General features: G+C 35.7%; 51 protein-coding genes and 1 riboswitch (1 of these 52 running past the window's edge). Of the genes, 28 read left to right on the forward strand and 23 right to left on the reverse strand.

Annotated elements, in window-relative coordinates; genetic code table 11:
* Positions 1-140 precede the first annotated feature (140 nt).
* Positions 141-1385, forward strand: a complete 1245-nt coding sequence (locus ACFO3O_RS18250; RefSeq protein WP_379981499.1) for an NAD(P)/FAD-dependent oxidoreductase — start codon at positions 141-143, stop codon at positions 1383-1385.
* 332 nt (positions 1386-1717) lie between these two features.
* A complete protein-coding gene (locus ACFO3O_RS18255; RefSeq protein ID WP_379981501.1) occupies positions 1718-4270 on the forward strand; it encodes a DUF6923 family protein in 2553 nt (850 codons plus the stop codon).
* A 77-nt stretch (positions 4271-4347) separates the two neighbouring features.
* Here ACFO3O_RS18255 and ACFO3O_RS18260 read toward each other — a convergent pair whose 3' ends face one another.
* The 8 genes from ACFO3O_RS18260 to ACFO3O_RS18295 all read right to left on the reverse strand — a co-directional run bounded on the left by ACFO3O_RS18260 (position 4348) and on the right by ACFO3O_RS18295 (position 11610).
* The gene (locus ACFO3O_RS18260; RefSeq protein ID WP_379981502.1) at positions 4348-4632 is read right to left on the reverse strand and encodes a DUF427 domain-containing protein; all 285 of its coding nucleotides are present in this window, start codon (positions 4630-4632) and stop codon (positions 4348-4350) included.
* Positions 4633-4757: 125 nt separating this feature from the next.
* On the reverse strand, positions 4758-5723 hold the full coding sequence (locus tag ACFO3O_RS18265; RefSeq protein ID WP_379981504.1) for an L-histidine N(alpha)-methyltransferase: 966 nt from the start codon (positions 5721-5723) through the stop codon (positions 4758-4760).
* A gap of 36 nt (positions 5724-5759) precedes the next feature.
* Entirely contained in the window at positions 5760-6920 is a 1161-nt protein-coding gene (gene egtB / locus ACFO3O_RS18270; protein ID WP_379981506.1) for an ergothioneine biosynthesis protein EgtB, read from the reverse strand.
* Between the two features lie 149 nt (positions 6921-7069).
* On the reverse strand, positions 7070-7537 hold the full coding sequence (locus tag ACFO3O_RS18275; protein WP_379981508.1) for an energy transducer TonB: 468 nt from the start codon (positions 7535-7537) through the stop codon (positions 7070-7072).
* 22 nt (positions 7538-7559) lie between these two features.
* Positions 7560-7976, reverse strand: coding sequence for an energy transducer TonB (locus ACFO3O_RS18280; protein WP_379981510.1), 417 nt, complete (start codon positions 7974-7976; stop codon positions 7560-7562).
* A 51-nt stretch (positions 7977-8027) separates the two neighbouring features.
* Positions 8028-8435, reverse strand: a complete 408-nt coding sequence (locus ACFO3O_RS18285) for an energy transducer TonB (protein ID WP_379981512.1) — start codon at positions 8433-8435, stop codon at positions 8028-8030.
* Positions 8436-8467: 32 nt separating this feature from the next.
* Positions 8468-9292, reverse strand: coding sequence for a thymidylate synthase (locus ACFO3O_RS18290; RefSeq protein WP_379981514.1), 825 nt, complete (start codon positions 9290-9292; stop codon positions 8468-8470).
* 593 nt (positions 9293-9885) lie between these two features.
* On the reverse strand, positions 9886-11610 hold the full coding sequence (locus ACFO3O_RS18295) for a helix-turn-helix domain-containing protein (protein WP_379981516.1): 1725 nt from the start codon (positions 11608-11610) through the stop codon (positions 9886-9888).
* 383 nt (positions 11611-11993) lie between these two features.
* On the opposite strand from ACFO3O_RS18295, the gene ACFO3O_RS18300 reads away from it, so the two are divergent.
* A complete protein-coding gene (locus tag ACFO3O_RS18300; protein ID WP_379981518.1) occupies positions 11994-12182 on the forward strand; it encodes a hypothetical protein in 189 nt (62 codons plus the stop codon).
* 210 nt (positions 12183-12392) lie between these two features.
* On the opposite strand, the gene ACFO3O_RS18305 is transcribed toward ACFO3O_RS18300, so the two are convergent.
* Complete coding sequence (locus ACFO3O_RS18305; protein ID WP_379981520.1) at positions 12393-12638, reverse strand: hypothetical protein; 246 nt, start codon at positions 12636-12638, stop codon at positions 12393-12395.
* Positions 12639-12752: 114 nt separating this feature from the next.
* The gene (locus ACFO3O_RS18310) at positions 12753-14474 is read right to left on the reverse strand and encodes a helix-turn-helix domain-containing protein (protein WP_379981522.1); all 1722 of its coding nucleotides are present in this window, start codon (positions 14472-14474) and stop codon (positions 12753-12755) included.
* 296 nt (positions 14475-14770) lie between these two features.
* Between ACFO3O_RS18310 and ACFO3O_RS18315 the strand changes: the two genes are divergently transcribed.
* The 12 genes from ACFO3O_RS18315 to ACFO3O_RS18370 all read left to right on the forward strand — a co-directional run bounded on the left by ACFO3O_RS18315 (position 14771) and on the right by ACFO3O_RS18370 (position 27184).
* Positions 14771-15421 carry a hypothetical protein gene (locus ACFO3O_RS18315; protein WP_379981524.1) on the forward strand — a complete coding sequence of 217 codons (651 nt, stop codon included), beginning with the start codon at positions 14771-14773 and terminating at the stop codon, positions 15419-15421.
* Between the two features lie 108 nt (positions 15422-15529).
* Positions 15530-15811 (forward strand): hypothetical protein, encoded by a 282-nt coding sequence (locus ACFO3O_RS18320; RefSeq protein ID WP_379981526.1) that lies wholly within the window; start codon positions 15530-15532, stop codon positions 15809-15811.
* Positions 15812-16056: 245 nt separating this feature from the next.
* A complete protein-coding gene (locus tag ACFO3O_RS18325; protein WP_379981528.1) occupies positions 16057-17730 on the forward strand; it encodes a helix-turn-helix domain-containing protein in 1674 nt (557 codons plus the stop codon).
* Positions 17731-17901: 171 nt separating this feature from the next.
* A complete protein-coding gene (locus ACFO3O_RS18330; RefSeq protein WP_379981530.1) occupies positions 17902-18075 on the forward strand; it encodes a hypothetical protein in 174 nt (57 codons plus the stop codon).
* 221 nt (positions 18076-18296) lie between these two features.
* Positions 18297-18443: a hypothetical protein gene (locus ACFO3O_RS18335; protein WP_379981532.1), complete on the forward strand. Its 147-nt coding sequence runs from the start codon at positions 18297-18299 to the stop codon at positions 18441-18443.
* A gap of 103 nt (positions 18444-18546) precedes the next feature.
* Positions 18547-18693: a hypothetical protein gene (locus ACFO3O_RS18340; protein ID WP_379981534.1), complete on the forward strand. Its 147-nt coding sequence runs from the start codon at positions 18547-18549 to the stop codon at positions 18691-18693.
* Between the two features lie 87 nt (positions 18694-18780).
* Positions 18781-20007 (forward strand): lanthionine synthetase C family protein, encoded by a 1227-nt coding sequence (locus tag ACFO3O_RS18345; protein WP_379981536.1) that lies wholly within the window; start codon positions 18781-18783, stop codon positions 20005-20007.
* Positions 20008-20347: 340 nt separating this feature from the next.
* Complete coding sequence (locus tag ACFO3O_RS18350) at positions 20348-22495, forward strand: lantibiotic dehydratase family protein (protein WP_379981538.1); 2148 nt, start codon at positions 20348-20350, stop codon at positions 22493-22495.
* Positions 22488-23375, forward strand: a complete 888-nt coding sequence (locus tag ACFO3O_RS18355) for a thiopeptide-type bacteriocin biosynthesis protein (protein ID WP_379981540.1) — start codon at positions 22488-22490, stop codon at positions 23373-23375. The genes ACFO3O_RS18350 and ACFO3O_RS18355 overlap by 8 nt, the downstream gene beginning before the upstream one ends.
* A 27-nt stretch (positions 23376-23402) precedes the next feature.
* Complete coding sequence (locus ACFO3O_RS18360; protein WP_379981542.1) at positions 23403-25595, forward strand: peptidase domain-containing ABC transporter; 2193 nt, start codon at positions 23403-23405, stop codon at positions 25593-25595.
* A gap of 15 nt (positions 25596-25610) precedes the next feature.
* Positions 25611-26903 (forward strand): HlyD family secretion protein, encoded by a 1293-nt coding sequence (locus ACFO3O_RS18365; protein ID WP_379981544.1) that lies wholly within the window; start codon positions 25611-25613, stop codon positions 26901-26903.
* Between the two features lie 53 nt (positions 26904-26956).
* On the forward strand, positions 26957-27184 hold the full coding sequence (locus ACFO3O_RS18370; protein ID WP_379981546.1) for a hypothetical protein: 228 nt from the start codon (positions 26957-26959) through the stop codon (positions 27182-27184).
* 115 nt (positions 27185-27299) lie between these two features.
* Here the strand turns inward: ACFO3O_RS18370 and ACFO3O_RS18375 are convergent, their stop codons facing one another.
* The 4 genes from ACFO3O_RS18375 to ACFO3O_RS18390 all read right to left on the reverse strand — a co-directional run bounded on the left by ACFO3O_RS18375 (position 27300) and on the right by ACFO3O_RS18390 (position 31641).
* Complete coding sequence (locus ACFO3O_RS18375) at positions 27300-29006, reverse strand: NupC/NupG family nucleoside CNT transporter (protein ID WP_379981548.1); 1707 nt, start codon at positions 29004-29006, stop codon at positions 27300-27302.
* Between the two features lie 9 nt (positions 29007-29015).
* A complete protein-coding gene (locus tag ACFO3O_RS18380; protein WP_379981550.1) occupies positions 29016-29633 on the reverse strand; it encodes a bifunctional nuclease family protein in 618 nt (205 codons plus the stop codon).
* Between the two features lie 183 nt (positions 29634-29816).
* Complete coding sequence (locus tag ACFO3O_RS18385; protein ID WP_379981552.1) at positions 29817-30785, reverse strand: electron transfer flavoprotein subunit alpha/FixB family protein; 969 nt, start codon at positions 30783-30785, stop codon at positions 29817-29819.
* A 115-nt stretch (positions 30786-30900) separates the two neighbouring features.
* Positions 30901-31641, reverse strand: coding sequence for an electron transfer flavoprotein subunit beta/FixA family protein (locus ACFO3O_RS18390; RefSeq protein WP_379981554.1), 741 nt, complete (start codon positions 31639-31641; stop codon positions 30901-30903).
* Between the two features lie 209 nt (positions 31642-31850).
* Here ACFO3O_RS18390 and ACFO3O_RS18395 point away from each other — a divergent pair, with 209 nt between their 5' ends.
* The 4 genes from ACFO3O_RS18395 (at position 31851) to ACFO3O_RS18410 (ending at position 39030) form a co-directional block, all read left to right on the forward strand.
* Positions 31851-32870 carry a pyruvate dehydrogenase complex E1 component subunit beta gene (locus ACFO3O_RS18395; RefSeq protein WP_379981556.1) on the forward strand — a complete coding sequence of 340 codons (1020 nt, stop codon included), beginning with the start codon at positions 31851-31853 and terminating at the stop codon, positions 32868-32870.
* Between the two features lie 68 nt (positions 32871-32938).
* Positions 32939-35482, forward strand: a complete 2544-nt coding sequence (locus ACFO3O_RS18400; protein WP_379981558.1) for a DUF5686 and carboxypeptidase-like regulatory domain-containing protein — start codon at positions 32939-32941, stop codon at positions 35480-35482.
* Positions 35483-35792: 310 nt separating this feature from the next.
* Positions 35793-36320 (forward strand): inorganic diphosphatase, encoded by a 528-nt coding sequence (locus ACFO3O_RS18405; protein ID WP_379981757.1) that lies wholly within the window; start codon positions 35793-35795, stop codon positions 36318-36320.
* Between the two features lie 283 nt (positions 36321-36603).
* Positions 36604-39030, forward strand: coding sequence for a sodium-translocating pyrophosphatase (locus ACFO3O_RS18410; RefSeq protein WP_379981560.1), 2427 nt, complete (start codon positions 36604-36606; stop codon positions 39028-39030).
* A gap of 56 nt (positions 39031-39086) precedes the next feature.
* Here the strand turns inward: ACFO3O_RS18410 and ACFO3O_RS18415 are convergent, their stop codons facing one another.
* The 3 genes from ACFO3O_RS18415 to ACFO3O_RS18425 all read right to left on the reverse strand — a co-directional run bounded on the left by ACFO3O_RS18415 (position 39087) and on the right by ACFO3O_RS18425 (position 41321).
* Positions 39087-39749, reverse strand: coding sequence for a hypothetical protein (locus tag ACFO3O_RS18415; protein ID WP_379981562.1), 663 nt, complete (start codon positions 39747-39749; stop codon positions 39087-39089).
* A gap of 164 nt (positions 39750-39913) precedes the next feature.
* Entirely contained in the window at positions 39914-40528 is a 615-nt protein-coding gene (locus tag ACFO3O_RS18420) for a deoxynucleoside kinase (protein WP_379981564.1), read from the reverse strand.
* Positions 40529-40532: 4 nt separating this feature from the next.
* Complete coding sequence (locus ACFO3O_RS18425; protein ID WP_379981566.1) at positions 40533-41321, reverse strand: hypothetical protein; 789 nt, start codon at positions 41319-41321, stop codon at positions 40533-40535.
* On the opposite strand from ACFO3O_RS18425, the gene ACFO3O_RS18430 reads away from it, so the two are divergent.
* Entirely contained in the window at positions 41305-41526 is a 222-nt protein-coding gene (locus ACFO3O_RS18430) for a hypothetical protein (RefSeq protein WP_379981568.1), read from the forward strand. The two genes, ACFO3O_RS18425 and ACFO3O_RS18430, sit on opposite strands and share 17 nt — an antisense overlap.
* A gap of 228 nt (positions 41527-41754) precedes the next feature.
* Here ACFO3O_RS18430 and ACFO3O_RS18435 read toward each other — a convergent pair whose 3' ends face one another.
* On the reverse strand, positions 41755-42432 hold the full coding sequence (locus ACFO3O_RS18435; RefSeq protein ID WP_379981570.1) for a response regulator transcription factor: 678 nt from the start codon (positions 42430-42432) through the stop codon (positions 41755-41757).
* Entirely contained in the window at positions 42425-44032 is a 1608-nt protein-coding gene (locus tag ACFO3O_RS18440; RefSeq protein WP_379981572.1) for a sensor histidine kinase, read from the reverse strand. Before ACFO3O_RS18440 ends, ACFO3O_RS18435 begins: the two co-directional genes overlap by 8 nt.
* Before the next feature lie 141 nt (positions 44033-44173).
* Here ACFO3O_RS18440 and ACFO3O_RS18445 point away from each other — a divergent pair, with 141 nt between their 5' ends.
* The 7 genes from ACFO3O_RS18445 (at position 44174) to ACFO3O_RS18475 (ending at position 51242) form a co-directional block, all read left to right on the forward strand.
* Complete coding sequence (locus ACFO3O_RS18445) at positions 44174-44689, forward strand: hypothetical protein (protein ID WP_379981573.1); 516 nt, start codon at positions 44174-44176, stop codon at positions 44687-44689.
* A gap of 23 nt (positions 44690-44712) precedes the next feature.
* Complete coding sequence (locus ACFO3O_RS18450; RefSeq protein ID WP_379981575.1) at positions 44713-45543, forward strand: GLPGLI family protein; 831 nt, start codon at positions 44713-44715, stop codon at positions 45541-45543.
* Positions 45544-45654: 111 nt separating this feature from the next.
* Positions 45655-46545, forward strand: coding sequence for a GLPGLI family protein (locus tag ACFO3O_RS18455; RefSeq protein WP_379981577.1), 891 nt, complete (start codon positions 45655-45657; stop codon positions 46543-46545).
* A gap of 104 nt (positions 46546-46649) precedes the next feature.
* Positions 46650-49397: a carboxypeptidase regulatory-like domain-containing protein gene (locus ACFO3O_RS18460; protein WP_379981579.1), complete on the forward strand. Its 2748-nt coding sequence runs from the start codon at positions 46650-46652 to the stop codon at positions 49395-49397.
* A gap of 38 nt (positions 49398-49435) precedes the next feature.
* The gene (locus ACFO3O_RS18465) at positions 49436-50215 is read left to right on the forward strand and encodes a TlpA family protein disulfide reductase (protein ID WP_379981581.1); all 780 of its coding nucleotides are present in this window, start codon (positions 49436-49438) and stop codon (positions 50213-50215) included.
* 23 nt (positions 50216-50238) lie between these two features.
* Complete coding sequence (locus ACFO3O_RS18470; protein WP_379981583.1) at positions 50239-50787, forward strand: CIA30 family protein; 549 nt, start codon at positions 50239-50241, stop codon at positions 50785-50787.
* Between the two features lie 8 nt (positions 50788-50795).
* Positions 50796-51242 carry a DUF1572 family protein gene (locus tag ACFO3O_RS18475; protein WP_379981585.1) on the forward strand — a complete coding sequence of 149 codons (447 nt, stop codon included), beginning with the start codon at positions 50796-50798 and terminating at the stop codon, positions 51240-51242.
* Between the two features lie 5 nt (positions 51243-51247).
* Here the strand turns inward: ACFO3O_RS18475 and ACFO3O_RS18480 are convergent, their stop codons facing one another.
* From ACFO3O_RS18480 to ACFO3O_RS18495, 4 genes are all read right to left on the reverse strand, one after another.
* The gene (locus ACFO3O_RS18480) at positions 51248-51604 is read right to left on the reverse strand and encodes a hypothetical protein (protein ID WP_379981587.1); all 357 of its coding nucleotides are present in this window, start codon (positions 51602-51604) and stop codon (positions 51248-51250) included.
* Positions 51605-51894: 290 nt separating this feature from the next.
* The gene (locus tag ACFO3O_RS18485; RefSeq protein WP_379981589.1) at positions 51895-53526 is read right to left on the reverse strand and encodes a serine hydrolase; all 1632 of its coding nucleotides are present in this window, start codon (positions 53524-53526) and stop codon (positions 51895-51897) included.
* Between the two features lie 177 nt (positions 53527-53703).
* The gene (gene metK, locus ACFO3O_RS18490) at positions 53704-54957 is read right to left on the reverse strand and encodes a methionine adenosyltransferase (protein ID WP_379981591.1); all 1254 of its coding nucleotides are present in this window, start codon (positions 54955-54957) and stop codon (positions 53704-53706) included.
* Between the two features lie 672 nt (positions 54958-55629).
* Complete coding sequence (locus ACFO3O_RS18495; protein WP_379981593.1) at positions 55630-56364, reverse strand: nitroreductase family protein; 735 nt, start codon at positions 56362-56364, stop codon at positions 55630-55632.
* 433 nt (positions 56365-56797) lie between these two features.
* Positions 56798-56919: riboswitch (SAM riboswitch) on the forward strand.
* Between the two features lie 228 nt (positions 56920-57147).
* On the opposite strand from ACFO3O_RS18495, the gene ACFO3O_RS18500 reads away from it, so the two are divergent.
* Positions 57148-57671, forward strand: the 5' end (the start) of a protein-coding gene (locus tag ACFO3O_RS18500) for an O-acetylhomoserine aminocarboxypropyltransferase/cysteine synthase family protein (RefSeq protein ID WP_379981595.1). It continues 769 nt past the right edge of the window; 524 of the gene's 1293 nt are visible here — the first part of the coding sequence; the start codon lies at positions 57148-57150; its stop codon lies off the right edge, out of view.

The following is a 57671-nucleotide window of genomic DNA, read 5'->3' on the forward strand; positions in this document are numbered from 1 at the left end:
CCCATTAACCCATTAACCCATTAACCCATTAACCCATTAACCCATTAACCCATTAACCCATTAACCCATTAACCCATTAACCCATTAACCCATTAACCCATTAACCCATTAACCCATTAACCCATTACCACATTACCACATTGAAACATTGTATCATCATAGGCGGCGGGATCATAGGATTATCCTGTGCGTATTTTCTTCATAAATCGGGACATCAAGTCACGGTAATCGACCAATCTAAAATGGACGGTGGCGCTTCTTATGTAAATGCAGGATATTTGGCGCCTAGTCATATGATTCCATTATCAGCCCCTGGCGTTATGAAACAAGGCATCAAATGGATGTTTGATCGTAAGAGTCCGTTGTACATTAAACCTCGACTTAATTCAGACTTAATTAAATGGAGTTGGGCTTTTAATAAATCCTGTAACGCATCACATGTTGAACGAGTGATTCCGATAATGCGTGAAATTGCTGTGATGGGTCGTGATTTATATGATCAAATTAAGCAAGAAGAGGGTTTTGATTTTCAGCTAGAGAAAAAAGGCTTATTCATGCTTTGTCAGACCGAGCAAACCCTTCATCATGAGTTAGAATTGGTAGAAATAGCTCATAAAGAAGGTTTGGTGGCTCGTGGCGTTTCGGCAGCAGAGGTACAGCAAATGATGCCCGATACCACGCTAGATATTGTGGGAGCTACGTATTTTGAGTGTGATCACCATACGACGCCAGGTGCCTTTATGAACGAACTCAAAACCTATTTAGTCAATGCAGGGGTGGTGATTCGGCAGGAAGAAAAAGTGGTGGATTTAGGGGTTAAAAATGGTGAGATCACTTTCGTGAAAACGGATAAAGAACAACTCAAAGCAGACGAGTATGTGCTTGCAGCAGGATCTTGGGCGAGTATGCTTTCGCGAAAGCTAAACATTCCACTGCTCCTTCAAGCAGGAAAAGGGTATCGTATAGAAACCACAAGACCTACTGGAATTACGTATCCCTCTATTCTTGCTGAAGCTAAAATTGCGATTACTCCGATGAGCGGATGTACCCGTTTTGCCGGAACGATGGAAATTGCAGGCATTAATCAACGTATCAATACTCAGCGGGTAGACGCGATTGCCGAAGGGGTACAGCGGTACTTTCCAGAAGTTTCTGTCACGCCAGAAGAAAAAGCACAAGCGGCAAGCGGACTGCGCCCAGTATCTCCAGACGGGATGCCGTATATAGGGAAAAGTACCAAGTGTAAAAATCTAACCATTGCCACGGGACATGCAATGATGGGTTGGAGTTTAGGGCCTTCGACGGGAAAACTTGTACAGGAAGTGATCGATGAGGTCACTCCGAGTATGGATATGGCCTTGTTTCATCCGGACAGAAAGTTTTAAAACTTGAGATGTCTCCTTGAGTGCAGTCGATACCTATCTGACAAATCTCAGACCTCTCGACTGTAGCTTGTCTTGAGTTAAGACGAAAGGCTCGAGGGGACAGCGTGATCCACTGTATTTGTTTGGTAAACAACGTGTTAGGCTCCTGTTATTATGATTGTTGTTTAGCTACTTCGACAAGCTCAGCATACCATTTCGCGAAAGCGGGAAACTTCTGTAGACAATTCAACGCTTCAAAAATACCGTTCGTCTATAGTTCCTGATTGCCTACCGATTTTAAAAAAATAGCGTATTTCTTCCCGCTACATTTGATCTATATTAACAGATAGGCCATGAAGAAACAACTACTTAGCGTATTACTATTTTTTACCATTGTGACGCAAGCACAAGACATTCCTTTTAACTGCGATGATAATGCCTATTTATTTCAGTATAATGATGTGTATGCGATCGATTTAGCTTCTGGAAGTTCTTTTCTGGCAGCCGAAAATGTCACCGAAGGAAATATTAATGCCGCAGGCTATAATCCAGCCGATGGATATATCTGGGGATTTCTCGCATCACCTTCAAAAACGATTGTGCGGATTGGTAAAAATTTTACGACCACTACCTATTATATAGATGAATTGCCAACGGGCAATAATTATATAGGTGATGTGAGCTCAGGCGGAATTTATTATTTAAAATCAGGCGGAAGTACGTACCATAAAATAGATGTAAACCCAGCGTCTACAAATTATGGAGGGTATATTGCTACAGAAAATTTATCTCAAAGTATTAGTATTCACGATTGGGCATTTAATGCAGCAGATGGATATTTATATGCTGTAGAAAAAGGGACGAATATATTATATAGAATAAACCCTTCCAATGGGATTTTACAGTCCTTGGGGGAGGTTCCTATTTTATCAGGCTTTAACTATACGTATGGTGCGGTGTATTTTGATCTTTCAGGACGTTTTTACGTGTCTGCCAATCAAACAGGAACCGTTTATGTGATTCAAAATGTGCAAGACTTAGATGGTGTAAATGCAATAGACTCTAATTTATTTGCTTTTGGCCCTTCTAGCTCGAGTAATGATGGGGCACGCTGTCCTACGGCACCTGTAGCTCAAGAGATATGCGATAATGGAATAGACGACGACGGTGACGGACTTATAGATTGTGAAGATCCATCATGTTCTGGATACGGAAATTGCGAAGTGGTTGAAGCGCCTACCTCTAGTGCCAATGATGGAGGTTTGGAGAGCAATAATCGGCTTTCTGATGCGATTAATAAACGTTCCTACAATCGGGCTAAAACAGGCTACAGATTTAATAGGGAGACTGCAGAACGTGTGGAAAAGAAAACAACGTACGGCCATAAAAGTACTAGTGAAGCGATTCAATTGGAAGATTTTATTCCTTTGGATGTGATTGCAGAAGAATATGTGGTAGAATCGAGTCCCACAGATCTTTTAAACATTACAAATGCAACAGAGATCTACTCGGTAGATTATATTAAGGAAGATCTGTCAGTGGCTTCTATTCTTGCTATTAAAACAGAAGATGGGGTATATGAACACACCAAATACATCTGTGATCGTTTACTGGGAGCAGAGTTACTATCTGTATCTACCATAACGATTAATGAACAACCTTTTATCAAATCCCTTATAAAAAATGTAGACGGTACGGTTGAATTTGTGTTAAGCCTTTCGGCGAAAGTGATCACAAATGATACTGAATTTGCGATTGAAAGTCATTGGAATTTGGATCAATATGAAGAAGATGCAGCTTTTTATAACTTCCAGATTTGGTCGAATTCTATTGATGATTTATACCTTTTAGGAGAAGAAGTGCTTCGTCTATTGGATATTGAAAAGCCAATCTCTACGTATGCTACTTCAACGCCTCCCACTGTTTTTGTGAGAAAAGGAGTGTATGTACAGGGCGGGTTGGATGTACAGATTATAAACACCAATGAAACTCAGGAAGTAACTTTTGACGCAGGAATTCGTGCCACAGAAACAAGTGCTATCGAGGTAATGACCTCTACGATAGATTTACAAGGAAACTATAGTACAGAAGTAACTATAGCCACTGGAAACCTTTTTGATATAGGATTTAGAATAGGTGATGGGACTAACACTCCGGATGATTTATTCATGTCTGATGGTCCTTGGGGAATAGATGATAGCCAGCCTACGACTACCATACAAGAATACATGATTTCTGAAAATACGGAGAGCTTTGATTCAAGTGATTTTCCTGTAGAAAGGAATGTACACTTAGAAGCAACTACAAACGCCTATGTAGCTGCCTACAGGGCATTAACCCCACGGTTTCAAGCTGTAGATGTGTCTGATTATATGAGTTTTGGCGTACGTGCAAAAGGTACAGGAAATCTAGAAATTACGTTTGTCAAGCAAAGTATTGATGCTTGGGAAGATCAGTTCAAGCAAACGATCACACTCACCGATACGTTTCAGGATTTTATCATTCCTATCAATAGTGTTGTGCTGGATGATGTTGTGACGATTGTTTTTACGATGGTTTCAGAAAACGGACAGCTAGTTACTAAAGAAATGGATATACAGCATGTGCGTTTTACGGATGAAACTTCGTTGGCTACTGAGACTTTTGAGAGGGCAAGCACGACGCTCAGAAATTATCCAAATCCTTTTACAGAAAGCACCACCATACAATTACCTCAAGGGATGAACGCGACACAGATGACCGTATATAATATGGTAGGCCGATTGGTCGATCAAAAAGAAATAGCGACACAGGTTGGTAACCAAACCCTACGTTATAACGCACCGCAACTTGCTAAAGGAATGTATGTCTATATGATTATAGATGATAGACAACAATCGATGCATGGACGTTTTATAATTAAATAATAGAGAATAGTTTTTAAGTTGTTTTTATGGTGAAAAACTTCCGTAGGGTGAAATCTGCGGGAGTTTTCTATGTATACTTATGATGCTACAACGCTTACTCCTTTCCAAAAAGCAACACGGTTTTTAATTCCTTGTGCTAGTTCGCTTACTTCAGGATAAAACCAAGCGGCATCTATATTTTGTTTTCCGTCAACTTCTATGGTGTAGTAATGTGCTTTTCCTTTCCAAGGACAAACAGAATGTGTCTCACTAGATGTGTAAAATTCTTTTTTGATACTTTCGTGTGGGAAATAATGGTTTCCTTCGATCACGACGGTATCGTTACTTTCTGCAATTACAGTATCATTCCAAATGGCTTTCATAGTGTTTTTTTGTTTCTGCAAAGAGCAGTTTTAGTTGCTTTTTGCAATGATTATTAGATATATACTGGTATCTTTCTTTTTCTGTTATTTTGAAAAGGCCTAGGGTTCACTTACGTGAAAACGAACTACTTCTTTTTAAAAATATAATTTTTGTAATAGTGGTTGCTGTCTGTAAATTGATTTACCATGTGTAATCCAGATTCATTGGCTAGCCAACTCACAATATCATCATCATATTTTTGACTAATTTCTGTATGAATGGTTTCCCATGCTTTAAAGGGAACCTCGAGTTGTAGTTTATTAATCTGTACTGTTTGTTCTTTTTGGCTTACCAAATAGCTTTTTGCGGTGCCTGTTTCCGGATCATATACTTCCCAGTGTAAAAATTGATCTACATCAAAGTTGGCATCTAATTCTGTATTAATTCGATGCAATATATTTTTATTAAAAGCGGCGGTAATCCCTTCTTTATCATTGTAGGCATCAAGAATGGTTTGTGGATACTTCTTCTGATCAAATCCCATAAAAAGAAGGTCATTGTCATTCATCCCTTCTTGAATATTTGCTAAAAAGTCAATGGCTTGTGGGTGCAATAAATTCCCAATGTTAGATCCCAAAAAGAGAATCACTTTTTTACGGGTATTATACTGTGCAAGATTTTCTAACACCTCAAAATAGGTCCCTTGTTGTGGTTGAATATCAACATTAGGGATTTCTTTTTGGACACTTTCTTTTAAGCCGTCGAGTACATTTTGACTGATGTCGATGGGCAGGTATGAAAAATCAATTTTGTTGTCTGAGAGGTATTTTAATAATACTTTGGTTTTCTTTCCATCTCCAGCGCCTAATTCGATGAGATCAAACCCATCTTCTCCTTGAAAAGCAGCACTGATTTCCTCTTTTTGTAAAGCAATGATTTCGTATTCGCAATCCGTAAGATAATAGGTTGGCATTGCCATAATATCTTGAAAAAGTTTATCTCCTTTTTTGTCGTAAAAGTATTTTGAGGATAATGATTTTGGAAATGAAGAAAGGCCTTTTGCAACGTCTTCTTCAAAGGTAGATGTATATGTTTTTGTTTTTATAGTCATGTAGTAATGGTCGTGATTAGTGTTTTGATCTTTCAATTATTTTACAAGTCGGATGCCTGTGTATTGCCAGCGTAATCCTGTTTGAAAGAAATTGCGATAGGTAGGTCTTGTGTGTTGTATAGGTGTAGCCACAGATCCTCCTCGGAGTACTTTCTGATTGACCATAAACTTACCGTTGTATTCTCCCAGTGCTCCAGGTTCTTTTTTATATCCAGGATAGGGGAGATAGGCGCTTTCTGTCCATTCCCACCGCTGTCCCCAGTTAAAATGGGACTGAGCTACTTCCCATTCAAACTCGGTAGGAAGTCTCATGTCTTTCCATTGTGCATAAGCAAAAGCCTCAAAATAGGAAATATGAGATAAAGGCGCTTCTGGGTTTATTTTTTGGAGTCCTTTCAAGGTATATTGATGCCATTCTCCATCGATGAGGTGCCAATATAAAGGCGCTGTGATTTTTTGTGTTTGTACCCAGTCCCAAGCTTCGGCATGCCACAGTAAGGGTGTTTGGTATCCTCCCGCTTCTATAAAAGCGATATAGTCTGCATTAGTGACTAGTTTGTTTGAGATCTCAAACTCATGGAGGTATACTTTGTGTCTTCCTAGTTCATTGTCATAACAAAAATCAGGACCTTCATGGCCGATTTCATAAATCCCTTCAGTAATTGAGATCCATTTTTGAGGTTGTGTTTCTATTATATTTTCAGAGAATTGACCATCATACACAGGCATTAAAGGATTATTGCCTAAGATGTATTTAATATCTGTGAGTAGGAGTTCTTGATGTTGTTTTTCGTGATGGATTCCAATGGTAAGAAGCTTTGTGATTTCTTCATCTATACCTTCTTCTAGTAGTTCGATTAACGCTTCTGTTACATAGTTGCGATAGGCATACACTTGAGAAACCGTAGGTCTGGAAAGATTCCCTCGATCTGTACGAATGACACGTTTTCCTATACTTTCATAATAGCTATTAAATACAAAAGCAAAGTCATCACTAAAAATGGTGTATCCGGTTTTGTGATGTTTTAGGATAAATTCTTCAAAAAACCAGGTGGTATGGCCTAAGTGCCATTTGGGCGGGGAGACGTCTACGATGGGTTGTACCACGTAATCTTCCGTTTGTAGTGGAGCACAAATGGTTTCTGTGTGGGCTCGTGTTTCTTTAAAAAAAGTAAGGAGTGTTTGGGTTTTGATCATAGCAAAAGAGTGACTATATATGGGTCACTCTCAAAGTTACTAATTTTATACGCTTTCGCGAAAGCGGACACACGTTAAGACATCGTTAAAAAGTCTTTTGGGGTAGAAATATTAAAACCTTACCTTTTTTTCTTGCGCTTAGAGTTGTCTTACTTATCTATTTTGAAAGTGATCGGCAATGAATACAAAACGCCTACGTTTTTCCCTTTTTGTTGTCCTGGGATCATTTTAGGAAGCATTTTCATCACCTTAATCGCTTCTTTTTCTATTTTTTTATTTGGTGCACGACTTCTAACATTTGTAATACGGCCTTTTTTATCAATCTTAAAGCTCACAAAAATTCTATGTGTGCCCGGGGTAAGACCTCTTGATGCTTTTTTAATATTAAAATTTTGGTTTACAAACGCAGAAATATTTTCAGACATACATTGTTTAAGCATCCCATTATCATCTCCAGTACATCCAGGATAAATCGGAACTCTCTCAATCACCGCAAAAGGAATGTCTAGAGGTACATTATCTTCTGTTATTTCAACAATTTCTACTTCCTCTTGAGCAACTAGTGCGTTTATTGGAATAAAAAATATAATAAAAAGCAACAGGGTGACTTTATTCATAATCGATGTTTATTATGTGGGTTTATTCCTTAACACAAAAAATCATAGGAAAATTATATAATACAGCTACACTTTTTCCTTTCTGTTTTCCTGGAATCATTTGAGGGAGTTTTTTAATCACTCGGATAGCTTCATTTTCTAATGATTTATTTTGTGCCCTTACATTTATATCTGTAATATATCCTTCTTTATTAATTATAAAGCGTAAAAACATTCTAATACTTCCAGGTGGATAATTTTCAATTGATTTAATTTCAAGGCTCAAATTTTCAGTTATAAACTTAGAAACAGCATTGGAGAAACAATTTTTGAGTTCCTTATTATCTTTTCCAGTGCATCCTTGATAGACAGGTACTTTTTCAACAGTATCAAAAGGGATATAGCCAATTACACAACTTTCAGTTAGAGGAACATTATCTATGTTTTTTTGTGCAATCAAAGTATTTGAAAACACAAAAAAACATAAGACAATAGTAAAAAAATTCATGTTTTAAAACGTAAACGGAAGTTTGTACTTACGTACTTCTGGTGTTCCTCCTGAGTGGCCTGGTTTTACATCGGGCATTGACATGATTTTGCGTTTAATTTCTGCTTGTAATTCTGGAGAACCCCCTTCCATGCCTTTAATTTCTGGACGTCCTTTGGTGTTTATAATCATATCTACCACTACACGCGTACCACTTTTGTGTCCTGCTGGAAATTTAAAACCACGAATCACGTGATTTGCCAATTTTTGTCTAAAACAATTATTTTTTTGATTGATAGAGCCATCACATCCTGGCCATGTGGGAGGTACTTCGCTAATCGTAAGTGTGGTGGTACGTTTCATAGACACTCCTTCTTGTGCAAAGGAAACGGTACTTACTAATACAAAAAGAGCTAGGGCTAATTTCTTCATTTTTTTGATCTGTTTTTTAGTTTATGAGTTGGTTATACTGCAACAGCTCCTTTAATATGTGGATGCGGGTTGTAGTTTTCCAGGGTGAAGTCATCAAATTTGAAGCCAAAAATGTCTTTTACCTCAGGATTTATTTTTAACGTGGGTAAAGTACGGATTTCTCTGGACAATTGTAGCTCGACTTGCTCAAAGTGATTACTATAGATATGTGCATCACCAAAGGTATGTATAAAATCTCCAGGTTCATAACCACAGACTTGTGCAATCATCATGGTGAGTAACGCATAACTTGCGATATTAAAAGGAACGCCTAAGAATATATCGGCGCTTCTTTGGTAGAGTTGGCAACTCAGTTTTCCATTGGCTACATAAAACTGAAAAAAGGCATGACACGGAGGTAGGGCTGCTTTTCCATTGGCCACATTTTCTGAAAATGATTTTGAGGTATCAGGAAGTACACCAGGGTTCCAGGCGCTTACCAGCATACGTCTGCTGTTGGGATTGGTTTTAAGGGTCTCAATGATCTCTGCGATTTGGTCAATTTCTTCACCATTCCAGCTACGCCATTGGTGTCCATACACAGGGCCTAGATCCCCGTTTTCATCAGCCCAATCATTCCAGATACGTACGCCATTTTCTTGTAGGTATTTGATATTGGTGTCTCCATTAAGGAACCATAGGAGTTCATAGATAATAGATTTTAAATGGAGTTTTTTTGTGGTGACCATCGGAAAGCCCTCAGCGAGGTCAAAGCGCATTTGGTATCCAAAGACACTCTTGGTTCCCGTTCCTGTACGATCTCCTTTTTCATTTCCGTTTTCAAGCACGTGTTTTATAAGGTCGTGATATTGCTTCATAATAACTTTCTGCGCTAGCAGGTTTCTTTTTTATTTCCGTACTTCGGCTATGCTCAGCAACAACTCCGGCGGAAATCTCGTTCATTCTTCTAATATATGCTTTTATACTTCAATTTACTTTTATAAACTTCACTTTCGCGCTTCGACAAGCTAGCTCAGCGTAAACTTCGCTTTCGCGAAAGCAAAAAACAAGCGACTTCAAAAAGTGCTCTAAAGTAAAAACACCTTCCGAGTTTTACAACGAAAGGTGTCTGTAATTATTATCGAGTTGTTAACGAAATAATTTGATTAATTAACAGTCTACGCGAGTTTGAAGCATTGTGCAATCATCCTTTTCAGAAGGAGGTGGAGGTGGAGGTAGAGGACAAAGAGTACCACCGTCTTCTGTTTTTGGAGTACAAGTTAGGACACTACCCCCCATTATAGAAGTAGGGTCCGTTAGTTTTGAAATCACTAACTTTTTTAGGGTAAGGGTTTTTTTTGATTTTTTCATAAAAATTATATGTTTAAGAATAATAATAGAAATCTACTTCTAATAATCTTTTAAATAGTAAATGTAAAACATGATATAATCGGAATTCTTAGAATCTCGACTAACTTGTTTCTTCCTTTTTAAGTTTTCTAATATAATATGAAGGTCTAATGCCTGTCTTATTTTTAAAGGCTCTCGCAAATGATTCTGCGGTGTTAAAACCTGCTTCTTCACTGATGGTTTTGATGGTGTACTTCTGTAATATTGTGTTTTCTATCATTTCTTTTATTATATAATCAATCCTGAGATTATTAATATAATTCACAAAGGATTTGTCTTTATGAGCATGAATTATTCTTGGTAAATACTTTGTATTTGTATCACATTTTTTTGCTAAAATGGTTAGTGTAATGTCTTTTTGTAGGAATCCTCTTTTTTCTTCAAATTGATCTAATTTTTTTAATACGGAAGTAACAGTTTCTTTATCGATACCTTCAAGGAGTAGTTTTGGAGCATTAGATGTATTAGGGTTAAGCGTACTTTTTTTTTCGTTTTTATTTAATTCTGAAATAATAGTATTGAATCGATTTTTATATTTCAGATGTCTTTTATATTGTAATATGAATAGTGTTATGAGAAGTAAAATAAAGACAATTAAGTACACTATTTTAACACTATTAGTTGTTGATTTATTTTCTAATTGCTCAATTAATATCTCTTTGCTTTTTAAAAGTTGTGGTACATCAAATTCAGCGTGCATTATATCAATCGTATTTATCTTCCTTGAAGAAATCGTTGCTATTAGTTGAGATAATTTAGTGACGGCATTGAGTTGTTCTTTTAAATTCTTCCTTTTTTTATTATACTTAATAAGGAACTCATAGGCATCTATGGTCTCTGGTATGATCGCTTTTGATTGTGATACTAAGGAATCTACTTTAGTGAAATATTCTTTAGCTTTTTCTTCGTTACTGTAAAGTGCTAATTGTGTTTTTCCTAGATATAATGTAGCAAGAATATAATGTTTTTGATTTTCAAGAGTAAAATTTATTTGTGAGTATTCTTTTATTAATAATTGTTCTGCTTTCTTATATTTTTTTTTAGCATAAAGATTGATTCCTTCATCTACTGCTGCTATGCTTCCATAGATAGGGGGTAATTGATGTAATTTGTCGCTAATTTTTTTATAGTAATGGGAAGCAGAATCATATTTTTTATTATGATGCATAGATTTAGCTATGGCTATTGTAGTTATTATACTTCCAATCGTATCTTTTGTATGTGTCTCATAGACAAGACATTTTTTATACAAAGACAAGGCCTCATTGTGTTTGCCTATTCGTTCTTTTATTAAAGCAATATTGTATAGTAAAGTGTATTCTGCTTTTTCTTTATTAGTATGTCTAGCAATCTTTAATGCTTTGAGATAATATTCTAAAGCTGCTTCGTATTCAAAATAGCTATAATAAACAGTACCTAAGTGTCTATATAAATAAATAAGATTTGGTTCATCTAAGGATTTTATATCTAATAAGGCTTTTTCAATAAAAGTATACTTAGCATCTTTATCTTTTGTAAAGCGAGAAAGAAGAATGTATCCTCTATGTCTTCTATAACCATTATCCTCATGTATTGCTTTTGCTAAGTAGCTATTTATATATCTGATGGAGGCAATGGTATCTGCCGAATTTTCATGAATTCTTAGTGATAAATAGTCGTACGTTTTATAAGATAGCGAATCGGGTAGTGTGTGTGATTTTTCTTCTTGAGAAGTTGCACTTACTATAAAAAAAAGGATAAAAAGTAATTGAATATAGTGTGCTCTAAGCCTAAATGCGCAAATCATTAATCAAAAAATATTTTTAGAAAAATAGTCATTTTATCTCAAAATGAGGTAAGCTTTAGACCTAATCCGATGTATGTTTACTATTTATTTTTTGCTTATCGTATCTGATTTTTAAAGACTGATTTTCTTTTTACGAATTCCAAGAATCTCGACTTTGAATTCTAAGAATTCCGATTTCTATCTCTTGGATTTTGTGTGAGATTCTCTAATATTTGAGCTGTTCATCATCCTATAATTACTAAAACAAGTATAGCAAATTATACTAGTTTTTATGATGAGAGCTCTATAAGACATACTCTAACCATAACTATTTTAAGAAAGTAGACATATACTTGAATGTCTCAAAATGATCAAGAATTCATGCAATTTAAAAACAAATAATTATGTTAAAATCAATTTCGAATTTAGGAAAAGAGCTAAGCAAATCAGAAAAAAAACAAATCAATGGAGGTTTTGGGGATGTTCTTTTTGATACGTGTAGTGGTATTACGTCTAGATTTCAATGTCTGAGTAAGCCGACTTGCGCTTGGAATGGTACTTCTTGCTACACAAAAACACCTCACATAGTGTAAGCTTAAGGGAAGTTAAAGTTTTTCGGTAATTGGCGGGCTAGGAATAGTTCGCCTTTTTTATACGTGTTTTATATGCTTTCGCGAAAGCAAAAAAAAGTGACCTCAAAAAGTTGTTCTAACGTAAAACACCTTCCAGATTTTACAATGAAAGGTGTTTGTTATTATTTAATATCTATTTGAGATATCTCAAGATGTACGTATGAATACTATTTAGCAACCTTGTTCGGTATTGATTTGTGTATTACATGGGAAACAAGACTTACAAGAAAAATAAAGAGTTTCTGGGCAGGTAGCAGTTCCTGTAGGACAAATATCTGGGTTTTTGGTGTGTCTTGTCGCTGCAATACCTCCGTCGTCAATGATGATTTCTCCTGTCCCTCCAATAATAGATAGTGGGTTATTTAATTTTGAGATGACCAATTTATTAAGGCTTAGTATTTTCTTTGATTTTTTCATTAGACATTATTTTTGTTTACAGTTTGTTTTTTTTTGATGAAACAAATCTATCTTTTTTGACTTGTAAAACAATAGTAAAATGACAGGTTTATATCGAAATTCCTGAAATTTCGACTAAATAATCGGTTCATTTTTGAGGTTTCTTATGTAGTAGGAAGGCTTTATGCCAGTCTTCTTTTTAAAGGCAGTAGCAAAGGATTCGGCAGTGTTAAACCCTGCTTCTTCGCTGATACTCTTAATGGTATATAGTTGTAATGTTGAGTTTTCTTTTAGTTCTTTTAATATATAATCGATCCTATGATCATTAATATAATTAATAAAGGATTTTCCTTTATGAATATTTATAATTTTAGATAGATACTTCGTATTTGTGTTGCATTTTTTGGCAAGTATAGAAATATTAATGTCCGTTTGTAAAAATTCTTTTTTAGTTTCAAAAGTTTTTAATTTTTTTAAGACTGAAGTAATGACGGCTTCATCAATGTTTAACTTTTGAACAGGAGTTGGAGTGATTTTATCTTCGATGACAGGAGTTTCTTTTTCTTTTTTATTGAGGTTAGAGATGATAGTATTGTACCTTTTTTTGTGTTTTTTATACCTCGTATATTGCATGATAAATAAGAACAAGAATCCTAAAATTAAAAGACCTAGATAGATTGTGGTCGTATTTGTTTTGTTTTCTAATTTATTGATTAGAGCTTGTTTGTTTTTAAGTAGTTGAGGGGTGTCAAATTCGGCATACAACCTATCTGTTGTTTGTATATGTCTAGAGGAGATCACTGTCTTAAGTTTTAAGAACTTATTTGTAATATCAAGTTGTTTTTTAAAATCTCCTTTGTCTTTGTAATAAGAAATAAGAAAATCATAGGCAGTACTAATCTCTGGTATAATGAGTCCTGTTGCTGTTTGTATAGAATCTACTTTTAAATAATAAGCTTTTGCTTTTTCTTTATTATTGTATTGGAGTTGTTGCAGTTTTCCTTGGTATATCTGCGATACTATATAATATGTCTGACTTTCTGGATTCATCTCCAGTTTTGAGGCACCTTTTGTCAAAAGTTTTTCTGCATCAAGATATTTTTTTTGATAGTATTGGTTGATGCCTTCATTAATACTAAGAATTCTTCCATAAGAAGGTAGTTTTTGATATGCGATATTTACAATTGTATTGTAATAATAGGAAGCAGAGTCATATTTTTTATTATTTCTAAGAGATTCTGCAATATTGATTACATTGGTGATTCTTCTTATAGTATCGTTAGGATATTTGGTATTTCCATAATTGAGACATTTTCTATAAAGTGTTAATGCTTCATCGTGTTTTCCTATTCCCTCTTTTACTTTAGCGATATCAGTAAGTATAATATATCGATATTCTTCAATATTAAATTTTTCAGAGAGTTCTAATGCTTTTAGGTAGTAGGTAAGAGCACTTGCGTATTCATAATAATCGTGATAAATTCCTCCTACATTAGTGTATACAGGAATAAGTTCTATGTTTTCTAATCCTTCGCTCTCAAGGACAGCTTGTTTGATAAGCGCTATTTTTTCTACTTTATCTTCTTCGTATGCAGAGAGCGTATTTAAAGTAATTGCTTTTTTTAGTTTGTCGTCTTCTTTGGTTGCTTTTGCTAAAGAGGTTTTTAGATATAATAATGAAGTGATGGTGTCTGTGTAGTTTTTTCGAAATTGTCCAAATAAATATGTGTAGGATTTATCTGCGAGAGAATCAGGTATTTTAAAGTCATTTGATTTCTGAGCTACACAAACATTAGATATGCATAAAAAGCATATGATTTTACTAAACCATTTTATGGTTTTTAGGGGAGTTACCATTCAGAATAATATTTTTTGTAAAATAATCAATTTAATTTAAAGCAATAATCATTATTCTTTTGTGCCTTATCATCAGGCTTACAATTTGATTTTTTGCAAATCAATTAATTATTTTAAGTTTATTTAAAAAACTGATTTTTAATTAGTTAAAATTATTTTCCTTCATAAAATTCCGTGAATCTCGACTTTAAATTCGCGGAATGTCGATTGCCTTCCCTTGTGTTAGGGTTAAAAAAAACCAACTTTTGACCTGTCCAAAACGGATATCATTTAATTAATCTTTTAAAACAAAAATTATGAAAAATTTTAAGTATTTATTTTTAGCATCAGCATTTACATTTGTAGTAAGCTGTAGTACAGAAGACGTTAACGAAACTTCTTTTGAATCAGAAAACATAGAGGTAATCTCTACGACAATCGATAATGGATCAATAGATAATCAAGCATCTATTAACACCTTACGTGTTGGTGATATTACATTTCAAACTAGTGATGATGGCACTGTAACTAGAAAACAACCAGGACAGAAAACATACACGATCATTAATGAGAGTTCAAAAACATCTTCTTTAGAAATTCGTAGAGAAAGAGGAAGTAATATGATACAAGAGTACGTAATTACTAATCCTATCACTAGAGAGTTTGTAAAACTAATAAACATAAAAGAGCACAAAGGGTATTATACATTTGACATGGTAAATGACTTAGGACTTTCTATTGAAAATGTAACTTTTGAAGGAGATCTTTCTCAATTGGAGCAAAGATGTCCTCCTTGTGTAGTGGTTATTGTTGGAGTTCTTGTAGATGCCGCAGTAGAGCTTCTTTCTGATAGCCCACTTGAAGAGTGTACAGCAGCAATGAACTTACTTACTTGCTCAAGTCCATATATGGAGTATGAAGAAGGGGGTTGGTTCTCAGGACCATCTTGTAGTGTAGGGTGTAACTAATAGGCCTATAGTTTTTAAATATAAAAAGGTAAGGTTTGGTTGAACCTTGCCTTTTATATCGTTAATATTTTAGTTTTTTAATTATTAAGATTCTATTGAGTTGAGAACATGGAGAAAATATTAAAATATACCAGAGCCATCCCATTAGCTTTATTGTATCTCTATTATCGTTTTTTAAAAGATGCAGTCATCGCTTCAATTTTAAAATTAGGAACACTTCTCCTAGTCCTTTTAATCTCTTTAAATATTTTTATTTATGTAAAATATCATACGCCAACAAATAGAACGACTCGTATCATGTCATATGTTCTCGGATTTTTAATTATAGGAATCATAACGATATTCTTTATTCATCTTTTTAAAAACTGGGAAAATAGTTCGTTTACATGACCATCATTATTGAAAAATGGATGGGTTTTTTAATAAAAAATTATTTTATGAGCTTAGTAGTCGTGGTGCGGTACTAAGCTTTTTTTGCTTTCGCGAAAGCGTATACCCCTCAATTAAAATTAGTTATTCCCTTTATTTCAAGAGGATATCTTAAAAGGAATTCTTATTTTTAAGTCCCTCAACCGACTTAAAATTTTATGATCAATTTTCCCCCGATACATAAAAGCTACTTAGGTAGCTTATGTATGCTTATTATTTTAGTATTAAGTACAGAAAATACGTTATTTGCTCAAGAGTCAGATTTGGATGACCTTAGCAAGAAAACAACCACTGAACTTCTCCAAGAAGTTTTAGAAATTACTCCCGAAAAACATACGATCTATGAACAAGAATTGCTCAAAAGGTCCATTGATGATGCAGAAAAAATAGATTTTTACACAGAGGTGGGTCGTGCTTTCATAGTACAAGGCAATTATGAGCTGAGTGATTATTATTTGAGAAAGGGTATTGCATATGCAGAGCGGGTTCAAGACTCTCAAAAACTAAGTAGACTGTACACTTTATTAGGGAATTCAAAATTAATGACTTGGCACAATCAAGAAGCATTAGACGCTTATTATAAAGCATTAGAATTTACTACAAAACAAGAAGGGATTGATGATAGAGTAGTTATTATACAGCCCAACATTGCGATCATTAGACGTAGAATGAAGCAATTGGACCAAGCGCTTGACGCATGCAATGAGGCTCTTGCAATTATTCCATATACCGCTTTTAACAATCAACACGATCATGTTAACTTATTGACTATAGTTTCTGAGGTTCATTTAGACTTACAACACTATGATACGGTTTTAAAATATGTAAATCAAGGTCTCTCCATGAGTAATGAATTAGATTACAAGAGAGGTCTCATTGATTTGTATACAAAAAAAGGAGCTGTTTATTTTTATAAAAAAGACTATGAGCAGTCATTGCAATATTTAAAAACAGCAGATCGAATTTATAGAGAAAGTAGTATAAATAATAAAACGTTTGTGATTAACATCAACTACTTTTTAGCAAACTGCTATGTAGAAAAAAAAGAATATCAAAAGGCAATTAATCAATTACAGCTCATTACAGGAATTACAGACACTGATGAGCGTAAAAATTACACGCGATTGATTAATGCATATAAACTAATGGCAGCCTCTTACGAAAGTATAGGGGACGACAAGAATTCTTCAGATTGGTATCGTAAATATGGAGAATTGTACAAGAAATATCAAGATAGTAAAGACGAACTTGTAAATACTATTTATGAAAAAGACACAAGTATCTTAGGAAAGCAAATAGAAACTCTTGAAGACCAAAAAGCAAGGCAAAAAAGAACAGCATTGTATTTTTTAATTCTACTTATAGCAGTTTCAGGGCTTTGTATATTTATAGTTTATTGGTATAAGAGAAAGCAACGAAGTAATAAAGCGTCTTTTGATAAGCTCCTTGAAAAAGTAAATGAACTTGAAAAATCTTCTAAACAAAAATCAAAACCAAAGGAACCGTCTCGAGAATTGATCATTGATGATCAAAAAGTAATTGAAGTTCTCAAAGGACTTAAACGTCTAGAACAACAAGAATTTTTCTTACATACGGATTGTAGTTTACGAACTATGGCCAAAAAAGTAAAAACAAACGCTACGTATTTGTCCAAAATCATAAATACACATAAAGGGGTTAGTTATAATGATTACATCAATAATCTTCGTATTGATTATGCAGTGAATCGTATAAAAAGTGATAAGAAATTCCGATCTTTTTCTATAAAGTCTATTGCTACAGAGTTAGGTTATAAAAGTGATTACTCATTTGCTAAGCATTTTAAGTCTAAAACTGGAATTAATCCATCCTATTATATAAAGCGCATAGAAGAAATCTAAAACTCAGTAAATCATATATATTCTAATAATTATACAGCCCTATTTTAAACAATTTAGGGATTGTGTATTATGTTACTAGAGAGATTGCGGTTACATTTAGAGAATACTTAAAGTTAGATTTCACACATTTTAAGTACGCAACTTATTATTAATTATTATAAATATTCTCAAATGAAAAGACAATTGAAAAACGTAATTAGACTTAATAAACTAACCATTGCTAGAATACAAACAAAAGGCATGAGCCAAATTAATGGAGGAGATTGTATCCCTACCAGTCATTGCCGTGGAGGTGAAGATGGGTTTTCAGATATGTCGTGTGGTCCTACAGTTGATATTCCATAAAATAGGCACATGTAAATCCCCAACGCTATCAATTTTGATGGCGTTTTTTTATGCCCTATTTTAAAGAATATAGGGGGGATATGTTTTTTAAATGGTTGAAAGTTAGGTATTTTCAAGTCGTAAAATTTGAAGGTAACATTACCTTTTCATTATATAGAGATATAAAGGGGATACCGAAAACCTTATAAATAGAGTAGGTCTTTATTAAACCAAATACAATCATGAAAAAGTCATTGAAATCATTAACACTAAACAAGGAAGTTATTAGTAATCTAGAGCTCAACAAAATCAAAGGTGGACATTCCGTATGTTGTCCAACAGATGGCCCCTTAAATAGTTGTCCTCCTCCAGGAGTGTATTGTTACTAAAAAAACATGAGGAATACTTAATTATTAAGTATTCCTCATTATGTAAAAGGGAATGCCGAAAACCTTATAAATAGAGTAGGTCTTTATTAAACCAAATACAATCATGAAAAAGTCATTGAAAGAATTATCATTAAAAAAAGAAGTTATCAGTAATTTAGAATTAAACAAAATTGAAGGAGGACACTCATACTGTTGTCCAACAGAAGGCGCTTTAAACACATGCCCTCCTCCAGGAATGCAGTGCTTCTAAGACCCTTCTTTTTTATTACATAAAGCTATCTTATATTTTAAGATAGCTTTTTTATATGTATATTTCATTTTCAAATATATAGGGTCAATGCGCGAACAAAAATTAAAAGATAAATTAGAAGAAATTAATAAAGAACTTATAAATAACGGATCGTTAGACTCTACAGATATTGGAGTGCTTTCTGGAAGTTCGGGGATTGCGTTGTTTCATTTTTATTACAATGCATATAATCCTAACGAAATTAGTGAAGATGCTGGGAGTGAGATTATAGCAACGATTGTAGGAACCATTAATGAAGGATATAATTTTCATACATTTTGTGGAGGAATTGCCGGCGCAGCATGGGTCATAGAACTTCTTAACGAATTAGAGTTTATAGAAGTTGACACAGATGGGCTTTTAGGAATACTAGATGAATATCTAAACCATATTACCAAACTTAACCAAAACGAAAATTTTTATGATTTTTTACATGGAGTGATTGGAATAGGCTATTATTTCTTAAAACGATATGAAAATACGAACTCATCAGTATCTAAGAGTAAGTATGAAGATATGCTTAAAGAGATCGTTTTACTCTTGAAAGAAAGAGCAACAAAGAGTGATGATGGTGTTTATTGGGAATCAATTCTTTTACGAGAAGAAGGCATAAAAGGATGTAATTTAAGTCTCTCTCACGGTCTGTCTAGTATTATTAACTTTCTGTCAAGAGTATCAAGTCATACCGCTTTATCTGAACAGGCATTGCCTCTCTTAGAGCAATCTATTAACCATCTACTCAAGTATAAAAAGTATCCAGCAAAAGAGCAGGGAAAAGGATCTTTGTTTCCAGATTGGATTACCAATGATAATGAGGAGAGCCAAAGTAGTAGACTAGCCTGGTGTTATGGAGATTTAGGTATAGGTATATCATTATGGCAAGCAAGCAAGGTGATACAAAATAAAGAAGTAAAAGAAACAGCTATACAGCTCTTAGAGCACGCAGCAACCCGGAGAGATATAAAAGAAACGCGAATTGTAGATGCAGGTTTATGCCATGGTGCCTTTGGGGTAATGCATATTTTTGATTACATGTACAAAGAGACTTCTAATAAAATTTTTAAAGAAGCTACAGACTATTGGATAGATTACGGACTCACTATCGATCATCATGAAGATGGCTCTGCGGGTTATAAAAAATGGAGAGGCGGTGACAATCCAACCTTTGAGAAAGAAAATAGTCTTTTGGAAGGAATCGCAGGGATAGGACTTTCTATCATATCCTATCTCCACCCAGAAATGACAGAATGGAATCAATCTTTAATGATTGGTTGATTTTTTGTACGCTTTCGCGAAAGCGAATACTGTCACACCACACACAATAAACATTTGTGTACTATTTTCATGAAAGTCTAAGAGAAGTTTAGCGCTATAAAATCTTTGATAAAAACAAAAATGAAATAGATAAGCGCAAATTATAAGTTATTAAGGTTTAATTGTAAAAACAATTAGATTAGATCGATATATTCTAGTATATTGGTAGTTAACTTTTTGAAAATAAAATTAACGATAAATAATAGCGCATTACAGAATGCAATACACCCATTTCCCCAAATACGTTTTAAGATCACCTCTACTCCCTCTCACTTTTTTCCTTGAGCTCACAAAAGATTCAATGTTAACGCAAGAATCACTTAAAAGTGCTTGTGAAGAACCGCACATCAAAGAAGCACTTTTTCTAGCGTCTCCTTCTTTATATACTGCTTTTGAAAAGTGGTTAGAAGGGAATACAACACTCGATGATAGTGAGCGTATGACCTATTCTATCCTTAAGTATTTGAGTAGGATGTCATCCCGATGTACTCCCTTTGGGTTATTTGCAGGGACAGCTGTTGGAACTTTTGATGAGGAAACGGATATTGTACTTAAATCAACAATAGAAAACAAAAGGCATACGCGATTAGATATGAATTATCTTGTCGCATTATCTCAAGATATCGTTAAGGATGAAGACATAAAAAAACAACTTCGCTTTTATCCTAATACAAGTATTTACAAAGCAGGAGACCAATTGCGCTATGTAGAGTACCACTATGAGAATAGCCGAAGAATGCACCATATAGTTGGGGTACAGCATTCTGACTACTTGCAAAAAGTGTTAGAAATAGCCAACACAGGAGCGACTCTCACTACCTTATCTGAATGTTTGGTTGATGATGAGATTACGTTGGATGTAGCTTCAGGATTTATTGAAGAATTGGTCAATAGCCAATTGCTAGTAAGTGAATTAGAACCTTCTGTGTCTGGCCCAGAATTTACAGACCAAATCATTCCTGTTTTAAAAAAATTAAAGGGGACAGAGAAACTTATTGAAAAGCTAGAGGATGCTCAAGAGAGCATAAAAAAGCTTGACACCAAGATAGGAAATCCTTCTTCAGATTACATTGATATAAGTGCCTCATTAGAAACCTTGGACACAGGTTTTGAGCTAAAGTATTTGTTCCAAACAGATATGTCTCTACATCCCAAGGAGAATACATTAAACAAGCAATTAATTTTCAAAGTGCGTCGTGCTATGCGATTGCTTAATAAGATGTCACAAGCGCCGAGCGAAACCTTGCTTTCTCAGTTTAGAAATGCGTTTTATGAACGTTATGAAGATAGAGAGGTGCCATTATCTCAAGCCTTAGATGTAGAGTTGGGAGTTGGATTTCTTCAAAATAAAGACTCCGGTGATGTAAGCGCACTTGTAGATGATATCATACTTCCAGGAAAACCTTCAAAAATAACTACAAAAGATCAAAAATGGAATAGCATACACATGATCTTACATAAAGAGTTGTTGCGTTGTTTGCGGGAAAATGAGCAAGTACTCACTTTGAAGGATGAAGATTTTAATGAATTTGATGAAAATTGGGATGACCTTCCGGACACCATATCAACCATGGTTGAAGTCATTACGGTTGATGGACAAGAGCAAATCATCATGTCTAGTGCAGGCGGATCAAGTGCTGCCAATTTACTAGGAAGATTTTGTCATAGCGATCCAGAAATTCATGAGTATGTCAAGGAAATTGTCGCTATAGAAGAACGTAGCAATCCCAAACGCATTCTTGCGGAGATTGTGCATCTTCCTGAGTCAAGAGTAGGTAATATTTTAATGCGCCCTGCTTTAAGAGGGTATGAGATCCCGTATTTGGCAAAGTCCGTTTTGAGTACCGAAGCGCAGTTGCCTCTTGATGATTTAATGGTTTCTGCAAAGAGGGATCGAATTGTTTTACGTTCAAAAAAATACAATAAAGAAGTGATTCCTCACTTAAGTAATGCCCATAACTATTCTAGTGGCGCATTGCCTATTTATCAGTTTTTGGCAAATATGCAAAGCCAAAATAAACGAAGTGGGATTGGTTTTAATTGGGGCCCATTTCAAGAAGATTTCCCCTTTTTACCTAGAGTGGTTTATAAAGATGTTGTTTTGGCATCAAAAACATGGAATATTTCTAAGTCTGATATTGAAGCACTTGAAAGTTCTCAAAAAAATATGGGTAATTTTCAGGAGAAATTGGAACTATTCATTAAAGAAAAGCAATTACCTCAATTTGTACTCTTGAAAGATAGTGACAATGAGTTGTTAGTCAACTTAAACAACCTTACAAGTGTTCAAATGCTATTGTCAACAGTTAAAAAACGAACACGATTTATATTGAAAGAGTTTTTGCATGTTGATCAAAGCATAGTTTCCGATGGGAACGCCTCGTATACAAATCAAGTCATTCTTTCTTTTTACAATGAGAACCTTTTAAAAAAAGCATCAGATGCCTAATACACAACGCACATTTATACCAGGAGATTCGTGGGTGTATTACAAAATATACACAGGAACAAAAACATCTGATATTGTTCTCGCAGAAGCGATCAAACCTATTGCAGAAGAGCTCACCGCAAAGGGGGCCATAGATAAATGGTTTTTTATACGCTATGCAGACCCTAAGCATCACATTAGAGTCCGTTTTCATTATAAAGATTCTGATGCTATTGGAATGATTATGAGAACGGTGTATGAGCGTTTAGACGCTTTCGCGAAAGCGGACTTAATCTGGAAAATACAAGTAGATACCTACAATCGAGAGATTGAGCGATACGGGGAAGCGCATATAGAAATGGCAGAACAATTATTTTCTCATGAGAGTGATATGATTGTTAATTTCTTAGATATGGTGGATGGAGAAGAAGGAGAAGAACTCCGATGGCTCTTTGCATTGAGAGCTTTAGACACGATGTTAGCAGATTTTGGGTACTCAGAAGACCAGAAACTGACTTTTATGGAGCGTCTAAAAACAGGTTTTGGATTGGAGTTTGGAATGAACAAATTTCTAAAGAAGCAATTAGATGAAAAATTTCGCGCAAAGCGAGAAAAAATAACTTTCTTTATAGATTTCAAAGCAGCAGATAAGCCAGAGTATGAACCTCTTTTAGAATTACTAGCATATAAGAGTGAGCAATGTAAATCAACTATTGAGTTGCTTAAAAAATCAGCTAGCAGTGATATGATAGATAGTTATTTAGGTAGCTATGCGCATATGCTTATGAATAGGATGTTTAGATCAAAAAATAGGCTTCATGAAATGGTGGTATATGACCTGTTATATAGACACCACAAGGTTGCATGGGGGATCAGAACATTTAAGAACAAAAAGAAGTAATTGTAGTTAAAAACAGACGTATATATTTTGAAGAAATTTCCTTTATATAAACAAGCAGATAGTAAAGATTGTGGGCCTACGTGTCTTAAAATGATTGCTAAATATTATAAGAAGGCTATTCCTATTCAATTATTGCGAAGTCTTAGTGAGACCACACGATCTGGAAGTAGTTTATTAGGAATGAGTAATGCCGCCGAAAAGATAGGTTTTAGAACTTTAGGGGTAAAAATAACACTCAATCAACTTCAAGAAGAAGTCCCACTTCCATGTGTACTTCACTGGAATAAAAACCACTATGTAGTACTTTATAAAATATCAAAAGGTGTTTTTCATATCGCAGATCCTGCACATGGAATTTTGAAATATACCAAAGAAGAACTCCTTAAATTCTGGATAGGTAATAACGCTACAGAAGCCACAGAAGAGGGAATCGCGCTTTTACTAGAAACGACTCCTAAGTTTTACGAAGAGCATTTTGATGAGGAAAAAAAGAATTTTGGTTTTGCCTTCATCTTCAAGTATGTATTTAGATACAAAAAGTTTATTGTTCAATTAATTATTGGACTACTTGCGGGGAGTTTATTACAAGTTGTTTTCCCGTTTTTAACACAAAGTGTGGTTGATGTAGGTATTAAAACAGGAGATATTAATTTTATCTACTTGATTTTAATCGCACAAGTTGCCTTGTTTATGGGTAGAACGGGAGTAGAAGTCATTAGAAGTTGGATTTTACTACACTTGAGTACACGTATTAATATCTCTTTGATCTCAGACTTTTTTATCAAATTGATGAATTTGCCTATTTCGTTTTTTGATGTACGTATGACAGGAGATATTTTGCAACGTATTAATGACCACAGGCGTATTGAGCGTATTTTGACAACATCATCACTTAATGTATTGTTTTCTATGGTGAACCTTGTTGTTTTTGGCTTTGTTTTGGCCTATTACAGCTTTCAGATATTTGGTGTCTTTTTAATAGGAAGCGTGCTCTATTTTTTCTGGATTGTTATCTTCCTTAAAAAGAGAGCCGATCTTGATTATAAGCGTTTCTCTCAAGTAAGTCAGGAACAAAGTAAGGTCATTGAGCTTATCAACGGAATGCAAGAAATTAAACTGCACAATGCCGAAAAACAAAAAAGATGGTCTTGGGAATTTATGCAAGCCCGCCTTTTTAAAATCTCTATAGAGAGTCTAGCTTTAGAGCAATATCAAAGTGTAGGTTCTGGATTTATCAACGAACTTAAAAATATTTTAATCACTATTTTATCAGCAACCTTGGTGATTGATGGAGACCTTCTTTTGGGAGAAATGTTTGCGGTAACGTATATCGTAGGGCAACTAAATTCCCCTATTTCACAATTAATAAGCTTTATAAGAGAGTTACAAGATGCCCGTATTTCATTAGACCGTCTTGGAGAGATTCATAATAAAGAAGATGAAGAAGGGGGTGAGGACACAAAAATAACAGAGATTCCTAAAAATGCAGATTTTGATATCAAGGATATCTCTTTTAGGTACATAGGAGCAGACGTAAAGGTGCTTAGTGACCTTAGCCTACACATACCTGCTAATAAGGTAACGGCGATTGTAGGAGTGAGCGGAAGTGGTAAAACAACCTTAATGAAGATTCTTCTTAAGTTTTATGAGCCTAGTGAAGGACAGATAAAAATTGGAAGCGCCGACTTACAAAATATCTCTCAATATTCTTGGAGGGCTTCCTGTGGGGTGGTGATGCAAGAAGGATATGTTTTTAATGATACGATCGCTAATAATATTGCAGTGGGTGATGATTATGTAGACAAGAAAAAACTAGCCCATGCCGTAGATGTGGCAAATATCAAAGAGTTTATTGAGTCATTGCCATTATCGTATAATACCAAGATCGGAATGGAAGGCGTAGGATTGAGTACAGGACAAAAGCAGCGACTCTTTATTGCAAGAGCGGTATATAAAGATCCTCATTTCTTGTTCTTTGATGAAGCTACTAGTGCACTAGATGCCAATAATGAAAAGGTAATTATGGAAAAACTCGATGAGTTTTTTAAGAATAGAACCGCTGTTGTTATTGCACACAGATTAAGTACGGTTAAAAATGCAGATCAAATTGTAGTATTGGATCAAGGAAAGATCGTAGAGGTGGGTACGCATCAAACACTCACCCGTGCAAAAGGGTTTTATTATAACTTAGTAAAAAACCAATTAGAATTAGGATCATAAAAAAGAAGTGAGATTATGCCAGATCAGATAGACGACATAGAATTACGTAGTGAAGAGGTTCAGGAAATCTTAACAGAAGCACCCAATTGGATGATCCGATGGGGAAGTGCGCTTTTTTTGGGGTTGATCGTGTTGTTGCTTGCGATCTCTTGGTTTATAAAATATCCAGATATTATCCCATCGCAAGCGATTATTACCACCCAAGTTCCTCCACAAAAAGAACGCGCGAGAAGTACAGGAAGGTTTTCTGCTATTTTGGTAGAAGACAATCAAAAAGTGACCAAAGGTCAAGCATTAGCTGTGATAGAAAATACAGCCAACTATGAGCATATTTATAAACTGAAAGAAACGTTAGACACCATCTCATTACAAAATGATGACTTCTATTTTCCGTATGAAAAATTACCGTTAATGTCTCTTGGAAATATAGAATCTGACTATGCCGTTTTTGTAAATAATTATTTGTTATATCAAATCAATAAGGACTACCAACCTTTTTCTAATCAGGTAGTTGCTAATCGTATTTCCATTTCAGAACAAAATAGAAGATTGAAGGTCGCAGAGGCACAACGTCAATTAAACAAGGCAGAATTAGAACTCGCTAAAAAGGAAAAAGAACGTTATGAAGAGTTGTATACCAAGGGAGTGATTGCAACTTCAGAAATAGAAAGAAGAAGAATAGAGTATTCTCAGGTAGAACGTAATTATAAGAACTTAGAAGCTTCGATATCTCAACTAAGAGAGGGTATTAGTGGTGCACAGAGTACATCAAGAGGAACAGAAATTAGTGGTATTAGAGAAGAAAAAACACTATTGATTACAGTGATTTTGTCTCTCAATCAATTGAAGAAGAGTATTAGAGATTGGGAGCTTGCCTTCGCATTAACCTCTACAATGGATGGGAAAGTGTCTTTTCTCAATTTTTGGAGTGAAAACCAAACGGTTAATGCAGGAGATATAGTATTTACCGTGATTCCTAAAGACGGCTCTGAGTACATTGCAAAAATGAAAACCCCTGCTCAAAATTCTGGTAAAATAAAAGTTGGGCAAAAGGTGATTTTACGCCTAGAAAATTATCCTGATACTGAGTTTGGAACGCTAGAAGGCACCATTACTAAAATGTCTGTCATCACCGATGAAGATGGCATGTATGCCATAGACGTGGCTTTACCAGATACTCTAGTAACTACGTTTGGTAAAGAAATTGATTTCCAGCAAGAGATGCGGGGTGTTGGAGAAATCATTACAGAGGATTTGAGACTTATCGAGCGCTTCTTTTACCAAGTGCGTAATATCTTTAAGCGATAATCGCTGTTGTACGCTTTCGCGAAAGCGTATACATCCTAAACTAAAGGTGTCATATGAAAAAACTAGATGTTCGACATTTTCTTGGGATATATAGACTCAGAAAAGCAATGCAAGAAGATGGTATTACAAACCCAAGTGATGAGGTAAAAATTTTCACTAGAGAATTCGTTGATACATTATCAAAAATGCCTTTAAATGAAGAGGTCAGAATTCTTGATTACTCATTTTTAGATTCAAAAGGAAATATAATAGCTGAACTGCCAGTCATAAAGACGGATTAATATACAAGGGAATAAAGTGCCTAAAAGATTTATTTAGCTAAGGCTAGCTTATAATGATACAATGTGCAAGACCACAACATAACTTATAACTCAATAACAAATAACGCACTACTTCTTACCCAATAATCATCCCAGCAATCGTAGCTGAAATTAAAGAAGCGATAGATCCTCCTAGTAAGGCTTTCATTCCAAATCTAGAAAGATTTTTACGTTGCCCAGGTGCAAGAGAACCGATACCTCCTATCTGGATACCTATAGAAGCAAAATTGGCAAATCCACACAACATATACGTTGCCATGATAATAGACTTTTCATAATTTAAATGAACCGCATTGGCAGTGTTTTTTAAATCTGCGAGCTGTATGTAGCCCACAAATTCACTAGCGGCAAGCTTGATTCCTAGTAATTGCCCCATCATGGTAATATCCTCTTCGGCAACGCCAATAAGCCACATAAGAGGGGCAAAAATAGTCCCTAGAATCGCTTCGAGAGAAAGCTCGGGATAGTTCGTGTTTGCAGCCATCCAATCATTTACAGAGGTGACATCACCAACCCATCCTAAAATACCATTTAACATGGCGATAAACGCTACAAAAACAAGAAGCATAGCGCCTACGTTTACGGCTAGTTTTAGACCTTCTGTCGTTCCGTTTGCAATAGCATCTAAGATATTAGAGCCTATTTTTTCTGAAGAAACTTTGACATCTGTATTGACAGCTTCTGTTTGTGGGTATAATATTTTTGAGATGACAATAGCTCCAGGAGCTGCCATTACTGAAGCTGCTAGTAAATGCTTTGCAAATAACAATCGTAATTCGGGATCGTCACCTCCTAGAAAACCTATATAAGCCGCCAAAACTGCTCCAGCAACGGTTGCCATTCCTCCAATCATTACCAGAAGAATCTCAGACTTATTCATTTTTTCTAAATAAGCCTTAATTAAAAGAGGTGCCTCTGTTTGTCCTAAAAATATATTACCAGCAACACTTAAGCTTTCAGCACCAGAAATACCTAATATTTTTGATAATAACCATCCAAAAGCTTTCACAACCTTTTGAATAACTCCAAAATAATATAGTACTGACGTAAGTGCCGAGAAAAAGATAATGGTTGGTAATACTTGAAAAGCAAAAATATACCCAAAGGTATTCATGTCACTGACAAGACCTTTAAATAAAAAGTCACTTCCAGCGAGTGTGAATTCAAGTACACTTACAAATATACCCCCTATGAAGTCAAATATTTTTTCAATAAACGGAACTTTGAGAACTCCAATAGCAATAATTAATTGGACAGCAAGACCTAGTCCAACCGTTTTCCAGTTAATCGCTTTTCTGTTACTACTAAAAAGAAATGCAATGAGTAATAAAGAAACCATTCCTAAAACGCCTCTAAGAAAACTATTTAAAGTAAACCCTTGAGAAGGAATTATTTCATTAGCAGTTGCTTCCACTAAAGCCTGTGTTGCTTCTTTATTTTTAAAGTGGTAGGTGACACCCTTTTCAGAAAATGCAAAAGTGGAGTCGGTTAATGTTTGTATTCTATAGCGTCGTATGGTGTCTTTGGGCGTATTATAAAAAAAGACAAGAAGGTCTTTCTGTTTTATATAATCTCCAGAGGCATATAAGTCATCTTTCGCCGAAAGGCTATAAGAAAATTGACCTGCATTAAGAGAAAGAGAATCTTTTGTAGCATCTATAGCAAAAAGATCTGTACCTGTAGTATCTGTGATTTGTTGAAAAGACCATGTTTTTTCTTCGGTTTGCCCCCAAAGAGTACATGTGGAAAATACAACGGCTAACGCCAGAATAAAGGTGCGCATAAGTATAGATTAATTACGTTTAGAGATTTCGTCTCTTATCTTAGCCGCAAGCTCGTAATCTTCATTGTTAACAGCTTGTTCAAGTTGAGCATTTAATTCTTTTAGAGACATTCTCTGATAATCATTTTCACTAGAAAGTAATTCATCTTCCTCAACAACAATTTCTTCCGTCAGGATTTCTTCTTCATCTGTCAGCTCGTCTGGTTCTTTATTTCCTTTTAAGAATATACCTGCTTTATCTAGAATGTTTTTATACGTGAATATAGGTGCTTGAAAACGTAATGCTAATGAAATAGCGTCACTTGTACGTGCATCAATAATCTCTTCTATTTTATCACGCTCGCATATAATACTAGAATAAAAAACCCCATCGACAAGTTTGTGGATAATCACTTGTTTAATAACAATATCAAAACGATCTGCAAAATTCTTAAAAAGATCGTGGGTAAGAGGGCGTGGTGGTCGTATCTCCTTCTCTAAAGCTATGGCAATAGATTGTGCCTCAAAAGCACCTATCACAATAGGTAATTTACGATCTCCATCTACTTCGCTCAAGATAAGGGCATAAGCGCCATTTTGCGTTTGGCTATAGGAAATCCCTTTTATGTTTAAACGTACTAAACTCATAGTTGGTAAAAGTAATAAAAGTTAATTGAGTTTTGAAGTTTATATAGTATTGAGTTTACGTTTTTTAATCTGAAGTCACTAATTTCCATAGGATAGGTCTACTTCACAATGCATATCTAAACTAAAAAATAGGTGAGAATTGAACAATTCTCACCTATTTATATATGTTTTGGCTAAAATAGATTAACTATTTGCTGCTTTAAACGCTTTTAGCTTTTCATTAAGTTCTGGTACAATATCAAAAGCATCGCCTACAATTCCATAATCGGCAGCTTTGAAGAAAGGTGCTTCAGGATCGGTATTGATGACTACTTTTATTTTTGAAGAGTTAATTCCAGCTAAATGTTGTATCGCTCCAGAAATTCCGATGGCAATATATAAATTGGACGCAACTGGTTTTCCTGTTTGTCCAACATGCTCTCCGTGAGGTCTCCAGCCTAGATCGGATACGGGTTTAGAACAAGCAGTTGCCGCTCCAAGGATATCAGCCATTTCTTCGATCATTCCCCAGTTTTCAGGTCCTTTTAGACCACGCCCAGCAGAAACAACAACTTCAGCATCTGCAATAGATACTTTATCGGTAGCTTTATCTACAGATTGTACTTTCACGCCAAAATCGCCATCATCAAAAGTAGGGGTGAAGTCTTCCGTAGCTCCTGCACCACTTGTTTCTTTAAGACCGTATGCATTTTTACCAAGTCCTACGATTTTGATATCGGTAGTGATTTCTGTAAGGTTAAATGCTTTGTTTGTGAACGCAGTACGCTTTACTTTGAAAGGCGCAGTGCTTTCTGGAAGTGCTACTACATTTGAAGCGTATCCAGCTTCAAGCTGTGTAGCAAGAAGTGGTGCGATATATTTTGCGTCTGCTGTTTGGCTTAAGACAATCACTTTTGCAGATGCTGCAGTAGCGGCTTGTGCAATGGCTTTGGCGTAGGCAGCTGCATTAAAAGTATCAAGCTTTGAATCACTTACATTTAGCACTTTGTCTACTCCATAAACACCTAATGCTCCACTGTCTCCTCCATGTATGGCAATAGCAGTGACGGTTGTTCCCATCATATCTGCGATTCCTTTGGCGTAACTAGCAACTTCAAAAGCTGTTTTCTTAAACGTTCCGTTTTCTGATTCTGTATATACTAAAACTGACATAATTTGTAAGATTTAAGTTGGTTGTTCACTAGGATTTGTGGTGTAGTAAACAACCTTTATATTTTTTTATTGTTGCGTACGCTTTCGCGAAAGCGTATACCTCCTAATACTACGTTTAGATTGCTTTTGCTTCGTTGTGAAGCAAATCAATTAACTCGTCTACGGTATCTACTAATTTTACCGCTCCCTTTGGTGCTGGCTTTTCAAAAGCAACCGAAGTTGTCTCTGCCGAAGCGCCTGTAGGTTCAATAACAGTAAGTGGTTTTTTACGAGCCATCATTATTCCTCTCATATTAGGAATACGAAGGTCACTCTCTTCTACTAGTCCTTTTTGACCTCCAATAATTAAAGGAAGACTTGTGGCTACAGTTTCTTTTCCGCCATCTATCTCACGAATAGCTGTAGCATTGGTACCCTCTACTTCTAGACTAATACAGGTATTTACAAAATTTGCACCTGTAAGACCTGCGAGCATTCCTGGTACCATACCCCCGTTGTAATCGATAGACTCACGTCCGGCAATAACAAGATCATATCCTCCGTTTTTGACTACGGCAGCAAGTTCTTTAGCAACTTGTAAACCGTCTTTTGCTTCGGTATTTACACGAATAGCGGTGTCTGCACCAATGGCAAGTGCTTTACGAAGTGTAGGTTCTGTCTCAGGACCTCCTACATTAACAACATCTACAGAAGCCCCTTGTTTTTCTTTAAACCACATGGCGCGCGTCAATCCAAACTCATCATTTGGATTGATCACAAATTGAACACCGTTGGTGTCAAATTTTGTGTCATTATCTGTAAAATTAATTTTAGAAGTAGTGTCAGGTACGTGACTAATACACACTAATATTTTCATAACAATTTAGTATTTGATATTTAGATATTTTGCATTTTTATAATCAATGAAAAAGAAATAAAAATTCTTAGCAAACTCTTTTTTCCGCGAAAATAAGTTTTAGAGATCATACTATTTCGATTTCGTAACAAAAGTACGGTAAAAAACTTACTTTTACTATGCATGCATAGTAAAATTTTATAAAAAAGCAATTTAAAGAGCAATGATAAATGCTTACTTTTGTTAGCCTAAAAGTAAAGGAGTTTATTTCAATGAGAACAATCCAATTTAGAGAAGCCATTTGTGAAGCGATGAGCGAAGAAATGCGTCGCGACGCGTCTGTATATTTAATGGGTGAAGAAGTCGCCGAATACAATGGGGCTTACAAGGCATCCAAAGGAATGCTCGATGAGTTTGGTGCTGACCGTGTGATAGACACGCCTATTGCCGAGCTTGGTTTTGGGGGTATTGGTGTGGGAAGTACAATGACGGGATGCCGTCCAATTATTGAGTATATGACCTTTAATTTCTCTCTAGTAGGGATTGATCAGATCATCAATAATGCGGCAAAAATCCGACAAATGTCAGGCGGACAATTTCCATGTCCTATTGTTTTTAGAGGGCCAACAGCTTCTGCAGGACAGCTAGGTGCTACCCACTCACAAGCTTTTGAGAATTGGTTTGCAAATACGCCAGGTCTTAAAGTAATTGTTCCTTCTAACCCATACGACGCGAAAGGACTTTTAAAAGCAGCGATTAGAGATAATGATCCTGTTATTTTTATGGAATCAGAGCAGATGTATGGTGATAAAGGAGAAGTGCCTGATGGAGAATATGTATTACCTATTGGTGTAGCAGAGATCAAAAGAGAAGGAACAGATGTAACGATTGTTTCTTTCGGAAAAATTATAAAAGAAGCGTATAAAGCAGCAGATGAGCTAGCGAAAGAAGGGATTTCTTGCGAAATTATAGACCTACGTACTGTGCGTCCAATGGATCATAAGACGATTATGGATTCTGTAAAGAAAACAAACCGTCTCGTGATACTTGAAGAAGCATGGCCTTTCGGAAACGTATCTACAGAAATTACATACCAAGTACAAGAGCAAGTTTTTGATTATCTAGATGCTCCCATTATAAAAATAAATACAGCAGATACCCCAGCTCCGTATTCTCCCGTTTTATTGGAAGAGTGGTTGCCAAATAGTGGCGATGTCATAAAAGCTGTTAAAAAAGTACTATATAGATAAAACGTACGTTAACGTAACCATAATGGAGCTTCATTAGTAACGATTAATGAAGCTCTTTCATTTTTAATATGAATATATATAGAGTACTTATACTTATCGTATTTTTTCCCTTCATGATGGTTGCCCAAACCAAGGTAAGTGGAGTTGTCTTTGATGAGCAAGATAACCCTGTTCCTTTTGCAAATGTAGTTTACGTTGGCTCTAATGAGGGGACGATCACCAATGAGAACGGTCGATTTTATCTAGAATCTGATCAGACTTGGGAAAAAATCCGGATCTCTTTTATTGGGTTTGCAGAAAAAGAAGTGATACTGGCATCTCGTGTTAACTACGATATGAAAATAGTGCTTGCTGAAGAAGCGGCAAGAATGGATGAAGTCTTTATCTATACAGGAAAAACATCCAAAAAAAATAACCCAGCCATAGACATATTGCGTAAAATTTGGTCTCGAAAAAAACAAAATGGGCTCCGACAGTTTAAGCAATATGAATATGATAAGTATGAGAAAATCGAATTTGACCTTAATACTATTGATAGCGCTTTAATAAACAGCAAACTCTTTAGAGGAATGGAGTTTATTTTTGAGCAGACAGATACGTCTAGAGTTACAGGAAAAACATACCTCCCCATCTTTGTTAATGAAGCTGTTTCTAAAGTGTATGGAAATAACGAATCTAATAAAGAAAAAGAAGATTTACTGGGAAATAAAAATAGCGGATTTAGCGAAAATCAGACCATCATTGGTTTTGTAAAAGACTTATACAATGATTATGATGTATATCAAAATTACCTGAAGTTTTTTGATAAAACATTTACGAGTCCTATTAGTAGAACAGGGATTCAAACCTATAACTATGTGCTTGCAGATAGTGCCTATATAGATAACAAATGGTGCTATAATATCATTTATTACCCTCGCCGGACCAATGAGCTCACTTTTAAAGGAGATTTTTGGGTAAATGACTCCACTTGGGCGATTAAAGAAATTAATATGCAACTCTCTAAGAGTGCAAACATCAATTGGGTAAAGGAAATTTACTTAGAACAAGAATTTGATATCGTAAATGATACGACCTTTCTTTTAAAAAGAGATTACTTTTTATCTGACTTTGCTTTCAGAAAAAAAGAAGAGTCTAGAGGGCTTTATGGGAAGCGTACAACCCTTTATGATAACTATGTCTTTAATCAGGAGAAAGATAAAGAGTTCTATGAAAAGGAGGTCTATTATTATGACAAAGATGTCTATAATAGAGATGATGATTTCTGGGATAAGAATAGAAAAGAAGAGCTAAACGCCGACGAGAAAGGGGTGTATAAAATGCTCGACACGCTTAAAACAGTCAAAAAGTTTAAAAATCTATACAATTTAGGGTCAGTATTGGCTTCGGGATATTGGGAATTTCCTAGTCTTAATCTTGACTATGGGCCTATCTTCTCCACCTTTGGATTTAATGAAGTAGAGGGATTACGTATCCGAACAGGAGCACGTACCTATTTTGGGCAAAATGATTTGTGGAGGGCCGAAGGATTTTTAGCATATGGTTTTAAAGATGAAAAATTCAAATTTGGAATCTCAGGAAAATGGCTTGTGGATAAGAAAAACCGATTGATTTTTTCTGGGGGCTACAGACAAGATGTAGAACAAATAGGAGCGAGTCTCACGACATCTAGGGATGTTTTAGGACGGAATTTGGCTTCTTCTTCGCTTGTAAATACCGCAGCCAATGATAAATTGACATCCATTCAATTAGTGAATTTTGCTGCGGAAATTGAACCTATTCGTAATCTTACATTTCGTACAGATTTTTCACTGAGAAGCCTAGAATCAGCATCAGATACATTTAATCTAGAGTATTTCACAGATGCCTCAGAGACTACTACCAAAGGGGATATTACACAAACAGAAGTGGTGTTTACGACCATTTGGGAACCTGGAAAGAAAACGTCTGGTTTTGGGGTAGAACGACGTGTGGTCAACGAATGGTTTCCAAGTTTTTTCTTGAGCTATACCCGAGGTTTAGAAGGCACGTTAAATAGTGATTTTGAATATGACAGATTGCAATTTTCTTTCAGGAAAGCGATACGTGTAGGTGGCTTTGGACAACTTAGTGTGTCTACAGAGGTAGGGAAAACCTTTGGAGAAGTGCCTTTAGCATTATTGAGCCCAGTACCAGGAAACCAATCGTTGTTTTCTATCTTTAATACCTATAGCCAACTTAATTTCTACGAATTTGTCACTGATGAGTATGCATCGGTGCAATTAGAGCATAATTTTGGAGGACGTTTATTTTCACGTATTCCCTTTTTAAAGAAATTAAATCTGAGAGAAATTGTTGGGATACGAGGGGTGATTGGTAATATTTCTCAAGGCAATATAGATTTGAATAGACCTGCCTTTGAAAACCTTCGATTTATTCAAAATGATATTCCTATTTCCACATTAACGCCTCAAGATATTGCACCTAATGCAGAGCCTTATTTTGAATATAGCTTTGGCGTAGGTAATATTTTTAAGGTCTTCCGTATTGATGTGAACTTCAGAGGGAATTATAATGACCTGCCCGATGCTCGTACGTTTGGTGTTACGGGATCCTTTGGGTTTTTCTTTTAGAGAGTACTTCCTCTTTTCCTTTTACAATAGCGTATATGGCACGAAAACGATTTAGCATAGTAAGCTAACTTAAACTTAACATAAAATTCTTTGTCAAAACCGCTATTTCAGCGTACTTTTGCACCCCGAAAACAAGTAATTTACGATCTATTTTTTAATATTGCTTTGATTGTCAGTATTTTAAAATTGATTTTTTAGTTTCTGAGTACGCTTTCGCGAAAGCGTATAATTACTAAGGCAAAACACATCAAATGGAATTAAAGATTGGGTAGTGCCTTTTAAAAAATACCCGCCCATGCGGGCAAAAATTATGACAGCAGATAAAATAAAAACATTTGATGTACTTATCGAAATCCCAAAAGGAAGCCGTAACAAGTACGAGTATGATTTTGAATTAAAAAAAATACGGTACGATCGTATGATTTTTTCATCGATGATGTACCCTGCAGATTATGGGTTTGTGCCGGAAACATTAGCACTAGATGGAGATCCTCTAGATGTATTGGTATTGGTGACAGAACCTACATTTCCTGGATGTGTGATCGAAGTAAAGCCTATCGGTGTTTTTCACATGGCCGATGAGAAAGGACCTGATGAGAAAGTGATCTGTGTGCCTGTAAGTGACCCTATTGCAAGCAGAGTAACAGACCTTTCTGAGTTAAACCCGCATCTCATTAAAGAAATAGAGCATTTTTTTCAAGTATATAAAGATCTTGAAGAGAAAAAAGTAGATGTGGGTGGATGGGGAGATGTAAACGAAGCAAAAGAAATTGTTGCAAAGTGTATAGAACGTTACCACGATAGCGACGTACCACGCAGTGAAGTAAGCATCTACTAAACCACACTTTTTAAAAGAATTAGCCGTAATACCAAATAAATAATAAAACAAGCCTTATAATTAGCTTCTATAGCACTTATATTTCATAACAAAATGAAACCGTAGCTAAGGCTATGCTTGAATTTTCTTATTCATCTAAGCGCTAAATAATTCAAATTTTATAGACTCATTTTAAAATCTATTTGGTATAAGCCACAATCCTTTGGATTGGGGCTTTTTTTGTTCGGTCTGTTTTCCTACATTAGCGACGCTTAAAAAATAATTAAACCAAAAAGAATATTATATGGAATCAATGATGATTTATATGCCTATTGCCATGGCGCTATTAGGGCTGATTTACATGGGAGTAAAGCGCTCTTGGGTGATGAAACAGGATGCGGGAGATGGTAAGATGAAAGAAATTTCAGACCACATTTATGAAGGAGCTTTAGCTTTCTTAAGTGCAGAGTATAGATTACTCGCCATTTTTGTGGTGATTGTAAGTGTTTTATTAGCGATTGTTTCATTTGTGGTGCCTACAACCCACTGGCTTATCGTGATTGCATTTATTTTTGGAGCTATATTTTCTGCCTTTGCTGGAAATGTAGGAATGAAAATTGCCACCAAAACAAATGTTCGTACTACACAAGCGGCACGAACTAGTTTGCCAAATGCGTTAAAGATTTCTTTTGGTGGAGGTACTGTAATGGGACTTGGTGTTGCAGGTTTAGCCGTTTTAGGACTTACCGCATTCTTTATCTTTTTCTTTCACTTCTTTATGGACGGTGCATGGACTAATACCATGGATATGACCATTGTACTTGAAACGCTTGCTGGATTTTCCTTAGGAGCGGAGTCTATCGCCCTTTTTGCACGTGTAGGAGGAGGTATTTATACCAAAGCTGCCGATGTGGGAGCCGATTTAGTAGGTAAAGTAGAAGCAGGAATTCCTGAAGATGATCCTCGTAACCCTGCTACCATTGCAGATAACGTAGGAGACAACGTAGGAGATGTAGCAGGAATGGGAGCTGACCTTTTTGGTTCGTATGTGGCAACCGTTCTTGCAGCGATGGTATTAGGAAATTACGTCATTAAAGATATGGGCGGAAGCATTACAGATGCTTTTGGAGGTATCGGTCCTATCTTATTGCCTATGGCAATTGCAGGAGTTGGTATTATCATCTCTATTATAGGAACCTTATTGGTAAAAATAAGCTCTAATGATGCAAAAGAAGCGCAAGTAATGGGTGCTCTTAATAAAGGAAACTGGACCTCTATTATCTTGGTAGCGATCGCTTGTTTTGGGTTGTGTACATGGATGCTTCCAGATACAATGAGAATGGAGTTCTTTGGAGAAGGTTTACAAGAAATATCTTCTATGCGTGTATTCTATGCAACCCTTGTTGGGTTAGTCGTAGGTGCGGTGATTTCTTCGGTGACAGAATACTACACAGGATTGGGGAAGAGTCCTATTCTTAAAATTGTACAACAATCAAGTACAGGAGCAGGAACTAATATTATTGCAGGTCTTGCAACAGGGATGATTTCTACATTCCCTTCTGTATTACTATTTGCGGGTGCTATTTGGGCATCGTATGCCTTTGCAGGTTTTTATGGAGTAGCACTTGCGGCTTCTGCGATGATGGCAACAACCGCTATGCAATTAGCAATTGATGCTTTTGGACCTATTTCTGATAATGCAGGAGGTATTGCAGAGATGAGTGAGCAAGAGCCTATCGTACGTGAGCGTACGGATATTTTGGACTCTGTAGGAAACACAACTGCAGCAACTGGAAAAGGATTTGCGATTGCCTCGGCGGCATTAACGTCATTAGCTTTATTTGCAGCTTATGTGACGTTTACAGGAATCGACGGAATTAACATCTTTAAAGCGCCCGTATTAGCGATGCTTTTTGTAGGAGGAATGGTGCCTGTTGTATTCTCTGCATTAGCGATGAATGCTGTAGGAAAAGCAGCTATGGAAATGGTGCAAGAAGTACGTCGTCAGTTCAGAGATATTCCAGGAATCATGGAAGGAACTGGAAAACCAGAATACGATAAGTGTGTGGCAATTTCAACAGAGGCTTCTTTAAAGCAAATGATATTACCAGGATTATTAACGATAGGTTTTCCTCTTGTGATTGCTTTTGTTCCTTTACTTTTTGGAATGGATAGTTTAGCGATTGCAGAAATGTTAGGAGGATATATGGCAGGAGTTACCGTAAGTGGTGTGCTTTGGGCGATCTTTCAAAACAACGCAGGAGGTGCTTGGGATAATGCAAAGAAATCTTTTGAAGCTGGTGTAGAAATCAACGGAGAGATGACTTACAAAGGATCTGATGCGCACAAAGCAGCAGTAACTGGAGATACGGTAGGGGATCCATTTAAAGATACCTCAGGGCCGTCTATGAACATTTTGATTAAGCTTACGTGTTTAATTGGTCTTGTGATTGCTCCGATCTTAGGAGGGCATACAGAAGATGGTCTTGCTATTGTGACAGAAGAGGGGACTACTGTTGCTATCATGCAAGATGGCTCAATTAAAGAAACCCGTGAAGTAGAAAAGGAAATACGCAAAGAAATACGCGAAGAGAATGGCCAGTTTGTAGGAGAGGTTATAATTACTACAGATGATAATGGCGAGCGCACAGAGGCTGTAAAGACGTTCAAAGGAACCGAAGCTGAAGTAAGAGCACAGGTGGATGCTTTTGTGAATTCAATGAAAGAATAAATAGTCAAAAGTTTAGTACAAATAAAAAAGCGAGCCTTGAGCTCGCTTTTTTGTTTTTAATTACACTGATGTTTTGTGAGTTTAAAAGAGGCTTTTAAATAATGATTGCTAATGCCAGAAGTGTTACATAATAAGGCATCTCCAAAGAAGTTAACTTCAGAAACAATCCAATCTGGATAATTTGTTTGTTGATACTCTTTTATTTTACAGGCAAAATGATCTTTAAGTTCGTTTGCCTTTTCTGGGGTAATCCCATCACTAGATAAGTATTCGTAATAGTCATACTCAAAAGTATTTAAATTAAAAGCAGGGCTTTCTATAAAAAAGACTTCCCCAAAGGCATCTTCTATTGGAGGTCCACAAGGACGAATACAGGTGTAGCTAAACTCACAGCTTGGTAAGAAGTTTTGTTCTAATTCATAATCTATATACCCAGGCCCATTGTCTCCAATAGTCCAAATAGTCGTTGTTGTTACCGGTGCTATATAATTTATAAAGTCACATGTTATAAGATTGTTTGAACCATCAAAGCTTGGGCTACAACCTGGTTTTCTTGTTGTATCAGAATTGGGTTTGGTGGTCAATACCTCAGTTTTTGCACTGCGATCTGAAATCTCTCTACTAGTAAAAGTATTCTCATCTTCAGTTTGGCAAGAGATAGATATAAGTATTGCTGTTATAGCAATCATCCCTTTTAAGTTTAAAAATTGGTTTTTCATTTTAGCTATGTTTATGTTAATAACTAAGCTGTTCCAAAAAAAAGAGTTTTGTTACCCGTTACTGTAATGAAAGAGACTAACTTATTTAAACGTTAAGTAAATTTTTAAACATAAAAAAAGCGAGCTCAAAGCTCGCTTTTTGTTTTATATAATAGATGTTTCTTTTAAAATAATCCGTGTAGTTGGGCATCAATTTTATTAATGATTTCTCCTAGGTCTTCAGGATTATCTACAAAGTTGATATTATCCACATCAATGATAAGAAGTTTTCCTTTGTTATAGTCGTGTATCCAAGCTTCATAACGTTCATTGAGTCTGCTTAAGTAATCAATACTGATAGAGTTCTCATAATCACGCCCTCGTTTATGAATTTGTGATACAAGGTTAGGAATAGAGCTACGAAGATAGATCATTAAATCTGGGGCATCTACCACACTTTCCATAAGGTCAAAAAGCGAACGGTAGTTATGAAAATCACGATTAGTCAAAAGCCCCATCGCATGTAAGTTAGGTGCAAAAATAAAAGCATCTTCATAAATCGTACGATCTTGTATAATGCTTTTTTTGCTATTACGTATTTCTAGTAATTGACGAAAACGACTATTTAAAAAGTATACTTGTAAGTTAAATGACCAACGCTCCATCTCATTGTAAAAATCATCTAGATACGGGTTGTCTACCACATCCTCAAACTGCGGGGTCCATTTATAATGTTTAGCAAGAAGTCTTGTAAGCGTCGTTTTTCCCGCTCCTATATTACCGGCGATTGCAATGTGCATTGGTTTATTCTTTTGATGCGTTTAGTGTGTAAGAGGTCAAAATTTGACCGTTGTAAATATAAAGGATTTCATCCTTGATCGAAAACTGTTGTGCTTTAATTTCTGGAATTTCAATAGGTGTAAATTCTATTGCATTTTTCTCCTTATAATACAGTTTTTCTTCAGAAATAGCGAAAATATGACCTCTATATTCCGTGATAGCGTGTAATTGTTCATCGGTCGGGTATGTGCTTATTAAGCTGCCATAGATGGTGTACGAATCAATACTATTTTGTGTTTTTACCCAGCACACATTAAAATTACTCGTAAGTTCTAATGCAGGAAGTAAGGTGGGAGGGAATTCGGTAATAACCTTATTTTGGTTGTAATCAAACAATTCTAGTCGTTGTATATCCATATTAAAAATCCACAAACGTCTATCGCCTGCATTAGTCGCCTGACTTACATTTCTAAAGTTTTCTATAGCATTAAAATTAATTCGCCTGATCTCAGCGAGGGTATTGTCAAGTACCACAACTGTATTAGATTCTTGATAAAAAACAATGATTTTAAGAGGATTGATAAGGTCAACACTCGTAATTTCTCCAAGATTAAGCGCCGCGTATTCAATGACTTCCCTTGGGCTTTTTTTATATAGGATATTTCTAGAAGTATAATAAAAATTCTGAAAATTATCTACACCCCAAAATTCCTCTGCTTTTAAGGGAGTTTCTTTTAGTTTCGTAATAGTAAACGATTGCCCAAAAGTGGCACTTTGACAACACACAAAAAGGAAAATGAATAAAATTTTCATAGGACAAGCAAAGTACAAAAATCTAGCCGTTTTTAAATACACGTTTCCATGCTTCAATACAATTAATGTTTATACCGCTTTCGCGAAAGCGTATAAAGAATATTGCCCTCTAGATCAACAGATGCCTTTATATCCGTATCCTCTCACATTCACAATAGAGATATTGGGGTCTTCTTTTAGTTTTTTTAGTGAAACGCTGTTTTGAAAAGTCCAAAGGACACATTCAAAATAGCTAGTTGAAGTAATCCCGCTGTTTACTGAACTTGTTTCAGTATCTAGCGGGATCTAAGTATTGCTACATCTAAGTTTAGTTTGGTAATAAACACATCCATAGATCGGTGATTAAAAAGAAGGTTTTAGTAACGGAAAGTTCTCAAAAAAATAAACAGAAAAAGTTTTATTTTTTGTGAGAACAACCACCCCGTTTATGTGATTAGCAGATGAGTTTATATCCGTATCCTCTCACATTCACAATAGAGATATTAGGATCTTCTTTTAGTTTTTTACGCAATTTGGTGATAAACACATCCATAGATCTGCCATTAAAAAAATCATCATCACCCCATAATTTTTTGAGGATAAGGGAGCGATCGAGGACTTGGTTTTTATTTTTATATAAATGAAATAACAGATGCGCCTCACGGTGAGTGAGGTTTTGTTCGCTTTCGCGAAAGCGTAATACCTGCTTTGGAAATTCAAAGATATATTCTCCTATTTTTAAGGTATCTGCATTTTTTTGTTCGAGACTTCGATTAAGTAAATTATTGATACGTACAATTAACTCTTCAATACTAAAGGGTTTTTTTAAATAATCATTACCCCCGATACTGAATCCTTCTACGACATCTGCTGTTTGGGATTTTGCGGTGAGAAATATGATAGGAGTGGTGTCATCTATCTTTCTGATTTCTTTGGCAACGGTGAATCCATCCATCTTAGGCATCATCACATCCAAGACTACAATAGCGGGTTGATCGTTTATGAAAGTCTGAAGAGCTTGTTCTCCATCAATACAAAGGGTGACTTCAAAATCACGCGTTTCTAGGCTTTCTTTTACGATTTGGCCTAATGCAGGTTCATCTTCAGCGAGGAGTAGTTTGATTTTAGACATACGGTAAAAGAATTTTAAATTGAGTTGGATTCGTAGTGACGACAATACTTCCTTCGTGTTTTTCTATAATGACTTTGGTATAATAAAGACCGATTCCAAAACCTTTCACATCATGGGTGTTGCCTTTGGGAACTCGGTAAAATTTTTCAAAAATCTGAGATACTTGGGTTTTTGTAAGGGTATTTCCTGAATCAGAAATAATAATCTCAACACCAAGTTTGAGCTTTTGAATTGTTATTTTTATGGTGTCTCCACCATATTTTATGGCATTATCTACGATGTTGTCTAGGGCATTTTCTATGTGAAATGCATCTACAGAAGTCCAAATATTATCTTCTTGTGATTCAAAAGTGATCTTTTTTTCTAGGTGGGTAGCGACATATTTCTGATGGATAGTCTCTAAAAGTAAAACCATATTGGTTTCCTGTTTGTTTAGAGCTAGTGCTTCACTATTAATGGTTGCTGTTTCTAGCAATTTCTCGACCATGGTGTTGAGCTTTGTTACTTGCTGAGAAGACATTTCAACATATTTTTTTGTTTTTTCTAGGTCATTTGAAGCATTAAAATGCTGAATACTCTCCATGGCAACTCCTATGGTAGCAATGGGTGTTTTAAACTCATGAGTCATATTACTGATGAAATCGTTTTTGATTTCAGCGAGTTGTTTTTGTTGCTGTATGATATGAAGTAAATACAGTAAACTCCCTATCACTGCACCTAATAAAAGTAATGATAATAATATGCCTAAAAGATTTCTCTTCAATACAATTCCTGCCATATTTTCAACACCAGCTTTTAAGGTATATTTTTCAGGTAGTAATAATGATGTAGAAGTGACAACAAGATCATCTATTAAAGGCGTAACTTGATGTGTTGTACTCGTGTCTTGATATGAAATATTATAGGTGCTACGTATGTTTTTTCTAGAAAGTTCATGTAAAAACAAAGAGTCTATGGTGGGAATATCTACAGTGTCATCACTAAAAGACAATACAATTTTAGTAGTTAAATTTTGTAATGCGTTTGTTCGTAAAGAGTCTCCTAGTGCTATTTTTCCTAGCCTGTATATAGTGTCCTGGTGTTTATGGTTGTTTAATCTTCTTAAGATAGTGTCAATATTTTGACCATCAATACTTCTTATCGTTAATGAACTCTTGGGATTAAGAGAATCTTTTTCGTAACGACTCCTTTGGAAGGATGTTAAAGGTTTAGTGGAATGCTGTATAATCGAGTCTATTTCTTCAGAAGTGGCGCCTTCTATAGTGAGATAATCATCAGAAAGCACAGAGTCAGTAATAACAATAGAGGATAGATTTTTACGAAGACCTTTTGACGTGCGTTCTGAAAAGTTTTTAAAGGGATCTGATTTTAAAAAATCCTTAGGATCAGTTCCTTTACTAAAAAAACCTAGTGTGTTTTGAGCTGCTTTTTGCTCATAATAATTGCTAACGGCATTATCCAAACTGGTTTGTACATCATTAACAAGTTGTTGTTTCCCAACTTGGTAGTTTTTGTAATTCCAATATACCTGTATGGCTAGCGTAATCAGTATGACTGCGCTTATAAAGTATAAAATGGTTTTGTAATTTCTTTCTTGCATACTCCAAAAGTAGGGGGTTGATCCCGTGTAAAAAAATCGGTTAACACACGTTAACGTTGGTTAACCTTAATACACATTCAAGATATGCAAATTTGTAGTGTTGAAAATAATAAACGTCAAAACCTTTAAAACAAAAACAATATGAAAAATCTATTTGCCATCATCGCAATCTTATGTATGACATCAGTAACCTTTGCACAAACCGTTGTAGAGAAAAAAGAAGTCATCACCACAAACGCTCAAGAAAAAGAAAATATACAGGATGTTATTACAACACTTTCTGAAAAACTTCGCACAAAATTAAAAGAAGAAGGAAAATTAAATAAAACTGATATTGTTACTTTAAAAGAGCTGTTAGATGCAATCAATCAAACTCAGCAGGCAGAAAATAGGTACAATGAAATTTCAATAAAGTCGACAAACCCTTCAGATAACACCTCTATTTCGTATGCCTTATCTATCGCGCCAGATGAAGAAATAGAAATCATAGAAGGAATAAAAGATCTCGATTTAAGTGAATTACAAGAAAAACTAACCGAGTTATCCGTATCAATAAGTAATAGTGATGATATACAATTACTTGTAAAAAAGCTCAAGAAAAAAGAAATGATTGTCATTGAGGAGATTGAAGAAAAGAAAGAAAAAACAAAACATTAAAAATTATATACCTTTACTAGATTATGAAAAATATTATTTTACTTGTTTTAGTATTCGCTTTCGCGAAAGCGAACTCACAAAGCATCCAAGGGGTAGCTACCTACCAAACCCAACGTCATGTAGATATTAAAATGGATAGCACCTCTGGCATGAATGACGAAATGCAAAAAAGTATTCAGGAGCAATTACGGAGACAATTTCAAAAAGAATATACCCTATCTTTTAATGAAGCAGAATCAATGTGGAAAGAAGACGTATCTCTCGATAAGCCGCAAGCACCTTCAAGTAGTGGGATCAGTATTATTGTGAGTGGGAGTAGTGATATTTTATATCAAAATATCAAAGATGCATCGTTCAAACAACAGAGTGAGTTGATGGGTAAACAATTCCTTATAGAAGATACGCTAGAGAAACCCGAATGGAAACTTGAAAAAGAAACAAAAAACATAGGGCAATATACGTGCTTCAAAGCAACACTTACAGAAGAAGTAGAAGAACGTTCTTTTCAAAGCGTTGACGGAGATGGGGAAGAAGGGGTGAATACAGTAACCAAAGTAACGACAGCTTGGTACACACTTGATATTCCTGTGCAACACGGTCCCGACGAGTTTTGGGGATTACCAGGGCTTATTTTGGAAGTAAATGACGGAAAAATGTCAATGATGTGCACACAAGTTATTATTAATCCTAAAGAGGGGGTCGCTATCGAAATTCCTACCAAAGGAAAGAAGGTAAATAGCACAGAATATGAGAAAATCTCAGAAGAAAAAGCCAAAGAAATGATGGAGCGCTATAACACAGGTGGGAGAAAAAAAGGAGGACAAAGCTCATTCTCAATCAAAATAGGAGGATAAGATCAAATCCTGCCAAATCATAAAGTATTCTTAAAAAAAAGAAGTCGCCTAAACTTTGATATACATTTAAGGTCTAATAAAGCAAATTTATAGACGATGGTTTTCAAAAATATGCGATGTGTTACCTTACTTTTTATAAGTCTGTTTGCAGGTACTATGTACGCTCAAGAGATAAAAGGAGTTGTTACATATCAAACCAAGACAACAATGGATTTGTCCCGTTTCTCAAGAGATGGACAACAAATGTCTGAGCAACGCAAAAAGCAGATCATGGAACGCATGAAAAACTTTTTGGAAAAAGAGTTTACACTCACCTTTACTAAGAATGAATCTTTCTACAAAGAAGAAGAGAAGCTCGCTACTCCAGGACAAGGAGGAGGCCGTTGGGGAGGTGGTTTTACACAAGGTGGTATTTATAAAAATGTAGATCAGAATACGTATGCACAAGAAAATAATATGTTTGGAAAAGTCTTCTTGATCAAGGATACAATTAACAACTTAGAATGGGAGCTTGTAAAAGAGAGTAAAATGATAGGTCAATATCCTGTTTTCAAAGCTGTCGCCACTAGAAATATAGAGCAAAATATATGGAGCAGAATGGGACGCCGCGCAAGAGATGCTCAAAAAGCTAGAAAAAAAGAGGATGATACGCTTAAAACGGCAAATACAGACGATGAAGAGGCAGAAAAATCCGAGCCTAAAACAGAAGCAATTATTGCTTGGTATACACCAATGATTCCTGCCAGTCACGGTCCGGACGAGTTTGGAGGTCTTCCAGGTTTGATTTTAGAATTGAACACAAGTAACACTACGATACTTTGTACAAAAGTAGTGTTGAATCCTAAGGAAGAAATTGCTATTGAAGTTCCTGAAAAAGGAAAAGAAGTAACCAAAGCAGAATATCAAAAAATCGTAGATGAGAAAGCCAAAGAAATGTCAGAACGTTATGGCGGCCAAAATCGTCGTGGAGGCGGGGGAGGTAGAGGAAGATTTGGTGGGTAGCTAATCATTTAGAAATAACAACACATACTAAGTAAAAGTGCCGAGATCATAGCGTCTTGGAGTAACTAACCAATAAATTCAAAATGTATTTAAAAAGAATAATTTTGGCGCTGCTTTTTGCAATGCCCGTGGCTCTCTTTGCTCAAAGTATAGAACTTAGAGGTACTGTAAAAGACAGTATAGGAAATCCGCTAGAACTAGCAAATATTATTGCTACAAACAAAGCAGAAGGAACGCTTGAATCCTACGGAATTACCGATGCACAGGGGAGGTATAAACTTGAATTACCAGTCAATACAACCTACGAGCTTAAAGTAAGTTATCTAGGCTTGAAATCAGAAATTGTTGATTATGCAGTTCCTGAAAATGCAGCAGATGCAACTAAAGATTTTGTGCTCCTTTCTGATCCAAATCAGCTAGATAATGTTGAGTTAGTCTATGAAATGCCAGTGACCGTAAAAGGGGATACGATTGTGTATAATACAGATAGCTTTACCAACGGGAATGAAAAGAAATTGGGAGATGTCCTTAAAAAACTTCCAGGTGTTGAGGTCACAGATGATGGAGAAATAGAAGTGGATGGTCAAAAAGTCTCTAAAGTAATGATAGAAGGAAAAGACTTTTTTGATGGAGATAGTAAACTAGCTACACAAAACATCCCTGCAGATGCTCTTAAGAAAGTAGAGGTCTTAAAGAATTATAATGAAGTATCTCAAATGCGAGGACTCGGGAATGATCAAGACAATATTGCTATTAACTTGAGATTGAAAGAAGGGAAGAAAAACTTTTGGTTTGGTGATATTACCACCGGAGGTGGAGAAGGCGGAGACGCTTTTAGATATACGGTAAAACCTAAACTGTTTTATTATAGTCCAAAAGGGAGTATTAATATTATAGGGAACTTCAATAATACAGGAGAGGTACCCTTTACTTTTAGAGACTATTTTAATTTTACAGGAGGATTTAGAGGCTTTAATCAGCGTGGCGGAACTTCTTTTAATATTTCTGACGGAGGATTAGGGTTTTTAACTACACAAAATAATCGTGCTAATGAGATCGAATCAGATTTTATAGGAGCTAATTTTACATATAGTCCTTCCAAAACATGGGACTTGAGCGGATTTACGATCCTTAACGATGGACGTACCAACTTTGTAAATAATTCTCTAAACACCTTTATTAATGGAGGTGTTTCTCAGGAGTTTAATGAAGTAAGTGATCAGCGTAATCAATTAGGAATGGTAAAGTTTAGCGCAGTACATAAGCCTAGTACAAATTTACAAGTAGATTATGATGTACTGGCAAAACTTTCTAAACAAACTGAATTTTCTGATGGGACTTCTATTGAACGTTTTATAGATCAAAATGGAAACTCAATAGAAGAAACAGACAACGTAGATCAAAGCAAAGAGAATAGTCCGTTTTCTGTCAATCAAAACTTAAATGTGTATTATACCCTAGACGAGAATAATATTTTTGCGGCGACCGTACAACACCTTTTTCAAGAGGAAGATCCTTTTTATAACGCATTGGTGAGTCAGCAACCTTTCCAATCTGTGTTACCACTCACTACAGATGGACAATCGCTTTTTGATGTCAATCAAGACAAAACGATACGCTCCAATAAACTAGATGCTAAAGTAGATTACTATTATGTCATTAATAATAAGAGTAATATTAATTTGACATTTGGAAGTACCCTAAGCAGACAAGATTTTAATTCCAATATTTTTCAGATTTTAGAAGGGAACGGACGTGAAGATTTTGAAAATTCACAACCCGATCCAATCACAGGAGAAGTAGCCTCTTTGGTAAATGATGTGCAATTTAATTTTAGTGATTGGTTTTTAGGAGCACATTATAAGTTTAAAACAGGGATTTACACCTTTACTCCAGGGCTTACTTTGCATAGATATGGGATCAAAAGTGATCAGGCGGGAGTGGTTACAGAAGATAATCAGTGGGTAGTTCTTCCAGACTTTTTTGCGATCGCTCAATTTGCACAAAGCAAAAGATTACAGTTAAACTATCAAGTAACCGCCCAATATACAGATGTAAGTAATTATGCGGAAGGATTGGTATTTAATAACTTTAACCGCTTGTTTAGAGGGAATCGTAATCTGGAAAATGCATTGTTTCATAACATAAATCTAAATTACTTTAGTTTTAGCATGTTTAATTTCACAAGTATTTTTGGAGGGATTAATTACAGTAGACGTATTGACCCGATCAAAACAGCAGGTGTATTTCAAGGAATTGATCAAATATCATCTCCTATCAATAACACCAACTTCGTAGATGAGACCTATGGTGGTAACGCACGTTTTTCTAAAACCTTTAAAAAGTTTAAGTGGAATGTACGCGGTAATGTCTCTTGGAGCGATTTAAATAATATTATTAATAACGAAGATCGAAATACCAAGAACTTCACTCAGAATTATCAGACTAGTTTTGAAACCAATTTTAAAGAAGCGCCTAATTTTGAAATAGGGTATAACTACACCACCACACGTTCTGATAACGGATTTACAGATCGTACGTTCATTACCAATAGACCCTTTGCAAACATGGAAGTCAACTTTTTAAAAGGATTTACCTTTGGCGCAGACTGGAGCTATTTTGATTATGATGATAATGATGATAGTACTGATATTAGCAATACGTATCAGTTTTTAGAAGCAAACCTCTACTACCAAAAACCAGAGAGTAAATGGGAGTTTCGAGTGCAGGCAACCAACTTACTGGATGTAGATGTGATTAGTAACAATAATGTTAATGATATTCTAATCTCTAATACAGAATACTTTGTGCAGCCTAGATATGTTATCTTTACGGTAAAATACAACCTGTAATATATACGCTTTCGCGAAAGTGTACTCACATAGATAACATGATATTTAGAACAACCTTACAATTAATATGCATCTGTTTTCTGATGCTTATCACATCTTGTAAAAATGATACAACAGCAACCGAAAAATCCATTATTGAAGGACTTACAGAAGTGCCGCAATCAGAATGGGGAGCTTTTGGAACTGAATTAGATAACCTAAAATTCTTTGATAGGGATGGTACAGAACTTTCAGAAGAAGAAACTGATATCTACTTATCTAGTGGCGCGCAACCAAAGCTATACACCGATGAAAATGATATATTAAAGCTAGGTATTATCGAGCCACCCACCGAAGAAGAGAAAAAGGTAATGGAAGAGATGATGGCCAGATTTCAAGCCGAAGAAGAAAAACTTCAAGAGTCTATAGGAACACCTGCATGGAGATTTGATCTTGTAGATTATGACGGAAAACGTGTAACATCAGATGATTTAAAAGGAAAGGTGACTGTTGTGAATTTTTGGTTCAAAGAATGCAAACCGTGTATTCAAGAGATGCCAGAATTAAATGAATTGGTTTCGTCTTTTAAGAGTAATGAAAATGTACAGTTTTTTGGCTTTTCTACCACAGAAAAAGATCAATTACCCTCTTTCTTTGAAAAACACGATTTTGACTACCGTATTATTCCAGATAGTCAATCATATGCCATGGCAACTGGAGTTACTGGATATCCTACCAACATGATTATTGATCAACAGGGAAATATCACTTTCCTGAAAACAGGTTTTATCCCAGGTATCGCAGAAAACATTAAGAAAGAAATACAAAAATTATTATAACCTAGTAAAACAATCCTTAGTAAATGCCGCCCCTAAAAGTAGTCATCACCATTATATCTTTATTTCTTATGACTTCAACACCCTATGATATAGATTTTGGAACCTCTTGCACAGATTGTGATTGGTTTGTAGTGCTGGATGGCGTGATGGGTGGGCGCTCAGATGGAACCGTTACAGAAACGGCTGAAAGTATTATTTTTAAAGGAAGTATATCGCTTGAAAATAATGGAGGCTTTGCATCTTATCGAAGCCCTTATAGAAGCTATGATTTGTCCCCTTTTAAAGAAGTGCATGTCAGATATAAATCTACGGGACAAAACTTCGCATTGACTCTAGCAAATTATCGCAGATTTTATAAACCTAATTTTAAAGCTAGTTTACCCGGAACAAATGGTGAGTGGAAAGAAGTAGTACTCCCACCTTCAAGCTTCAAAAAATACCGACTCGGCAATATGCTATCAGGCAATCCATCATCAGAAGAATTGAAAAATGTAATCCGATTGGGACTCATTTCTAATGACAAAAAAGCAAGTGATTTTATGATGGAGATCGATTATATTCGTTTTAAATAATAATAACGATGGTTATAGACACACTGCAGCAGCTTTACAAAAGAGATCTTACACGACTTAAAACAGAAATCACTTCCTATACCAAAGAAGAAAACCTTTGGATCGTTGATAGAGCGATTGCAAACTCTGGCGGTAACCTTTGCTTACATTTGATAGGGAACCTTAATGCCTTTGTGGGTGCACAGATCGGAAATACGGGATACGTTCGTAACCGTGAGTTTGAATTTTCAGGTAAAGATATTCCAGTGAGTTCGCTAGTCCATCAAATTGATGATACGATAGTTGTTATAGAAAAGGCACTGGCGTCACTAGATGAAAAACAATTGGTAGCCGAGTATCCTATCAAGGTTTTTAAAGAACCTATGACCTACGAATTCTTTCTCATACACCTCTCATCACATCTTACCTATCATTTAGGACAGATTAATTATCACAGACGGTTATTAGATGTGTAGCTGATTTACTGCTTTATTTTAACAGGGACAGGACCTCCATTATTGATCCATCCACCACCTATCTCATCTAGGTTTACATCTAATTCGTCACTGGTGCTTATCCCGTATAGGTTGACTCTCAGCTCATCATAGGTGTCAATGTTTTTGATATTTACATCTAATTGTTCTGTCGTAGAAAGACGCACCGTAATAGACCCATCTTCATTCACAGGGACAAGACTGTAATTACTATTCGCTATAGGAATATTTGTGTTTGATGATGCATGTGCTTTAGGGAATAGATCAGCATCTTTTAAGGCAATAATAGAAAGTGCGATGGCAATTACGGTAAGAACAGATTTTGTGTAACGATCAGTTTTCATAAGTTGTTATTTTAATGTGAGTTTAATTGAGAAATGAATATAATCAAAAATAAAGCCATATCATTTTGTTGTGACAGAACCTTAAAACTCATGTAATGTATTAGAACTTCCTGATGAGGTCTCTTTGATGTGTAATACATCTTGTGTAGAGTATTTATAGTGTATCTCCTCTTGTATTAGGTTTGGTTCAATATAAATTCCGCTTTCGCGAAAGCAGGAAAAAGCATAAAAACACACAAAAAACGGGTAGCTTCTATAAACTACCCGTTTTAAATTTGTGAGAGAAATGATTACTTGATTTTTTCACCTTTCATTTCTTGTCCCCCTTGAAGGAGCATGATATGTGTTACTTGATTTGCTGCATCTCTCGTAAATAGCAACTTGGCAGGTACTACTTTTAAGAAAAATGCATCCGCTTCTTCTCCAAAAACTTCAATTTTTGACTGTCCAGTAGCTTGTGCAAATAGTTGATTCCCTTCGGTGGTAATCACAATACTAAAACTTGGATTTAATTGGTAGGTGCCTGCATATTCTTTAATGATAGCAGGATCTAGTACGATTCCTTCTTTTTCAGCGGCTGGTTTCTCATTGCTTTCCATTCCTTTTTCCTCAGTAATACGATCCTTAAAAAGCACCGTTTTCTTTCCATTTTCTATAGAAAAACGATAGGTAGCAAAGCTATTTTCAAAAGAAAACTCATGATCATTTGTAGGTGAAATTTTAATTTTTCCACCCCCGTCTCGCTGACTATACAATTGGTTGCCTTGAAGCGTTACAAATCGTACTACATTATTTTCAAAAGTATACGTGCCAACCCACTGCTGTAATTGCTCTTTAGATAGTGTCACCGTTTTGTTTTCTGTAAACATAGGTTCGTCCATCACCATGGCAGCAAGCTTTAAAGTGATGTCTTGTGGAGAATTACCATTGGCATTGGTCAATACAATAACATATATGTCTTCATCTGGAATGTATACCCCTTGCGTGACATATCCAAAAATACCACCGCCATGTTCGATGCTTCGTTTATTATTAAGCTCATTAATTTGCCAACCGTAGCCGTAGTTGGTCGGTTTTCCATTATTTAAGAAGGTGTTTGCATGTGCTTTTGCTTTACTGCTAGCCGTGATTAATGTATTATCTCGAATGGCCTTATGCCATAAAAGCATATCGTCTACACAAGACATTAAAGAACCTGCTGCATAAGGGATGGTCATACTTATTTGCGTTGCATTACGAAATCCTTGTGCTGTCGGTTGATACCCAGAAGCTCTGTTTTTTATAATTCTTGATTTGTCTCCATAATAGGAATTTTTCATCCCAAGCGGATCAAAAATACGTTGTTGGATAAAGTCCTCGTAGGTAATTCCCGATACTTTTTCAATAATATATCCTAAAACGATGTATCCAGAATTATTATAAAACCATTGTTCTCCTGGTTGAAAATCGACAGGTTCATCTTTAAAATAATCTATAATTTCTATCGGAGTTTTATCATTTTTACCAAAAGCATTAAGCCCTTGCATTGCGGTATAACTTTTAATCCCTGAGGTATGATTAAGGAGTTGGTGAATGGTGATCTGATCGCCATTAGGATAGGAGGGAAGGTACTTTGAGAGTTTGTCTTGGACACTTAGTTTTCCTTCTTCCTCTAGCATTAAAATAGAAACTGCTGTAAACTGCTTCGTAATGGATCCTATTTCAAAAACGTGATTAGGATTCATAGCCACATCATTTTCGAGATTGGCTTTTCCAAAGGCATTTCGATATAAGACGTTTCCTTTTTTGGCAACCAAGACGGTGGCTCCAGGGCCATCGTCAGGGTATTTTTCCTGTAATAGTTGATCAAAGGTCGCAGTAATATTCTGAGCACTTAGGGAAGTGACAAAGAAGAGAATGAGTAGTGTTTTAAAAAATTTCATGTGATTGATTTTGATTGATTGGCTATAAGACGCTCTTGTGGATGTGTTGGTTACATTAAAAATAGAGAATTTTTGTGTACGCTTATTTCCCCCCGTCGAGATAGTTTCGCGAAAGCATAAAAAAAGAGGTAACTATGATAGGTTACCTCTTACTATTATTTTTGAGACGATACTTTCTTAGAATCCGAAAGCCGCTTTTACATTGTCTACGTAATCAAGTTTTTCCCACGTAAATAGCTCTACTTCGATATCCTTTTTGGTACCATCTATGCGTTCAAATGTTTTGGTGACAGTTTCGTTTTTACGTCCCATGTGTCCGTATGCAGCCGTTTCGCTATACATAGGCGAACGAAGTTTTAGGCGTGACTCGATAGAAGCGGGGCGCATATCAAAAATTTCAGTGACTTTTTGTGCGATTTCGCCATCAGTCATATTGAGATGCGAAGTCCCGTAGGTGTCTACAAAAATTCCCATAGGTTCTACCACACCAATCGCATAGGATACTTGTACCAGAATCTCATCTGCTATACCAGCAGCCACCAAGTTTTTTGCAATATGACGTGTAGCATAAGCCGCACTACGGTCTACTTTAGAAGGATCTTTTCCTGAGAAAGCCCCACCACCGTGAGCCCCTTTTCCTCCGTACGTATCTACAATAATCTTACGACCTGTGAGTCCTGTATCTCCGTGAGGGCCTCCTATCACAAACTTTCCAGTCGGGTTGATGTGATACTTAATGTCATCATTAAATAAGGCTGCTACCTGAGCAGGAAGTTTTGCAACCAATCTAGGAATTAAGATATCTACAATATCCTTACGGATTTTGGCAAGCATGGCCTCATCTTCATCAAAATCGTCGTGTTGTGTAGAAACAACAATCGCATCAATGCGTTGCGGTACATTATCATCACTATACTCTATGGTCACCTGGCTTTTAGAGTCTGGGCGTAAATACGTTATTTCTTTTCCTTCGCGACGCAGATCTGCTAACTCAATTAATAATTTATGAGAAAGATCTAACGCAAGAGGCATTAGGTTTTCTGTTTCTTTGGTGGCATAGCCAAACATCATTCCTTGGTCTCCGGCTCCTTGCTCTTCTTTAGATGCACGATCGACTCCGCGGTTGATATCGTCAGATTGCTCGTGAATTGCCGAAAAGACCCCGCAGGAATTTCCATCAAACATATACTCACTTTTGGTGTATCCAATTTTATTAATGGTGTTACGTGCAATTTTCTGCACATCGAGATAGGTATTGCTTTTTACTTCTCCTGCGAGTACGACTTGTCCTGTGGTAACAAGGGTTTCACAAGCTACTTTTGATTCGGGATCAAAGGCAAGGAAGTTATCTATAAGTGCATCAGAGATTTGATCTGCTACTTTATCTGGGTGTCCTTCAGAGACACTTTCTGAAGTAAATAAATAGGCCATTAGCTATGTGTTTGATAGTTGGAAGTCGATTTGACGAAAGCACCTTGAGAAAATTACGCCGAGATTGAAGTTTCAATCGTACAGTAATGATTTTAGGCATTTTTTTAAGAGGTTGCAAGCAGTCAAATCTTTCCTCATTATTACGAGTGCAAATGTAAGTAAACTTTTAAAATTACCAAGCGTATTTACAATCTCTTAACGAGGTGGTGAGCAAACTCCTTTTTTGTAGCTTTTAGCACAAAAAAGGGAGCTTGCGACTCCGTTACTTGGTTCTTCAAATCTTTCCTAAATGAAACCTCTTAACGAGGTGGTGAAGCACATTATTATTTTGTAAAATGTGTAGTACAAAATAATAGGATGCGACTCCGGATACTTTAATACAAATCTTTTCCTAGCGTTTTTTTAATGGAGTAATGAGCAAACTCCTTTTTTGTAGTTTTTAGCACAAAAAAGGGAGCTTGCGACTCCGTTACTTGGTTCTTCAAATCTTTCCTAAATGAAACCTCTTAACGAGTTGGTGAAGCACATTATTATTTTGTAAAATGCGTAGCACAAAAAAATGTGTTTGTGATTTCATGTTTTTAAATCTGAAAATCTACCACTAAGAGACCAGTGTTTTTTTGTGTAGCATTCTTGAAGTGTTTAAAACCTTTAGTTTGCTGTGTTTTTAAATTAAATATTGGCAGGTTCATTGAGATGGAGCCAAGTACTCCAAGTAGATTGTTCTTTGCCTTCATTTCTTTTTGCTCCTGGAATGATTGTAGCTTTTCTTTTCTCAACATCTTCTGGAAATAAAAAAATAGCACCTAATAAAATTTCGTTCATAGGTATTCCTAAATAATCTCTAGCTACTTTATCTCTTAGCTTTCCGCCAGAAGACCAATAGGTAGGTATATTTCTAGCCGTAGCCCCGATAAGAATGTTTTGAATGGCACAAGACGTAGCAGCAATATGTTCCATATTCATCCCGTTTCCATCAAAAGGAAGAGGTTCAAACATTCGCTCTGTAGTAACATCTTGTGAATTTTCTCTAGGAGGATGCGGTAGCCAAGTGACCATTAATAAGGCATCAGCTGCAGCAAGCATGTCTCGTATTTTATCTTTTTTTATAGCAGGATTTTTAATATAGAAATATAAATAACGACAAGCTTCCGTATCCAAAACATAAAACCGCCAAGGCACACAAGAGTCAAGTTCGCTTTTAGCCTTTGCATAATACTTCTCGTCTATTTTATAATGATAAGGTGCGTATTGGGCTAAATCTAAGAGTTCTTGAATGTTTTGTTTGAGTAATTCTTTTTTAGTGGGATCAATATCCCATGGTTCCTCGGCTAACACTTTTTGCGTTTTTCTGCTGATTATAGTTTGATCAATAATCTCAATTTTAGTACTATTTTTTCTTTCCATAGGTTGGTTTATTAGAAGCTGCACAATAACAGATTAGATGATAAAAGAGTTCCTTTGTTTACATTGTAAATAATAAGTATTTGGTCAAGATATGTAATCAGTAATTTTGTGTACTTTCTACTATTCTAATACGTTTTGTCAACGTAAAGTAAAGAAACTATTTTTATTTAGAATAAATAAAAATAGTTAATTTTAAGTAAAATTTTAAAAAGTTCATTTGAATCTAAGGCGAAAAGCAACTATGATAGTAACTGATTAAAAATAATAATCAATCATAAAACATAAATATTTTTTATAAAAATTAAATAATGTAGAAAATAAATCTACAAAAATTGAAATAATTGATTTTAACAGAAAATTTTTCACAAAAAGTTTGGAAACCTCATTTTTCTGTTGCAATATTTGCACTCACAAAGTTCAACAACGTATTGAAATGTTATCAAGAAAGGCTGAGGGAATGACCCTATGACGCCTTAGCAACCCTTTCACTTAGAAAGAAGGTGCTACATTCTACCCAAGAATCGCTCATTACCGAAACTTGAGGATAGATAACATCGAGCTACGCCAAAAGCGTAGTTTATGTTTTTTCTTATAATATTTTTCTTAATGAGACCCTTTTTGAAAAGTGGCAACACAACGTATTCAAAAAAGACCGTCGAATTAATTCTGTTACACAGCGGGATCTAAAGTCTATATACATTTCAAAGTATAGATGTTCAACTTTTGTTTTTAATCCACTCACACGAGGTGATGGGGAAATTATTAAACTCAAAAAAGAGAAAAATGAGTACACAAAAATTAGCAACCAAAGCATTGCACGCAGGACACGATTATGCAGCAAACGGAGGCACTAGAGCAGTGCCTATTTACCAAAGTACCGCCTATGTCTTTAGAGACGCAGACCACGCTGCAAACCTATTCAACCTTTCAGAGCCAGGTTTTATTTACACCCGTCTCAATAATCCTACCAACGACATTTTAGAAAAACGCCTTACGGAGATCGAAGGAGGCCTAGCAGCGGTTGTGACCGCATCAGGTACAGCGGCGATTAATACAGCGCTATTAACCTTGTTAAAGCAAGGGGATCATATTGTCGCATCTAGTAGTTTGTATGGAGGTACCTATAATTTATTGAGCGTCACCCTGCCTCGTTTTGGCATTACGACCACGTTTGTAGATCCTTCAGATCCTGAAAATTTTGAGAAGGCAGCACAAGAAAACACCCGTGCTTTCTTTGTAGAATCGTTAGGAAACCCAAAACTTGATGTATTGGATTTGAAAGGGATTTCCGCTTTCGCGAAAGCGCA

The organism is Dokdonia ponticola, from assembly GCF_042653865.1.
GTDB classification, from domain to species: Bacteria; Bacteroidota; Bacteroidia; order Flavobacteriales; family Flavobacteriaceae; genus Dokdonia; species Dokdonia ponticola.

Bases quoted from the DNA above. Each gene is read 5' to 3' on its own strand.
- ACFO3O_RS18255 (WP_379981501.1), top strand. From the start codon at position 1,718: ATGAAGAAACAACTACTTAGCGTATTACTATTTTTTACCATTGTGACG.
- ACFO3O_RS18260 (WP_379981502.1), bottom strand. From the start codon at position 4,632: ATGAAAGCCATTTGGAATGATACTGTAATTGCAGAAAGTAACGATACC.
- ACFO3O_RS18265 (WP_379981504.1), bottom strand. From the start codon at position 5,723: ATGACTATAAAAACAAAAACATATACATCTACCTTTGAAGAAGACGTT.
- egtB (WP_379981506.1), bottom strand. From the start codon at position 6,920: ATGATCAAAACCCAAACACTCCTTACTTTTTTTAAAGAAACACGAGCC.
- ACFO3O_RS18275 (WP_379981508.1), bottom strand. From the start codon at position 7,537: ATGAATAAAGTCACCCTGTTGCTTTTTATTATATTTTTTATTCCAATA.
- ACFO3O_RS18285 (WP_379981512.1), bottom strand. From the start codon at position 8,435: ATGAAGAAATTAGCCCTAGCTCTTTTTGTATTAGTAAGTACCGTTTCC.
- ACFO3O_RS18290 (WP_379981514.1), bottom strand. From the start codon at position 9,292: ATGAAGCAATATCACGACCTTATAAAACACGTGCTTGAAAACGGAAAT.
- ACFO3O_RS18295 (WP_379981516.1), bottom strand. From the start codon at position 11,610: ATGATTTGCGCATTTAGGCTTAGAGCACACTATATTCAATTACTTTTT.
- ACFO3O_RS18300 (WP_379981518.1), top strand. From the start codon at position 11,994: ATGTTAAAATCAATTTCGAATTTAGGAAAAGAGCTAAGCAAATCAGAA.
- ACFO3O_RS18305 (WP_379981520.1), bottom strand. From the start codon at position 12,638: ATGAAAAAATCAAAGAAAATACTAAGCCTTAATAAATTGGTCATCTCA.
- ACFO3O_RS18310 (WP_379981522.1), bottom strand. From the start codon at position 14,474: ATGGTAACTCCCCTAAAAACCATAAAATGGTTTAGTAAAATCATATGC.
- ACFO3O_RS18315 (WP_379981524.1), top strand. From the start codon at position 14,771: ATGAAAAATTTTAAGTATTTATTTTTAGCATCAGCATTTACATTTGTA.
- ACFO3O_RS18320 (WP_379981526.1), top strand. From the start codon at position 15,530: ATGGAGAAAATATTAAAATATACCAGAGCCATCCCATTAGCTTTATTG.
- ACFO3O_RS18325 (WP_379981528.1), top strand. From the start codon at position 16,057: ATGCTTATTATTTTAGTATTAAGTACAGAAAATACGTTATTTGCTCAA.
- ACFO3O_RS18330 (WP_379981530.1), top strand. From the start codon at position 17,902: ATGAAAAGACAATTGAAAAACGTAATTAGACTTAATAAACTAACCATT.
- ACFO3O_RS18335 (WP_379981532.1), top strand. From the start codon at position 18,297: ATGAAAAAGTCATTGAAATCATTAACACTAAACAAGGAAGTTATTAGT.
- ACFO3O_RS18340 (WP_379981534.1), top strand. From the start codon at position 18,547: ATGAAAAAGTCATTGAAAGAATTATCATTAAAAAAAGAAGTTATCAGT.
- ACFO3O_RS18345 (WP_379981536.1), top strand. From the start codon at position 18,781: ATGCGCGAACAAAAATTAAAAGATAAATTAGAAGAAATTAATAAAGAA.
- ACFO3O_RS18350 (WP_379981538.1), top strand. From the start codon at position 20,348: ATGTTAACGCAAGAATCACTTAAAAGTGCTTGTGAAGAACCGCACATC.
- ACFO3O_RS18355 (WP_379981540.1), top strand. From the start codon at position 22,488: ATGCCTAATACACAACGCACATTTATACCAGGAGATTCGTGGGTGTAT.
- ACFO3O_RS18365 (WP_379981544.1), top strand. From the start codon at position 25,611: ATGCCAGATCAGATAGACGACATAGAATTACGTAGTGAAGAGGTTCAG.
- ACFO3O_RS18370 (WP_379981546.1), top strand. From the start codon at position 26,957: ATGAAAAAACTAGATGTTCGACATTTTCTTGGGATATATAGACTCAGA.
- ACFO3O_RS18375 (WP_379981548.1), bottom strand. From the start codon at position 29,006: ATGCGCACCTTTATTCTGGCGTTAGCCGTTGTATTTTCCACATGTACT.
- ACFO3O_RS18380 (WP_379981550.1), bottom strand. From the start codon at position 29,633: ATGAGTTTAGTACGTTTAAACATAAAAGGGATTTCCTATAGCCAAACG.
- ACFO3O_RS18385 (WP_379981552.1), bottom strand. From the start codon at position 30,785: ATGTCAGTTTTAGTATATACAGAATCAGAAAACGGAACGTTTAAGAAA.
- ACFO3O_RS18390 (WP_379981554.1), bottom strand. From the start codon at position 31,641: ATGAAAATATTAGTGTGTATTAGTCACGTACCTGACACTACTTCTAAA.
- ACFO3O_RS18395 (WP_379981556.1), top strand. From the start codon at position 31,851: ATGCTTACTTTTGTTAGCCTAAAAGTAAAGGAGTTTATTTCAATGAGA.
- ACFO3O_RS18400 (WP_379981558.1), top strand. From the start codon at position 32,939: ATGAATATATATAGAGTACTTATACTTATCGTATTTTTTCCCTTCATG.
- ACFO3O_RS18405 (WP_379981757.1), top strand. From the start codon at position 35,793: ATGACAGCAGATAAAATAAAAACATTTGATGTACTTATCGAAATCCCA.
- ACFO3O_RS18410 (WP_379981560.1), top strand. From the start codon at position 36,604: ATGGAATCAATGATGATTTATATGCCTATTGCCATGGCGCTATTAGGG.
- ACFO3O_RS18415 (WP_379981562.1), bottom strand. From the start codon at position 39,749: ATGAAAAACCAATTTTTAAACTTAAAAGGGATGATTGCTATAACAGCA.
- ACFO3O_RS18420 (WP_379981564.1), bottom strand. From the start codon at position 40,528: ATGCACATTGCAATCGCCGGTAATATAGGAGCGGGAAAAACGACGCTT.
- ACFO3O_RS18430 (WP_379981568.1), top strand. From the start codon at position 41,305: ATGAATAAAATTTTCATAGGACAAGCAAAGTACAAAAATCTAGCCGTT.
- ACFO3O_RS18425 (WP_379981566.1), bottom strand. From the start codon at position 41,321: ATGAAAATTTTATTCATTTTCCTTTTTGTGTGTTGTCAAAGTGCCACT.
- ACFO3O_RS18435 (WP_379981570.1), bottom strand. From the start codon at position 42,432: ATGTCTAAAATCAAACTACTCCTCGCTGAAGATGAACCTGCATTAGGC.
- ACFO3O_RS18440 (WP_379981572.1), bottom strand. From the start codon at position 44,032: ATGCAAGAAAGAAATTACAAAACCATTTTATACTTTATAAGCGCAGTC.
- ACFO3O_RS18445 (WP_379981573.1), top strand. From the start codon at position 44,174: ATGAAAAATCTATTTGCCATCATCGCAATCTTATGTATGACATCAGTA.
- ACFO3O_RS18450 (WP_379981575.1), top strand. From the start codon at position 44,713: ATGAAAAATATTATTTTACTTGTTTTAGTATTCGCTTTCGCGAAAGCG.
- ACFO3O_RS18455 (WP_379981577.1), top strand. From the start codon at position 45,655: ATGCGATGTGTTACCTTACTTTTTATAAGTCTGTTTGCAGGTACTATG.
- ACFO3O_RS18465 (WP_379981581.1), top strand. From the start codon at position 49,436: ATGATATTTAGAACAACCTTACAATTAATATGCATCTGTTTTCTGATG.
- ACFO3O_RS18470 (WP_379981583.1), top strand. From the start codon at position 50,239: ATGCCGCCCCTAAAAGTAGTCATCACCATTATATCTTTATTTCTTATG.
- ACFO3O_RS18475 (WP_379981585.1), top strand. From the start codon at position 50,796: ATGGTTATAGACACACTGCAGCAGCTTTACAAAAGAGATCTTACACGA.
- ACFO3O_RS18480 (WP_379981587.1), bottom strand. From the start codon at position 51,604: ATGAAAACTGATCGTTACACAAAATCTGTTCTTACCGTAATTGCCATC.
- ACFO3O_RS18485 (WP_379981589.1), bottom strand. From the start codon at position 53,526: ATGAAATTTTTTAAAACACTACTCATTCTCTTCTTTGTCACTTCCCTA.
- metK (WP_379981591.1), bottom strand. From the start codon at position 54,957: ATGGCCTATTTATTTACTTCAGAAAGTGTCTCTGAAGGACACCCAGAT.
- ACFO3O_RS18495 (WP_379981593.1), bottom strand. From the start codon at position 56,364: ATGGAAAGAAAAAATAGTACTAAAATTGAGATTATTGATCAAACTATA.